Genomic DNA, 57,671 nt, shown 5'->3' with positions numbered 1-57,671 from the left:
TATTAAAACTACCGCTAAAAAAATCGAAAAATAATTAAGATAATTAAAACCTATCGTTTCTTCATCATCAAAATTAGTGTAGAATATTGCTGCAAAAAAATCGACTATAATTAAAAGAAACAATAAATAACCTAAAAGCGGCAAATAAAAACTTAAATCATGAAATCCTCGAATAATTGTTACATCCAAAACAAAAGCTACTGGAATACAAAGCCATGTAATGTTGGTCCAAACAAATATTTGTCCAGAATTAGAGAAAATTTTTCCTAAAAACAACTCCGAAATCTTATCAATTTTCAAATAAAATGACATTGCAAATAAGCAAATCACAAGCTCTAAAATAAGAATAGAAAAGCTGAAAATTGTATCATTATTTTTAATCACAATATCCGTAAAGGAAATTGCCATCAGTACAAGACCGATGACAAAAATCCCAAAAAATAAGTGTGCAAATGTTATTTTGTTTTGTTCCATTCGATGTTTTTTGAATAGTACATTAGGATTGCAACAATGATAAATAATCCTATACTTCCTACTAATAACGCGTGTTCTTTGAGTTGTAAAACACTGTAAATAAATGTGTATAATAAAATTAACATTAATGTAATTTTGAATGTGAAACCAAATGATTTTAGGAAAGAATTGACAAAAAATGTAATCAATAAAATAGTTGCACCAGATGAAATAAAGTAAGCAATATCAAATCCTAAATATTCTGACAACGATAACAATAACACAAAATTGACACAGATTGCAAATCCAACTAACGCATATTGTACCAAGTGAATGTTGAAATTATTTCGGCTTTCGATAAAGAAAAATGCTACAAATGTTAATCCAATGAACAGAATCGCATATTTTGTCGAACGATATGTTTTGTCATAATGATCGTTCATCTGCAAGAAATTAACGCCAAAACTATAATCAGAAAAGTTAGAAGCGTCTTGCCAAATCTGTCCTTGCAAAGGATTTTGTTGATAAATAGACCATTTTACATTTGTTTTTCCATTCTTCGTTTCGGGATCAGAATTAGGTAAAAAATTTCCATCATATTTCAAATCTTTCCAATTTGTAGCCAAATCAACTTTTGTATTAATCGCAGATGGAATGATATTCAACATTTGAGAACCTTTCATCACCAAATTGATTGAAACTTGATTAAAATCGAATGTAGAAGGATCTATTTTTTGAGACATCATTTGCACAGGCATCACTTTTTTAGTGGTACTCACTTGTTCCAAATATTCTCCATTTTCTACTCTAACTTCTGGTTGAATAGTAATTGTAGAAGTTATATTATCCATATTCAATGGATAATTTTTGTTGTTAGATTGTACAATTACTTTGTTCTCATATCCTTTAGAATCAGAGATTCCAAAAACAATTTTAGTCGAAACTACATTTTCTGCACATACTTCCACTTCATTAAGCATATCGCTATAATTCTTAAATTTCGAATTGATATTCAGTTTCGAATTGTAAACTACTGCTTCATAAATACTACGACTTTTTAACTGCGTATCAATCGTTCCATTTATATTTAAATCATTAGCAGAAATATACTTTTTCACTTGTTGCTTCACAACTTTTCCTTGTCCATCATTTACATTTTCCATGTAAGTAACCTCGATAAAAGGACCATAAATTGTCTGTTTCCCACTCCATTTATCTGAAATTTCGGTAATTACTTTTTCCTTGTTTCCTTGTCGTTCTTCAATTAAATTTAATATGAACGGAATCGGAATTAAAAGTCCTAAAACTAAAAGACATACCAAAAATCCTTTTATCATTGTTTTGTTTTGTGAATAAACTGATTGATTTTCAGGTTGATATTCATTTTTTAAATCATTGTTTTCCATAAGTTTGAATTTTATTATTTATTTTATAAAGTACTTTGTTTTTCAAAGTTTAAATGCAAAAAAAATTATTTTATATTCTTTATTAATTTTTCAAGATAGTTCAAATGCTCCTGAAAAGCTTGTTTTCCAAGTGCTGTTATCGAATAAGTTGTATTCGTTTTTCGACCTATAAATCCTTTGTGTACAGTCATATAATCGTTTTCTTCTAGGTTTTTTAAGTGCGAAGCCAAGTTGCCATCAGTCAAATCTAAAAAGTCTTTCAAATCCTTAAAAGAAATTTCTTCATTCATGACCAAAGCACTCATAATTCCCACACGAATACGATTATCAAAGACTTTGTTTAATTTATTAAGATTAAAATCCATGTTGCAAATTTAAGCTTTGTAATCATATTTTCGCACCATCCAAATCCCAAAAATTAGATGTAAAATCCCGAAACCAATAAACCAAAACAATAAACCATTGAAAATAAAATAGAAAGCCAATAACCCTAAAAATATTTCGCACATTGCCAAATATTTTATTTCTACAATTGTGTCACGTTCTACCGTATACAAAGCTAAGCCGTAAAACAAAAGCGTTGCTGGAGCTACATAAGCAAAACTAAAATTATTGATGAAGATCAGACTTACTATTCCTCCAACGATTAAAACAAAAAGAAATTTACGCAATATTCGTTTTGTAACTGGATTTATAAATTTAACGTCATCTTTTGTCGATTTTCTGGTCATAAAAAAGAAACCTCCAATACATGCAACCATTAAAGTTACAATTCCTAAAATGAATAATTTAATTTCTAAATTATTCATTAAAATAGGTGTCAATGTTCCTCTATAATTTACTTGAAGTGCATCTTGTAGAATCAAAACATAAGCGATAAAAGCAGAAATCATTCCCACTACTCCAACCCAAACACCACTCCATCCACTAATACTTGTGAATTTTGATGTGCGTTGCATCATTGATTTGATTTCGTTTAAACTTTCTACAGGATTATTTGTGCTCATATTAAAAGTACTTTGCAATTCAAAGTTAATATAAAAAATGATTCTGCAAAATATTTTTTCAAAAAAAATCCAATTTCTAAATGAAATTGGATTTTATAAATATGATTAATTAATCAATTTTTAAGGATTTGTAGACCACAAAGAAGCTGATGCCAACATTGCGCGTTTATCTAATTTTAATAAATCGACAATTAATTGAGCAAAATCTTCAGGCTGAAGCACTTTTTCTGGATTTCCGTCTGTGATTTTCAACACATCTTTTGACATCTCAGATGCAATTGTACTTGGAGTTAAAGTCGTAACACGAATGTTTTTCTTTCTTAATTCGAACATTAATGATTCTGATAAACCTATCAATCCCGCTTTTGAAGCTGAATAAGCAGAAGTTACTGCGTTTCCTTTTAATCCTGCAGTTGAAGATACATTGATAATATCACCACTTCCTAACTCTACCATCGAAGGAATTACAGCTTTAGAAACATAATATGGTCCAAATAAATTGGTACGCACAATCTCTTCCCAATCATTTTCTGGCATTTCCAAAAAACTTCCGAAAGCCGCAATACCGGCATTATTAATCAAAATATCAAACGCTCCAAAACTCTCAATTAATCGTTCAAGTTGCATTTTCACTTCAACTTTTTCAGCTACATTAAAAATCGAATAATCCGCTTTTACTCCAAAACTTTTGATCTCTTCTACAGTTTCTTCTAATGTCTTTGTATTTCGTCCTGTCACAGCTACATTAACACCTTCTTTAGCCAATGCCAAAGCAACAGCTTTTCCTAAACCTCTACTACCTCCTGTGACTAAAGCATTTTTCCCTTTTAAATCTTGCATAATTATTTTATAATTAGAATTTTACAATTTATTTTTTGAAGATTTTTTATGATTTTGAAGTACAAAGATAAACAACATAGATTTCTAGGAAAAATATTTTTTATCTACCTAATTATAAGTATTTTTACTACTTAATCACACACTGAATGGATAAATATTTATTTTTTACTCTACTCCTTATCAACGTCCTCTCTTTTTTTTTATTTAAAATAGATAAAAAAACTCAATTATTGGTAAAAGACGTGTATCTGAATTAGCACTTTGTTTTGTGACTTTGATTGGTGGAACAATTGGTTCTCTTATGTCAATGCAGATTTATCGTCATAAAATAAGAAAAAAGTCTTTTATTTTTAAAATAGTAATGATTATAGCAATACAATGTAGTTTATTAATTTTTTTAGTTGATCGAATTTAATTGTTCTAAAATTTAAACCTACGACAGTCTTTTTTCTCAGCTTGTTGTTTCTTTTGATTCAGTCTTTTTTGCTGAGAAGCTTTAGTAGGTTTAGTCTTTTTTCTAAACTTTGGAATAATCAATGCTTTTTCAACTAATTCTAACATTTTCTTTGTTGCAGATTCTTTATTGTCCAATTGAGAGCGAGATTCTTGCGAATTGATTTGTAAAAATCCTTCTGAATTAATCTTATTTTTTAGCTTTTCTGTGATTAATGCTTTTTCTTCATCAGAAAAAAATTGGGAAACTTCAACGTTCCATTTTGCTAAAACCATCGTTTCAACCTTGTTTACATTTTGCCCTCCTGCACCGCTACTTCTCGCTGTTTTATATGTTATTTCATAAGAAAAATCTTTCATCACTTATTATTTTTATTGAATAAAATATGAGAAATCAAACAGATTAAAGTAAAAAAAACGCCAACAGCAACCACTCCATTCCATTGAAATTTATCCCACGCATTTGCTGCAATAAATGTTCCTAAAGATCCACCAATAAAATAGCTTGTCATGTAAACTGTATTCACTCGATTTCCTGCTTTGGCATCTAATCCAAAAATAATGGTTTGATTAGAAACATGCATTGCCTGTAAACCTAAATCGATCAAAATTACACCAACAATTAATCCCCAATATGTATAGCCAAATTCATAGAAAAATCCCCAAGAAATTAGCATAGTAATGATGGAATAAAAGATAATTTTTGATGTTGACAGAACTTTTGAAACTCTACCAACTAATGCAGCAGCTAATGCTCCTACTGCTCCAATTAATCCAAAAGCACCAGCAATATCGCTTCCAACAAAAAATGGTGCTTCTTCTAAGTGAAAAACCAATGTTGTCCAAAATGCACTAAATGCTGCAAAACCTGTAGCTCCACGAAAAGAAGCTAATCTTAATTGTGGTTGATTTTTTACTAAATCTACAATCGATTTCATCAAATTACCATAAGTTCCTTTGAAATTTGGTTGTATTTCTGGTAAAAATATATAGATAAAAATCCATAGAACAAACATTAAAATTGCGCCTATCATATAAACTTCTCGCCATCCTAAATATTCACCAATAAAGCCACTAAAAACACGAGAAAGTAGAATACCAACAAGCAAACCACTCATAACCATCCCGACAGCTTGCGCTTTTTTTTGAGGTTCAGCTAATTCAGCCGCCATTGGCACAAAAACTTGCGGAATAACTGAGGTGAAACCGATTAGAAAACTTAATGGAAAAAGCCAGCTTACAGATGGTGCAAAATACATTCCCAAAAGAGCTGCGATTATAAAAACAAAATCGATTAAGATCATTCGTTTTCGTTTCAGTAAATCTCCTAAAGGAATAATAAACAACAATCCACAAGCGTATCCAATTTGTGTTAACATTGCAATATTAGAAACTTTACTTTCGGAAACATTAAAATCTTTAGCGATTAATGACAATAATGGCTGATTGTAATAATTATTTGCCACAACCAAACCGCTCCCAATAATCATTATCCATAAAATGATTGGAGTTAATTTGGGTTTCATTTGTAAATTTTCCATTCTAATATTCGCTTGCTTCAGTCAAAAGTTTAACATCATCATGAGATAATTGCACATTTACACCTTCTACAAAAGCATCAAGATGTTGTTCCTTAGTTGCACTCGCAATGGGAGCTACAACAGTTTTCTGATCCATTAACCAAGCCAATGCAACTGCCGAATAAGAAATATTATATCGTGTAGAAATAGTTTGTAAAGCGTCCAAAATTTTGAATCCTCTTTCATTCAAATACTTTTTGATTCCATTACCGCGCAAACTTTGTTGTAAATCTTCTTCAGTTTTATATTTACCTGATAAAAAACCACTCGCTAAACTGTAATAAGGGATAACAGCTAAATTATATTTCTCAGCAACAGGTTGCAAAAATTCTTCAAAATGCTGACGATCATACAAATTATATTCAGGTTGCAAGGTTTTGTATTGCGGCAAATTATAAAGTTCTGATTTATCCAACGATTCAATCAATCGCTCCGAAGAAAAATTAGAAGCTCCTATAAATCTCACTTTTCCTTCTTTTATCAATTGATTATAAACGGATAAAGTTTCTTCTACAGGTGTATTTACATCATCATAATGAGTTTGATACAAGTCGATATAATCTGTTTGTAAACGGATAAGTGATTCTTCTACTTCTTTTAAGATATGAGCTTTTGTAGTATTTGGCTTATCTTGAATCATATTTCGTCCACCAACTTTCGTTGCCAAAACAATTTGATCTCTCACTCCTCTCGATTTTAACCAATTTCCGATAATTCGTTCAGACTCTGTTCCAACATTACCTTCCACCCAATACGAATAGTTATTTGCAGTGTCTATCGCATTAAATCCTCTGTCCAAAAATCCATCTAAAATTCGAAAAGATTCTTCTTCATTCAATGTCCAACCAAAAACATTTCCTCCGAAAAAAATTGGTTTTATTTCTAAATCTGTATTTCCTAATTGTACATTTTTCATGGGGATAAAGATAAAAAAAAGCTACTTTGCAGTAGCTTCTTGTTGTAAAATTTTTTGACTCACACGTCGAAAAATGTAACTTTTAAGATACTTTTATGGTGTCTTCATAGGTTTAGAAAACAAAGCATCAAAGTTTAATACTTAGTTTGAAATCGATACAACAAATATATATACTGAATAATATCTATCATTAAAATAGAGTTCAGATTTCGTTAATTCACGTTTCAGCAAGGTGAATTGTGAATTTATTCAGGTGAAATTTTAATCAACTTTCAAAATCATTCGAACTTTTGTTCCTTTTTCATGAAAATTTATAAAAATATTTTCTTCAATATTACGATTAAGCAATTGTAAACGCTCATTAACTATCTTAAGTGCTTTCGAATCGTGAGTTTTATTTTGCGTAATTTGTGTTGTATTTCCCTTTCCATTATCTTCAATGATTATTTCTAAATAATCAATTTTTACACGAATAATCAATTTGATAATCGGTTGTAAATGATTTTGATCAAATGCGTGAACAAAAGAATTTTCGATAATTGGTTGAATCAACATTGGAGGAATTTTGATGCGATAAATATCCAATTGACTATCAATTTGAACATCAAATTCTATTTTATTTTTCCATCTAAAATTCTCAACTTCAACATATAATTTCAAAAAATCAATTTCGTCTTTCAAACTAATTTCATCTTTTGTTGAAAGATTTAACATCTGACGAATCAAGTGAGAAAAACGTCCCAACGAATTTAACGCATTATCAATATCATTATCCAAAATATAAAACTGAATAGAATTCAGCACATTGAAAATAAAATGCGGATTCATTTGCGATTGTAAAGCTGTTAACTTCGTTTCGGTTAATTGCCGCTCTAATTGCAAACGTTGATTTTCTTGAGTATTTTTTTCATTTAATTGACTAATTTTTAATTGATTAAATTTATTTAACGTCTTGATTTTATTTGTATTATAACGATAAATAATCAATCCTAAAGTTAAGACTGACAACAAAATAAAATAAATATTCAAGTAAAAAGGTTCGTCAACATTCAACGAAACCAAATCAATAATTTGTTTTTGTCCATTGCTTGTATCCGTTATTTCTAATTGAACACGATATTTACCATATGGTATATTCCGCAAATAAATAGATGGGTTATAAAAATACTCGTTCCACTTTTCATCAGGATTTACACGATATCTGTACTTATAACTTTGAGCAAAATTAGCATCAACCACAGCAAAATTTAATGTAATATTATTCTCATTATTCTTTAAATTCAAATCTTTATCAATCAAATCAAACCACATAAATTTATCTATTCCAAAAGATTGATCATTAATTTTAAAACTTGTAATTATAATCTCTTTCGACTGATTTTTTTGCTTTAATAAATTCTCAAGATTTAACTTATAATATCCATTTTCAACACCAATTGTAGCCGTTTTTCCGTCAAAAATAGACGAATGTATATCCTTATTTACAAAACCTTGTTCATTACCAATCATATATGTTTTACCATTATTGAAAACGAGTAAATTACGATTGGTTCCAATCAGAATTGAGTTCCCAAAAATGTCAATTGAACTGATATTTTCCCCGCCAATTTCACGAATATTGATTACTTTTTTTGTGATTAATTCATCTCCTTTTACCTCTAAAATATAGACTTTCGCAAATTCTGTTGCAACCAACAACTGATTATCTCCAACGCATTTTATCATTTTAATTTTAGATTCATTAAACTGATTATTTTGCAAATAAGAAATAAAATTTCCATTTTCATACTTGAATAATCCATCCAAAGAAGAACCAAAAAATACAGCTTTTTTATTTTGACAAATCGAAACAACATCTTTCGGAACATTCGCTTGCGTAGCTGAATATGCGTGATATTTTAGATTATTCAGATCATCAAAAACCAAAATTCCTCCAAAAGGATTTGTCTGAATAAATTGATTATTAAAATATGTAAATTGACTTGTTCGATTAGGTAAATAATCTTTGAATTCTCCATTAAAATCTAACTCGAAAAGTCCTAAATTAGTTGCTATAATAAACGAATTATGACGAATAATCATTTTATAAAAACGAAGATTTTTTTCTTTCAAATCAAAATCAATTTCATAAAAATCTTTATTTGATTGACTTAAAAAATCTTTGAATTTTGACTTATTTCGAAGCATATATTGATAAAAAGCATTTCTCTTTATCTGCTTATTGAATACATTATTCTCTTGAAAATAAAGTCCTTCTGGTGTTAAAAAATATTGTGTATTCGCAACTTTTAGAATTTCAATGACTCTTTTATTATCAATCGTTGAAAAATCTAAAAAATGATTAAAATGAACTTCAAAAAGTCCTTTATCAGCACTTCCAACATAAATTAAATCATCCGTTTTACTACTAAAAACTCGATATGGATAATCCGAAGTGATTTTAAAATTTTCTGTTTGATCTGTTATTTTATTGTCCTTTAATTCGGCAACCATTCCATTTCCTGCACCCGTTTCGTAACCAGCTAATAAAAGAGAATGACGTTTATCTGAAATGTTGTGATTTCTAAAAACTGGAAAATCGTAGGTTTTAAAATTCAATTTTTTATTCAAAAAATCGTTTATCGAAATGATATTAAGACCTTTAGAAGATGACAAATACAAATCATTATTATTCAAAAAACTATAATTAATTCGATTGAAAGGATTGACCAACTTCAACTTATCGCGATGAACTTCATAAACACCATGATCTATTGTTGCAACATAAACCTTGTTTTGATATTCGAAAAAAGATACCGCTTCGAACACAATATTGTTATTTTTTTCAAAAGAAGGATTATAAATTTTCTTTGATTTTGTATCAATAATCGAAACGCCACCTTGCGCAGCAACATATATTAAATCATCTAAATAAAATAAATTTCGAACACGATCCGAAACTAATCCTTTCGCTGTATTAATTTGTTCAAAACGTTGACCAGTAAATTTCAATATCCCTTGTCCGTAACTTCCGAACCAAACATTATATTGCTTATCTTCTATTATTGTCCAAACATTATTGTATTGTACTTTCTCGAAGCGTTTCATCATTTTGAAATTGTCCATGTCTTTCACAAATACGCCAAAACGAGTTCCAACCCACAAGATTTTACGAGAATCTTTGTAAACACTCAAAATCTCATTGGCAGGCAAGCCATTTTCGTACGTGTATTGTTTTGTCAGAACATATTGCGCAGAAAGTTGATGAGAGCAATGAAATAAAACAAGTAAAAAAATGAAGTTACGCAACCACATTCGATAAAATTTTATACCCCAAAGAAGTTACAGGAAGATTTGATTCACCATCTTTTGGATGACAATTCAGAATCAATAAATTGTTTCGTTTATCAAATTTTTTAGCAAAATTAATATTAACCAAATACGATCTATTGACACGGAAAAAATTGGTTTGATCAATTAAATTTTCTACCTCTTTCAGCGTTTTAGTTACCATGTACGCCTCTTTTTCAGTAAAAATTGTACAATAACTATCATCTGCTTTACAGTAAATAATATTTTCAATTTTCAGTACCAAAACCTCTGTTATAGATGGAATAAATATAATTCCATGCTCATTTTTGAAAACGTCTTTCAGATTATCAGTTTCTACTTCATCTTCAAAATCATCTGCAATATTAATAATCTCTTTCGTTATTTTTGTTTGATTTTGACGCTCTACAAAACGATTCAATAATACTTTAAGATCAGAAATTGAAATAGGTTTCATCAAATAACCCAAACATCCCCATTGATTTACAGCTTCTAAAATATAGTCTGAATGAGCTGTTGTGAAAATGACATCAAACGTAATATCATCGAAATAATCAAATAATTTAAACCCAAATTCCTCTGGCATGTGAATATCCAAAAAAACGATATCTGGTTGATTTTCCTTAATTTTTTCAACGCCTTCTTTTACAGAATTTGCAGTATCAATGGAAACAAAAAAATCTGGCAAAGCATGTTGAATAATTTTCTTTAACCCTTGTTGAGCAAAGTGTTCATCATCTATAATAAGAGCTTTGTAATGATTCATTTGAGTTTAATTTGTTACAAATATAAACTAAAAAAGGATGCTCCGTAGAACATCCTTTGATTATGATTGAAGTAATATTTTTAAACTCTTTTCGATTTTAATTGTAAAAAGATTGCTGCAATTATTGATCCTACCGAAGCCATAATAAAGCCAACCCACAATTGCGAATTAAATCCTAACCCCATTGCAATCGGAATTCCTCCTAAAAATGCACCTAAAGCATTTCCGATATTAAAACTTGCTTGACCAGCTGCTGCGGCTAAAGTTTCGGATCCTTTTCCGTTATTAATCAACATCATTTGAATTGGCGAACCAATTGTAAACGCAATTAATCCCGTAATAAACGACATAATATAAGCCATTATTTGTATGTGAGAAGTGAAATAAACAATCACTAAACAAATCGCCATCGAAGCAAATGAGATAATTGCAGCTTTATTTGGCGACATGGTATCTGCCAATTTTCCACCTATAAAATTACCTACAAACATTCCTAGACCAATCAAGGTCATAATAATTGGAACTTTTGTTTTGGGTAAATCTGCCACATTTGTCATTAATGGAGAAATGTAACTTATCCACGCAAATAATCCTGAAGTTCCGATAGAAATCATCACAATTAATACCCAAGCTTCCCATTTTTTGAAGAAACTTAATTGCTCTACTAAACTTCCTTTGTTTGTATTTTTAAGATTTGGAACCCAAAGCGAAATCGCTAACATTGTGATTAATCCTAAACTTGCAATAATCCCAAACGTTAATCGCCACGAAAAAACTTGTCCTAATTTCGTCCCTAATGGAACTCCGACTAAATTCGCAAACGTTAATCCCGCAAACATAATCGAAATAGCTTGCGCTTCTTTTCCTTTTGTTGCTAATTGTGCTGCCACAACAGATCCTACACCGAAGAATGCTCCATGAGGTAAACCAGACATAAAACGAGCAATTAATAAGGTATTATAACTTGGTGCGATAACAAAAAGTGAGTTAAAAATGGTAAACAATAACATAAAAAAGATTAATACTTTTTTAGGCGAATATTTACTTGTAGCCATGATCAATGTTGGAGCTCCAACCATTACGCCCATTGCATACATTGATATAAAATTCCCTGCTGTTGGAATTGAAATATTCAAATCTTTTGCAAAATCTTCTAAAACTCCCATCATCGAAAATTCCGTCATTCCGATGGCTAAACCTCCCATTGCTAAGGCAAGTAAACTCTTTTTTACCATTTATTCTTCTATTCTTCGTATAATTCTATCGGCAAACCGTCGGGATCTTCAAAAAAAGTAAACTTCTTTTGCGTGTATTCATCCACACGAATTGGCTCTACCATCACATTCAACTGCGTTAATTTTTCTACTTCATTTTCTATATTTTCCACAGCAAAAGCAATATGTCTCAATCCAGAAGCTTCTGGTCGAGAAACACGTTTTGGTGGATTAGGAAAAGAAAATAATTCGATGCAGTAATAATTTTGCAAAGCTAAATCTAATTTATAAGAATCACGTTCTTTTCGGTAAACTTCTTGCACAATTTCGAATCCTAAAATTTCTGTGTAAAAATGTTTTGATTTTTGATAATCCGAACAAATGATTGCAATATGATGGATTTTTTTTAATGCTAACATAATTTATGCGTAATGATTATTTTTTGCTCTTTCATATTGTGGCAACCACTTTATATCTTCTTCTAACTCTTTTGCAGCACGTAATGCAAAATATGGATCGCGTAATAATTCTCTTCCTAAAAAGATTAAATCTGCTTCTTCATTTTGAAGAATTTCTTCGGCTTGTTTTGGCTCAAAAATTAATCCAACAGCTCCAGTAATGATTTCGACTTGGTTTTTAATTTCATTTGCGAATGGAACTTGATAATTTTTTTTGACATCAATCTTTTGATGACTCACACCTCCTCCAGACGAAACATCAATCACTTCTACTCCATTTTGTTTTAAAATCTTACACAATTCTATTGTTTCTTCTAAATTCCAACCATTTTCTGCCCAATCCGAAGCTGACAAACGAACCCAAAGCGATTGAGTTGTAATATATTTTTGCATTTCAGCAACAATTTCCAACACAAAACGAATTCTATTCTCGAAACTTCCACCATATTCATCTGTTCGATTATTGATTAAAGGCGACAAAAATTGATGAACCAAATATCCATGCGCACCATGAATTTCTAAAATTTCAAAACCAGCTTTTATCGCGCGTTCAGTTGCTTTTCCCCATTCTTTTACAACATCTTTAATTTCAGAAATTGTTAATTGATGTGGAATTTCATCCGATTCATTAAAAGGTAAATTAGAACTCGAAACTGTTTTCCAACCATTTTTTTCGTCAGATTTTATTTGATGGTGTCCCAACCAAGGCTTTTCTGTACTTGCTTTTCTTCCTGCATGCGCTAACTGAATCCCAGGAACACAATTGTATTTTTTAATTTCGGAAGTTAATTTTTGATACACTTCGATATGTTCATCTTTCCAAATTCCTAAATCGCCATACGAAATTCGACCATCTGCAATAACAGCGGTAGCTTCTTGTATAATCGCCGAAACATTGCCAACTGCACGCGAAACATAATGTTGAAAATGCCAATCATTTGGAAAACCATCTTCCGAAGAATATTGGCACATTGGCGACATAATAATTCTATTTTTTAATGAAATAGATTCATTTATACTGATTGATTCAAATAATTTGCTCATTACTTGTTTTTTTGACTTAATTAATTTGGAATAAAATTCGTGAATTTGATTGATTTCTTAAAACGATTCAGCTTAAAAATTGTTTAAATTCTAATCTTTCAACAAAATTAAAAAAGCTTAGAAATACATGAAATCACAAATAATTTTAACAATTTATTTAAAACTGACAAAAAACATAAATTTAAAAAAATCTAATAATCAATCCGATATCATAGTAAATATCTAAGGTTCAGAATAATTTTTAATAAATCTTTCATTGTTTCTTAGTTTGTTCGTAATTTTACAAAAAAGTGAATTTTGGAAAAGAAAAAGATTGTCATTTTAGGTGCTGGATTTGCCGGACTTAAATTAGCCCGTAAATTAAATAATAACCCACACTTTTCTGTTACACTTATTGACCGTTATAACTATCATCAATTTCAACCTCTTTTTTATCAAGTTGCTACAGCAGGAATAAACGCTAGTGATATTTCGTTTCCTATACGAAAAGTATTTCAAGGAAGTAAAAATGTCAGCGTACGATTAGCTGAAGTAACAGCTATAAAAAAAGAAGCTAATATTGTTGAAACCACAATCGGAGATTTTTCTTACGATTATTTGGTTATTGCCATGGGATGTACCACAAATTTCTTTGGTAATAAGCAAATTGAGGAATTATCATTCCCAATGAAATCCACAAACGAAGCTTTAACGCTAAAAAACAGATTGTTAACAAATTTTGAAAGTGCTTATTCTGCTGAGTCAGAAGAAGAATTAGAAGAAATTTTGAACATTGTTGTTGTTGGTGGTGGACCAACTGGAGTAGAACTTTCTGGTGCAATTGCACATATGAAAAAACACATTCTACCAAAAGATTATCCAGATTTAGATTTCTCTAAATTGAATATTTATTTGATTGAAGGAAGTCCTAATTTATTAGGACCTATGTCTGATTTAGCTCATAAAAAGTCTCACGAATATTTGACAAATATGGGAGTGCATATTTGGACAGAAGGACGAGTTACAGATTATGATGGAAAAACTATTTCCTTAGCTGACGGACGCACAATCAAAACAAAAAATTTAATTTGGTCTGCTGGTGTTACAGGAAATATTCCTGAAGGAGCTGTGTCTCAAGAAGAGTTACAAAGAGGTAACCGTTTTAAGGTAGATCGTACAAGTAAAATTATTGGAACTGATAACATATATGCTATTGGTGACATTTCTTGTATGGAAACACCTAAATATCCTCATGGACATCCTCAATTAGCACGTGTTGCTGGGGATCAAGCTATGAATTTAGCCAAAAATTTCAATAAAATTGGACAAGGTTTATCAGAAGATAAATTAACTTTATTTGAATATCAAGATCCAGGATCTATGGCTACAATAGGAAAACATAAAGCTGTTGTTGACTTACCTAAATTCTCTTTCTCTGGACGTTTGGCATGGTTTACATGGATGTTCTTACACTTAATGTTAATCTTGACTGTTCGCAACAAACTGGCTATTTTCTTTAATTGGGCTCAAAATTATTTTACAAATGATTCATCATTACGTATTATTGTTCGTCCAACGAAAAAAGATTTTAGATTTAATTTGAAAGGTTATCGCCGTTTTCCAAAGAATCGTGATAAAGAAGTAGAAGCTTAATCAAAAAAGTATATCAATAAAAAACTCCGCTAAATATTTAGCGGAGTTTTTTGTATCTATGAATTGAAATTTTATTTTCTTGCAGAAGGTGTTCTCACTCCTGTTTTTACTCTTTCTGTTGATGCAGATTTTGCACTTACAGCATCTTTAGCAGATTTGCTGTATAATTGGATAAAATCAAATAATCCATCAAAATCACCAGTCAATGTTTTACCATTCGAAACTCTCAATGCAAAGTTTGTAGATAATAAACTTCTGTTATAAGGGTCAAAATAATTTTTTAGATTAATAGATCCAGAAGAAAAATCTGTATCTAACAAAGCAAACGTTCCAGAATTAAGAACTGGCACATAATTTTGCATTATAGGATCTTCATAATATTCGATATAATCCAATCCTCTATCATTATTTTCTGTTACGTAAGATCCATTAAAACTTAAATCACCTCTTTGGAAAATTTCTAAATACAAATAAGCTCCATTTAATTTACCATTCTTAGGAACTGGATTTGTAGATAATTCTACACTATAATAAAATCCGCCATCAGCCTTTTTTATATCTGCAACAACTGCATTTCGAAGCGGAAATGATACACCATCATAATTGATTTGTCCAACATTAACAATTTCAGGTTCATAATAGCCATCATCATTATTCACACAAGATGTTAATGAGATAGACGAGACAGCTAACATTGCTAAAAATATAATTTTTTTCATAATTTCTAAATTTTCAAACTAATTATATTGCCAGTATTACAAATAGCGTGCTAAAAAATAACAACAACTAGTTTTAGCATAAAAAAAGTGTTACACAATCGTGTAACACTTTGATATTAAATAAAATATTTTTTAACAAAGAAAATTATCCTTTGATAATGATTTCCATTTTTTCTTGCTCTTCTAAAGCTAATTCCAAATCAACTAAGATACGTCCTGAATGTTCGTCAGCGATAATTTTTTTACGTTGAGCGATATCCATTTGTCTTTGTGGTGGAATTGTAAAGAAAGATCCCGCAGAAGCTCCACGTTGTACAGGAACAACAGCTAAACCATTTTTCACAGAATTTCTGATACGGCTGTAAGCGTCTAATAATCTTTGTTCGATTTTAGCAGAATATTCAGAAGATAATTTCAATAAATTACTTTCTTCTTTTTCTGTATCTTTTACAATTGTATCCAACTCAGCTTGTTTGTGAGATAAATGCTCTTTCATTGAGTTTAATTTTGCATTAAATTCTTCAACTTGTGCATTTTTTTGAGAAATTTTAACTGTAAACTCACGAATACGTTTCTCAGATAACTCAATTTCCAAACCTTGATACTCTACTTCTTTCGCTAAAGCATCAAATTCTCTATTGTTTCGTACGTTATCTTGTTGTTTCGTGTATTTTTTAATTAAAGCTTCAGCATTTTTGATTGCTTCTTTCTTCAATTTAATTTCTTCATCCAAACCTTTAGTTTCGTCAACTATTTTTTGGATTCTCGTTTCTAATTGTGCAACATCGTCGCTCAAATCTTCAACTTCTAAAGGTAATTCACCTCTTGTGTTTCTGATTTCATCTAAACGTGAATCAATTAATTGCAAGTCGTATAACGCGCGAAGTTTTTCTTCTACGCTTAGTTCTTTGATATTTTTTGTTTCAGACATAGTTAACAATAATTAACAGGATTGGTATTAATTCCAGAATTAAAGACCACAAAATTAGTAAATTTTTCTTTAAGATACGAAGTTATTAAGTTTTTTGTAAACTGTTCCGATTCAAAATGTCCAATATCTGCCAAAACAAGCTTATTTTCAGCTGTAAAAAAATCGTGATATTTCAAATCAGCCGTGATATAAATGTCCGCTCCAGCCGAAATTGCATTTTTTATTCCAAATGCGCCAGAACCTCCAAGTACAGCAACCTTCTTTATTTTTTTGTTTAATAATTTCGAGTGACGAATAACGGGTGTATTCATTTGAGTTTTTAGATAATTGAAAAAATTGAGTTCTTCCATTTCATTTTCCAACTCTCCAATCATTCCAATTCCAATATAATTATTTTGATTATTCAACGAAATAACAGAATAAGCAACTTCTTCGTACGGATGATTTTTGAACAAAGCATTCATCACATCACCTTCCAAATGTTGCGGAACAATAACCTCTATTCGCGTTTCGTTTACTGCTTCCAATTTCCCTATTTCGCCAATAAACGGATTTGCACCAGCAGTTGGTCGATAATTTCCTTCGCCTTCTATCGCAAAACCACACGAATCATAATTCCCAATTTTTCCTGCACCCGCTTCATACAACGCAAATTTCAATTGCTCAGCATGTTCTGTTGGTACATAGGTAATTAATTGTTTGATAGTTTGCAATTTTGGAATAAGAATTTTCGTATTCAATAAAGCTAATTGTTCAGAAATTTTGAAATTAACTCCAACTTTCGAATTATCTAAAGCTGTATGCGTTGCATAAATATTAATTCCATTTTTGATTGCTGTCATCACAGCTTTTTCAACATAATTTTTTCCGTTCAATTTCTTTAAACCAGAAAAAATAATTGGATGAAAACTCACAATCAAATTACAATTTTTCTCAATCGCTTCTTCCACAACTTCTGGTGTTGTGTCCAACGTTACCAAGATCTCTGTTACCTCATTATTGTAATCACCAACTAGCAATCCAACATTGTCAAAATCCTCTGCATACGCCAAAGGCGCTATTTCTTCCATCGCCAAAGCGACATCTTTTACTCGTATCATTTCTCTTTTAAAAGCAATTTTTCTGTAGGCAAATCATTTTCGATGCCTTTCCAATACGATTCAAAATTAAACTTTTCTAACAACTTTCTTGAAGCAACATTATCAGGATCGATGACAGCCATTACTTGCAAATCAGGAAATTTTTCTTTTGATTCTGCTAATAAATGTTCGCAAATCATTGATCCAAAACCTTTTCTCCAAAATTCTTTTTTCAATAAATAACCTATTTCAAGTGAATTTTCGATATGTTTGTTATACACCAATTTACAATCACCTAAAAGTGTGTCGTTTTCGTCATAAACCTTAAAAAAACCAAGGTTTTCGTTAACGCTACCTTTTTCTAAGATTGATGTAAATTTGTGATTTGCTTGCTCTTCATTCAAACCTTTTCCAGAGATATATTTCATCACTTCGTCGTCCTGAACAAGTTTAAAAAAGTTATTAAAATCTGTAGGTTTATATTTTTCGAACCGAATTTTCTTCATGAAATTTTGTTAATGCTTTTAATAAATTGATTTGATTAATCGTACGATTTAGATTTTGTTTTGGATAAGAAATCGAATAATAAATATCGTTTTCTAAATAATCTGCCAAAAATCTAACCGCCTGAATATAAATCACAATATACGCAACAAAATCCATATTTTCGATCTCTATTGGTTGTAAATCATATTTTAAATGTTCTAAAAACCCATTTTTAACCGCTTTATAATAATCAGGTTCAAACAATTTTTCAGGATTAGGATCGTCTTCAGCTTTCAGGTTTGCGTATGTACGAATCATATCTCCAAAATCGCACAAAATATTCCCTGGCATTATTGTATCCCAGTCTATCACAGCGATTGCTTGCGAATGATTATCATTATTAAATAAGAAATTACTGATTTTAGCATCAGCATGAACGACACGCTTTGGGAAATCTATTTCTAAATACTTTTCAACTTGATACAGATTATCCAAAATATAAGCAACTTCTTCTTTCGTTTCTTCTAAACGCTCTGTTGAAGCATTTTTCAATGCATTTTTGAAATCATTTACACGTTTATGATAATCTAAAAACCCGACAATCGAAGGATAAATTTCATCAACATTAACATCTAACAAATACGAATGAAATTCACTAATTGTTTTCGCCGCTTCATACGCTTGTTCCGCAGATTCCACTTTCTCAAAACAAATAGAATTTGGAATAAAAGAAGTCATTCTCCAAGTTTCTCTATCTTCTTTTGCTAATAAATTTCCTTGCAAATCTTTTACAATTTCGATTACCGAATTTTGATAATTCTTTGCTTTTAGATGGCGAGAAATGATGTCAATATTGTTCGAAATTACTTCTGGTTGAGGAAAAACGTGCGTGTTTATTTTTTGTAAAATATATTTTTTTCCTTCATACTCAACTTCATAAGTAGAATTAATCCAACCAGAACTGATTGGATTAATACTAACTTGATCTATATTTTCGAAATAATGTTTTAATATTTTCTCCATTATATTTTATGTCCAAAGAGAATTTGGATATTTTTGATCATTGATTAAATTGTGAATAGAATTTACTACAACTTCTCTATCTTCTGGATAAGTCATTCCGAACCAATTGTCATCCGATTTTTCTACAATCACTTCCAATTGATCTTCTTTGATCATATCATTTACAACTTTCGGCAAGAAAAATTCTGCTTTCAATTGAGAAGCATTTTCGTGAAGAAATTCCTCAAATTTATCTTCTAATTTTCTGAAAATAGAAGGATGTAAAACAAAGAAATTCATCGATACAGCCGTATCTCCATCTAATGGTAAAACGTTATCATCTTCTTCGAAAACAATTTCTCCATTTTCGTTAGAATAGATATTTGTACGTTCTACAACATTCTCCAAATGACCGTTAGTTACAGTACATACTCCGCGAGAAACAGAACCATTTTCGCTAATCGTATTGGCCAATTTGTACGCAACCATACCATAAGTATTTGCAGTGATTTTTTCGTTTTGAACCAATTCACTTGCTTTTTCAAATGCTTTACGACCATAAAAATCATCTGCATTAATTACAATAAATGGATTGTTTAAATGATTTTTTGTAATCATTAACGCATGTCCAGTTCCCCAAGGTTTTTCACGTTTTTCTATTGTATCATAAATTCCTCTCGGAACAGATGTATACGTCGTTTGAAGAACAAATTCTACTTTACCTCCATTTTTTTCAATTAAATTTTGAAAATATTTTTTAGTTTCTGCATTAAATTGTTCATTAATAATGAATACAAAATGTTTTATTCCGCAAGAAAAAGCATCGAAAATTGAATATTCCATCAACGTTTCTTTACTTGGTCCAATTGGATCAATTTGTTTTTGTCCTTTGTAGCGGCTTCCCATTCCACCTGCTAAAATGACTAATGATAAGGTTTTAGAATCCATAATCTTCTGTACCAAAAACTGGTTTTCTTGTTTTATATTTTCCTCTTGTAAAGTCTGGCATTTCTTGAGAAGTACCATTTCCTTCGATAGATTTTTCACTTAATGGTGTTACTGCATACCAAGTTGCTAAATCATATACATCGAATGGGAATTCTTTGTTTGCTTTAATACATTCGATAAAATCATTCATTAAGAAGAAATCCATTCCTCCGTGCCCAGCACCTTCTGCCTGAGTTTCGTATTTTTTCCAATATGGATGATCGTAAGTTTTTAAATGATCTTCTGAACTTGCCCATTTGTGAGAATGTTTCATTTCATCTTCGAAATAAATGAAACCTTGACTAAATCCTCCTGAACCGATATCTTGCCAAATACCATCAGTTCCTTGAATACGGAAACCTAAGTTATATGGACGCTGTAAAGATGTATCGTGCGTTAATAAGATTGTTTCTCCGTTTTCACATTTTAACATTGTTTGAACGATATCTCCTTGTTTGAATTTAACTTTTGCATTTGGATGATCTACACCTCCATTCTTCACGATATAATCAGTTAAACCAGCTTGTTGAGAAGCCATAGAAGTTAAATGTGTAATTCTATTTCCACGGTTAACATCCATCATTGTACCGATTGGTCCTAAACCATGCGTTGGATATAATTCTGCATTACGTTTTACATAATGATTTGTACGCCAAGCAGCTTCAGAGAAACCTTTGTCTCCAAATTCAACTCCACCACCATAAGGTTGTTTACCATCATTAAATAATACATTTCTTAAATCGTGTTGGTAACCACCTTGTCCATGAACAATTTGACCAAGCATTCCTTTACGAACCATATTCATTACAGCCATAACATCGCGACGGTAACAAACATTCACCATCATGAATACAGGAACTTTCGTTTTTTCGTATGTATCTACGTAATCCCAACATTCTTGTAAATTCATCGCTCCACACACTTCTAAACCTACAATTTTACCCGCATTCATTGCTGCAATTGTTTGCTCAGCGTGAAATTCCCATGGCGTAGCTATAATTACAGCATGCATTTCTTTATTCTTATATAATTTTTTATATCCATCTAAACCTTTAAAATACTCTACAGGTTTTTTATTATGTTTTGCAAAAATTTTGTTTGAACGATCAATCATTCGTTGATCTGGTTCAGCGATCCCAACAACTTCTACATCATTTCTTTTTAATAACTCATCTAAATGTACCTGCCCTCTCATTCCACAGCCAACAATTCCTACTTTCACCTTATCAATTTTTGATGAAAAATCAAATAATGAATCTGGTGATACTAATGCTACCGTAGATGCTGCAGCAGTCGATTTAATAAAATTTCTTCTGTCCATAGTTGTATTTAATTGTTTGCTTTATTTTTTAAAATGCAAAATATGAAAAATAATCAATAAAACTTTCTGCTTATAAGTAAAATTAGTAGGTTTTAGGCGAATCCTTAGGAAATACTATAATAAATTCTGTCGTAGTAACATTTTCGTTTTTAGATTTAATTACAGATAATTTTTCATTTAAATCTTCACTTTCTAGAATTTCAATTACGGCGATTTTGAGCTCAGGTCGAAAATATTTCAAATACCAATAAATTCCGCCATAATTTTTAGAATGATAATCACCATTGTAATGAATGAATAGATTATTTTTCTTCAAATTATTCAAAATTGATTCTGCCATTGTTGCATCCTTTGTAGCTTGTGCTGCAACAAACTGTTTTGCCTTCACTCCAGCATGATCTCCCATCATTTTAATCATCTCAGGATAACCAGGTGCATCATAATCTATGGTAATAGGAAGTTTCGCAATAAAGGCTTTCTCATTATTTGGAACTGTATCCAAAGCTTCAAGTCCATTCTTAGCGACATACGAAGCATATTTGCGCGTTACATTAGTTGCTACAAAATCTAAATTCTTTTCTTTCGCAAAATCAACAAGCGGTTTGTAATCTGTTTTGTAATTATTCCAAAGCTTTGTACTCTTTTGAAACTCATCATCCGTCGTTTTGCTTTTCAAATAATTCGTTAAATCATTTTGTTGATGACGCTCGAACATTTCTGCTCCAAGAATCAGTTGTTTTCCTTTTATCTTATACAATTCTTTTGTCGTTTGCAATTGCAACCAATGATTTACCGCATTATTATGATGTTCACCAAATAAAACAACATCATATTTTGCTAATTCTTTAATCATTTTATCAAAATCAACTTTCTTTTCTTGTTGATTATAAATTTGATAAGTTTTTCCGTTTTGCGCTTTAGCCTGAATTGTTAGTACAATTAATAAGGTATAAAGTATCGTTCTCATGTTATTTAAATTAATTCTAAATTGTAACAAATTAACAAAAAACTCTACATATAAAGAAAACAAATTCAACTACTATGAATAAAGTTCTTGAAATTAATCAACTTACTAAAAAATTTGGCAGTTTTACAGCGGTCAACAATGTCACTTTTTCGGTAGAAAAAGGAAACGTTTATGGATTACTTGGTCCAAACGGAAGTGGAAAATCGACAACATTAGGAATGATTCTTAATGTAATCAATCCTACAGCGGGTTCGTGGAAATGGTTTGATCAAGAACCAGATAACGATTCATTAAAAAAAATTGGTGCAATTATCGAAAGCCCAAAATTCTATCCTTATTTATCAGCAGAAAAAAATCTTGAAATTGTTGCTGATATTAAAGAAGTTAATTATGGAAAAATTGACGAAAAACTTGAATTAGTTGGATTACTTTCTCGTAAAAAAGATAAATTTCAACAATATTCGTTGGGAATGAAACAACGTTTGGCAATTGCGGCTGCGTTATTAAATGATCCTGAAGTGCTGATTTTAGACGAACCTACTAATGGTTTAGATCCACAAGGAATTATTCAGATTCGTGAATTGATTATTAAAATTGCTCAACAAGGAACTACAATTATTCTAGCAAGTCATTTATTAGACGAAGTCGAAAAAGTATGTTCGCATGTAGTGGTTCTGAATCAAGGAAAAATGCTTTATGCGGGTTCTGTAGATCAAATGAATTCAAGTTTTGGAAGTATAGAAGTTGCTGCGCAAAATATGGAAAGTTTGGAATATACACTAAAAACGTTCTCATTCGTTTCAAAAGTTACCAAAGAAAACAACAAACTTTTTGCTGTTTTATCAGAAGAGAAAGATCCAGCAGAAATTAACAAAATGCTTTATGAACAAGGAATTATCGTGAATCATTTAGTAAAACGTAAAGAATCTTTAGAACAACAATTTTTCCAACTAATCCAAAAACAGAACTAACATGAAAAGATTATTTAGCATAGAATGGAATAAATTATTCTACAATAAAGGAACGCGAATTTTCATCATTTTATATTTTGTGATGATTCTGTTAATGGGAATTACGTTACCGAATTTCAAACCAAATATGAATGAAATTGAAGTTGATTTAATCAAATTGGGAGCATTAGAGTTTCCTATAATTTGGCATAATATTACGTGGTTAATTGGTTTTGGAAAATTCTTTTTAGCTATTATTGTTATTAATAATATTACAAACGAATACTCTTTCGGAACTTTCAAGCAAAATACAATTGATGGTTTATCTAAAACTGAATTTTTAAACACAAAAGTTTTGATGAACGTTGTGATAACTTTGATTTCTACACTTTTAGTTGGCGTTTTAGTTTTTGCATTAGGTTCTATTTTTAGCGAAAAGTTTGATTTTGTAAACGGAATCGAATTCTTAGGAGGATATTTCGTCGAAATCTTCGCTTATATTGTATTCGCCATGTTTTTATCATTCCTATTAAAGAAAAGTGCTTTTGCGATTTTATCTTTAATTGTTTTGAATATTATAGAATCTGTTGCTAAAGTTGTTGAATTTTTAGTTCGTTTTGGTAAAAATCCTCCAAAAAATCCTAATGAAATTAAAATCTTAACTAATTATTTACCACTTAACTCGAACGGAAAAATAATTGATTATCCTTCTGTAGATATACAAAAAGCAATTATGGAAGGAAAATTATTTGTTGCGGATCATGTACAATGGGAATATTTTGCTGCAAATGTTTTCTACATCATTTTATTTCTTGGTTTATCCTTATTAATTATCAAAAAAAGAGATTTATAAATTATAAATATTTCATAAAAACAAGAAAACCTCCAAATTTGGAGGTTTTCTTGTTCAAAGCAATTTACAATATCACTTGTTTGTTTATCTTTGCAACTATGCAAATGACAAATTTCGAAGAGCTAAAAGCTCTGTTAAAATCAACCCCAAAGAAAATTGCAATTATACCGCACAAAAATCCTGATGGAGATGCGATAGGTTCTACATTGGCGATGTTTCATTATTTGAATAAATTGGGACATACGTGTAACATTGTTTCACCAAACGATTTTCCGAAGTTCCTAAAATGGATGCCTTCAGCAAAAGATATTGTAATTGCAGATTACCGACCAAAAGTTTCTGAAGCAATTATACATCAAGCTGAGTTGATTTTTATCTTAGATTTCAATACTGTAAAACGAATTGATGACTTAGGAAACTGGGTTGAACGTTCGAAAGCTCCAAAAATATTAATCGATCATCACCGCGAACCAGATACATTTGATTTTATGTATTCGGATATCGAAATGCCTGCGACTTGTCAAATGGTTTATAATTTTATCGAAGCGATGAATGATTTAGATAAAATTGATAAAGGCATTGCTGAATGTATTTATACTGGAATAATGACGGATACAGGCGGATTCCGTTTTCGTAATACATCGGCAGATACGCATAGAATTGTAGCAGAGTTAATTGATAAAGGTGTAGAAGTAGATAAAGTTACTTCTTATGTAAACGATTCACAAACACAAGGACGATTAAAGTTATTATCATTAACTCTAAATAATCTAACTTTTTTACCAGAATATCGAACAGCTTTCATGTTTTTAAAACGTGAAGATTTACTAGCAAATGGTTTTCAAAAAGGAGATACAGAAGGTTTTGTAAATTATGGTTTGAGTGTAGAAAATTTTATCTTTTCTGTAATTTTTATTGAAGACACACATCATAATTTCATTAAAATTTCGTTACGTTCGAAAGGTGATTTTGATGTGAATGAATTCTCTCGCAAACATTTCAATGGCGGCGGTCATATGAATGCTTCTGGAGGTCGTTCGGATATGAATATGGAAGAAACAATTGCTTATTTCCAATCCCTTTTACCAGAATATCAAGAAAAATTAGCTAGTATCGTTATCTAATGAAAAAAGTTATTTTATTCACTTTCGCTGTTTTTGCGTTAATGAGTTGTGATCAAAAAGTCATACAATATCCCGTTTCATATTCCAATGACGATTTTATGAAACGTTCGCAAGAACGTGGAAAATTATTGCATCAAGAAGAATTACAATGGTTTGATGATTATATGAAAACATCTGACCTAAAATTTGTTAAAACGAGTTCGGGCTTTTGGATTTCAAATAGTGGTCAACGAACAGCTTCTACAGCAAATAATGGAGACTACATCGAATTTGAATATCAAGTAACTGATCTCGAAAACAATATTTTATATTCGTTTAACGATAATAAAGTTCAGAAAATAATTTTAGGAAAAGCTGATATTGTGAGAGGTTTACAAGCTGGTTTGCAATTAATTCCTGAAGGTGAAACTGCTAAATTATTATTACCTTCGTTTTTAGCTTATGGAGGTTATGGTGATACACAAAAAATTGCTCCAGACTCGCCTATTATTATGGATGTAAAAGTTTTAAAAATAAAAAAACACTAATAAACACAAAGACTGTAAAGTTAAAATGAGAAAAATATTATTAATCTTAACTGTCATCACTACTCTTGTTAGTTGTGGCGTTAAAATTCCAAAATCGATGAGTAAAGAAGAATTTAAAAGTTTAGAAGACGGATTGTATGCAAAAATGACAACAAATCATGGTGCAATGACAATCAAATTATACGAAGAAGAAGCTCCAATGACTGTCGCTAACTTTGTAGGATTAGCAGAAGGTACAAAAGAAAATAAAGCAAAAGCAAAAGGAATTCCTTTTTATGATGGAATCATTTTTCACCGTGTAATCAAAGATTTCATGATTCAAGGTGGTGATCCAGACGGAAGAGGTACAGGTGGACCTGGTTACGATTTCGAAGATGAGTTTCATGCAACATTAAAACACGATAAAAAAGGTGTTTTATCTATGGCAAATTCAGGACCAGCAACAAACGGGTCTCAATTCTTCATTACAGAGGTTCCAACTCCATGGTTAGACGGTAAACACACTGTTTTTGGACAAGTTGTAGAAGGTTTAGAAGTTGTAGATTCTATTGCTAATGTAGAAAAAACAAGAGATGACAAACCAGTTGTTCCAGTTGTGATTGAGAAAGTAGAAATCGCTCGTAAAGGTGATAAATACGCCAAATATAACGGTGGAGAAGCTTTTGAAACTGCAAAAGCAAATCATGCAAAAAAACAAGCTGAAGCTGAAGCGAAAGCAAAAGCTGAAAAAGATGCTGAAATTGCTCGTCAAAAAGAATTAGAGGCTAAAGCGCAAACTACTCCTTCTGGATTAAAATATGTAATTTTAGAAGAAGGAAACGGAGCAAAACCTGTGCAAGGAGATCCAATTCAAGTACATTATACTTTACGTTTAAATGATGGTGAAAAATTAGATTCATCTTACGATCGCAATCAACCACTAGACGCAACAGTTGGTGTTACAGGATTAATCCAAGGTTGGATGGAAGCATTAACAATGTTCAACAGAGGTTCTAAAGTTTTCTTAATTATCCCTGCCGAATTAGGTTACGGATCAAGAGGTGCTGGAGGTGTTGTACCACCAAATGCAACTTTATATTTTGATATGGAAGTTTTAGATAAATAATTTATCTATTCAAAATAAGTAGAAAAGCCACTCAAATCGAGTGGCTTTCTTTTTTGCCTACATTTTTGAAATTACTATTTTTACTGCTTATCAAAACTCACATGAAAAATTTAACATCTCTAATTTTACTCTTTATCGGTTTACAAATAGTAAATGCACGAGAAATAGTAAACTTCAACTCTAATTGGAGCTTTAAAAAAGGGCCATTTACCACTGCAGAAATTAATTACAATTCTATCTTCAAAGGCGATTGGCAATTGGTTCAAGTTCCACATACATGGAATGCAACTGATATGCAAACGAACCAAGTTACACCTGGTTTTTATAGTACAAACGAGCGTTTTTATGTGGGTGATTCGTATTACAGAAAATCTTTTACGCCAAAAACAAACTGGAAAGGTAAACGAATCTTTATCAAATTTGAAGGTGTTGGAGCAAATGCAGAAGTTTACATGAATAATTCTCCTTTAAAATCAACTCAAAATAAGAACAAAGTAAGCTATCAAAGTGATGTAAACAACGGAAATTATAATTTTGTAGGTCGTCATCAAGGTGGATATTCTGCTTTTGTTTTGGAATTGACAGGAATGTTAAAATTTGATCAAGAAAATGAAATTTTGGTTAAAGCTAATAACGAAGAAAATCCAGCAATTATTCCTGTTAATCATGTTTTATTCCTGTTTATGGCGGAATTTATCGTCCTGTTTCGTTAATTGTTACTGATCCTATCAATATTGCTGTAAATGATTTTGCTTCGGCTGGAATTTTTATTTCTCAGAAAAATGTTAGTAAAAAATCGGCTGATATTCATCTTAAAGTCAAAGTTGATAATAAATCAGCTCAAACAAATAACATCGAAATTTTCACTTCGATCATCGATCATAACAATAAAACTGTAAAGTCTATCAGCACTCCTTACACTCTATCACCACAAGGAAGACAAGAAATTATTCAAGATATTAAGGTTAATAATCCACATTTATGGAATGGATTAGAAGATCCATATTTATATAAAGTAGTGACATAAATCAAACAAAATAATCAAGTTTTAGATGAAGTAACACAACCTTTGGGTATTCGTAAATTTGAACTAAAAGCGAACGAAGGTTTCTTCTTAAACGACAAAAAATATCCGCTTTATGGCGTGACAAGACATCAAGATCGCTGGGGAAAAGGTTCGGCTTTATCAAATGAAGATCACGATGAAGATTTAGCAATTATAAAAGAAATTGGTGCAACTTCTATTCGATTAGCTCATTACCAACAATCTGATTATTTTTACTCGAAATGTGATAGTCTAGGATTGATTGTTTGGGCAGAAATTCCGTTTGTGAATCAGGTTACAACCTTGGAAGAAAATAATGCAATGCAACAATTAAAAGAGTTGATTCGTCAAAATTACAATCATCCATCTATTTACACTTGGGGATTACACAATGAAGTTTATTCGCCAAATAATTACACCATCGAATTGACAACAAAGCTAAATGACTTAGCTAAAACAGAAGATTCTGATCGTTATACAGTACAAGTAAGTGGTTATAATGTGGTCGATCATCCAGTTAATAATAATGCGGATATACAAGGAATTAATCATTATTTTGGATGGTACAATGGCGAAGTAGAAAATTTGACAGACAAAGAAGATGTTGAAACTTGGGCGAATGAAATTTCGAAAAAATTCAAAGATTACAAAATCATTTTCTCTGAATATGGCGCAGAAGCAAAACCTGAAGATCAAGTTGAAGTTGCTGGGAACTATGGAAATCAATGGAGTGATCCTGCATTTTTTCCAGAAGAATTTGCAACTAAATTTCATATTGTTCATTGGGCAACAATAGAAAAACATCCAATATTTTTGGGATCTTATGTTTGGAATACTTTCGATTTTGCAACGCCTATTACACGATTAAATGTTAATCCAAGAAATTTCAAAGGTTTGGTTTCGTTTGATCGAAAAATTAAAAAAGATCCTTTTTATTGGTATAAAGCAAATTGGAGCAAAGAACCTGTTGTTTATTTAACGCAACGTAGAATGGTAAATAGAGGAAATGAATTTACAACTGTTACAATCTTCTCTAATCAAGGAACGCCAACGTTAACTGTAAATGGTAAAAAGATTGAAAATGTAAAAAATGGCTATAATAAGATTCATTTCGTTGCTGAAAATGTTCAATTGCAAAAAGGTGAAAACATAATCATTGCAGAAACTAATCTTAATGGAAAAACCATTTCAGATAAGATTATTTGGAACTATGATTCAAAATATAAAACTTCTCAAAAAGAAGCCACTACGAAAGATATTCATGTTGGACTTTAGTGAGAAATAATATCATTAAAAAAGGCTTAAAAATTAATTTTTAAGCCTTTTTTAATTGTAGTTTACTACTTATTTTTCAAAATCTCGTGAAAAACGGTTTGAGCTGAGAAAATTCGGTTCGTTGCTTCATCAATTACGATAGAACGATCAGAATCTAAAACTTCATCAGATACTACTACATTGCGACGAACTGGTAAACAATGCATAAATTTTCCGTTATTTGTCAAATTCATTTTATCCATTGTCACTTCCCAATCCTTATCACCATCATTCGGTTGACCATAATTTTCATAAGAAGACCAGTTTTTTGCATAGACAAAATCAGCATCTTTCAACGCTTCATCTTGATCATAAGCAATCGTTGCTCCATCAGTAAATTTTGGATCTAGCTCCAAACCTTTTGGTTGTACAACTGTAAAATCTACCCAATCTACTTTAGAAAACCATTGCGCAAAAGAATTCGGAACAGCTTGTGGCAAACGACGTGGATGCGGCGCCCAAGTCATCACAACTTTCACTTTCTTTTCAGGTTTTGTCCCAGGCGTATAACCCGTTTTTTCTGCAATTGTAATTAAATCAGCAAAAGATTGTAATGGATGTAATGTTGCACTTTCCAAAGACACAACAGGAACAGAAGATAATTCTTTTACTTTATTGAACATGATTTCGTTATAATCTTCATCACGATCTACTAATTTCGGAAAAGTACGAACGCCTAAAACATCACAATACGCACTCATTACCTGAATTGCTTCTTTGATATGTTCTTGCGAATCTCCGTTCATCACAGCACCATCAGCCATTTCCAATGTCCAAGAATCTGCTCCAGCATTCAAAACCCAAGCATTTGCTCCAAGATTATAAGCCGCTTTAATAGAACTTAGACGTGTACGTAAACTTGGATTAAAAAAAATTAAACCAACTGTTTTATTTTTACCAACTTCTTGTTGAGCAAAAGGATTTGCTTTAATTTCTAAGGCTGTTTTTAGTAATTCGTCGATGTTTTCTACATCATAAACCGAAGTAAATTGTTTCATAATTGAGAAGAATCTTTTGTTTTATTTGTTCTGCAAAATTAGTGGAAACAATCGAGGTTTAAAGAATTATTTTTGCTAATTTTCACTTAAAACAACGTCAATTCATCTTGTGGACCACGAATATCTAAATCTAAATCATTGTTTAATTTCTTAATAAAATATTTGGCTAACATTGGCGATTCTAACTCTAAATTTTGATGAATAAAGAAATACAATTTCTGCAAACCTTCTGCTTTCCAAAGTTTAATTGTTTCAATCCATTCATCCAAACGCTCGTAATCAGATGGAATATTTGCTCCAACAAAACGCACAAAAGCTTCATTCGAAGTCAATCGCATATGCACCATATCTCTCCTACCCGCTGTATCAACAATAATATTTGAAATGTTATGCTTTTCTAATAACGAAACCAATCGATTAAAATTTTCTTCGTTCGAAAACCAATCTTCATGACGAAGTTCTACAGCTAACGGATAACCTTTCGGAAAATTTTGAATGAAATTTTCTAATTTTTCAAAATCTTTTGGAGCAAAATTTTCGTGCATTTGTAAGAAAATCATTCCTAATTTTTCTTCAAATAACGCAACTGCATCCAAATATTGATTCAATTTATCTGTCACATTTTGCAATCGTCCATAATGACTAATACTTTGTGGAATTTTCGGGAAAAATTTAAAATCTTTTGGAGTTTTATTTACCCAAGTTTCGACATTTTCTTTACTTGGCGAACGATAATATGTCGCATTTAACTCGATACTATTAAATTGCGTTGAATAATAACTCAATTCATCTTTTGTTTTAGGCGGATAAAAATTCTTCAAATCTTGCTTATTCCATTTTGCACAGCCTACATATACTTCGAAATTATCTGATTTATCAACTTTATTCAACAAATCAATCGTTTCTTTTGGCGTTTTTGGCAATGTAAAATCAACCAATTCTGGGTTTTCTACTTTTCCGAATTTCATCTTTCTAAATTTGAACGAAAATTAAGCAATTATAAGCAGTTCTCATGATCTATTTTACGACAAAATGTCAGAAAAATTTCATTTGGAATATCTTTTGAAATTTACATTCCGTCTACAAATCTCATGATTTAGACTATTTACAAGAAAAACTAATTATTAAAAATAAAAAATACAATAACGATGAATAAAGGAAATATTAATGTTTCGGTAGAGAATATCTTTCCATTAATTAAGAAGTTTTTATACAGCGATCACGAAATCTTTTTGCGTGAGTTGATTTCGAATGCTTCTGACGCAACCCTGAAATTAAAGCATTTAACAAGTATTGGTGATGCAAAAGTAGAATACGGAAATCCAAAAATTGAAGTAAAAATCAATAAAGACGATAATACTTTACATATTATTGACCAAGGTTTGGGAATGACAGCTGATGAAGTTGAAAAATACATCAATCAAGTTGCTTTTTCTGGTGCAGAAGAATTTATTAATCAACACCAAGATGCAGACGGAATTATCGGACATTTTGGTTTAGGTTTTTATTCTGCATTTATGGTTGCGGATAAAGTAGAAATCATTACAAAATCATACAAAGACGAGCCAGCAGTTCATTGGACATGTGATGGTTCTCCTGAATTTACCTTAGAAAATTCGGATAAAACCGAGCGTGGAACTGAAATCGTTTTACACATTGCTGAAGATTCGAAAGAGTTTTTAGACGAATGGAAAATCCGTGAATTATTGAATAAATACAATAAATTCATGCCAATTCCGATCAAATTTGGAACGAAAAAAGAAACACTTCCTTTACCAGAAGGTGCTGCTGAAGATGCTAAACCAGAGGAAATCGAAGTTGATGATATTATCAATAATACAAATCCGGCTTGGACAAAAGCGCCATCAGAATTGTCTGACGAAGATTATCAAAATTTCTACAGAGAATTGTATCCAATGCAATTCGAAGAACCTTTATTCCATATTCACTTAAATGTTGATTATCCATTTAATTTGACTGGAATTTTATTCTTCCCAAAATTAGGAAACAACATCAATATTGATAAAGATCGTATTCAATTATACCAAAATCAAGTATTTGTAACAGACGAAGTGAAAGGAATTGTTCCTGATTTCTTGATGTTATTACGTGGTGTGATAGATTCTCCAGATATTCCATTGAATGTTTCGCGTTCGTACTTACAAGCTGATGGAGCTGTGAAGAAAATTTCGGCACATATTACGAAAAAAGTGGCGGATAAAATGTCTTCATTAATGAATCAAAATCGTGAAGATTACGAGCAAAAATGGAACGATATTAAAGTTGTAATTGAATATGGAATGATTTCGGAAGATAAATTCTTCGAAAAATCTGACAAATTTGCATTGTATCCAACAGTTGATGGTAAATATTTTACTTGGGATGAATTAAATACTGCGATTAAAGACAATCAAACCAACAAAGACGGAAAATTAGTAATTCTTTATGCGTCTGATGTTGATGGACAAGATCAATACATACAAATTGCGAAAGAAAAAGGTTACGAAGTAATTTTATTAGATTCTCCTATTTCTTCTCACTTGATTCAGAAGTTAGAATCTACAAAAGAAAATGTAACATTTGTTCGTGTTGATGCGGATCATATCAATAATTTGATTGAAAAAGATGAAGTTAAAATTTCCAAATTATCTGATGATGATAAAGAAAAATTGAAAACTGAAATCACAGAATCAATCAACAATAAATCATATACAATTCAATTAGAAGATTTATCTGGAACAGATGCACCTTTCATCATTACGCAATCAGAATTTATGCGTCGTATGAAAGATATGCAAGCTTCTGGCGGAGCTGGGATGTTTGGAATGGGTAATTTCCCTGAAATGTATAATGTTGTTGTGAATGCAAACTCGGATTTAGCAACAGAAATTTTAGCTAAAGATTCGAAAGAAGAAAAAGAAGCGTTGATTAATCAAGCATTAGATCTAGCAAAATTATCGCAAGGTTTGTTAAAAGGTAAAGAATTAACAAATTTTATCAATAGAAGTTTTAAGAACATTAAATAATCTCAGAACACTATATTTTAGTAATCTTAAACTTAAAATCCAGCACATAATGTGCTGGATTTTTTATTTCTAAATAGATTTATTGATGTGTTAAACTTTTAAAATTAATCTGAAATAATTTGCAAAACATGATTTTTGTCCTTAATTTTACATCAAGGAATTAATAATTATTCGTTCAGGACTTCAAAATACTTTAGTTGTTTTGAAACAGAACATTAAAATTAATAGTTGTTTTTCCACAAAATAACGAAATTTTTAAGCCGACAGAGAATTTTCATAATAAGGTGAAAATTAATTCAAATCATTATCAAAAATTTCGGGAAGGATTTCAAGAAATTGAAATCCTTTTTTCCCTAGACGTTCTTTTTAAATCGATTTTGCTCATAGTTATTGCATAGGATTAATAGTCTCTCATATATGAGTACATTTCATTTATTATTTACAATAGATATTTGTTCTATTTATAAAAATTCTTTTTTATAATCATTTAAAAAGAACAAGTTACAATGGACTTATTCAGAAGAAAGAATTTGACATTGGGAAGGATTTCAAGAGATTGAAATCCTTTTTTTTTGCAATTATTATAACAAAAAAAGAGCGACAAACATGTCGCTCTTTTAATATATATCAGAATGTTATTATTCTTGTGATACAATTTTTGCAGATAAATACTCACGGTTCATACGTGCAATGTTATCTAAAGAAATTCCTTTTGGACATTCGATTTCACAAGCTCCTGTATTTGTACAGTTACCAAAACCTTCTAAATCCATTTGTGCAACCATTTTTTGAGCACGACGAGCAGCTTCTACTTGTCCTTGTGGTAACAATGCGAATTGAGAAACTTTAGCTCCTACGAATAACATTGCAGATCCATTTTTACAAGTTGCAACACAAGCTCCACAACCAATACATGTTGCAGCGTCGAACGCTTCATCTGCATGCATTTTGTTTACTGGAATATTGTTTGCATCTACTGTACGTCCTGATGTATTTACAGAGATGTAACCACCAGCTTGTTGGATACGGTCGAAAGATGAACGGTCTACAATTAAATCTTTGATTACTGGGAATGCAGCAGATCTCCATGGTTCGATGTAAATCGTTTCACCATCTTTGAACATACGCATATGTAATTGACAAGTTGTAACACCTCTATCTGGTCCGTGCGCTTCTCCATTGATGAATAAAGAACACATACCACAAATACCTTCACGACAGTCGTGGTCGAATGCAACTGGCTCTTTTCCTTCCTCTATTAATTGCTCGTTTAATAAATCAAGCATTTCTAAGAAAGAAGAATCAGTAGAAACATCTTTTAAGGAATATGTTTCCATTTTTCCTTGAGCATTAGCGTTTTTTTGACGCCAAATTTTCAGCGTGATGCTGATTGTTTTTGATGATGCCATAATTCTATATGATATTTTGACATTTTGCTTGAAGGTTTGTTATCAAGCAAAATGATTTTATTATTTATAACTACGAGTTTTAAGCTCGATATATTTGTAATTTAATTCCTCTTTGTGTAAAACCTCAGTGTTGATATCATCACCTTTATATTCCCAAGCGGCAACATAAGTATAATTTTCATCATCACGCATTGCTTCACCTTCTTCTGTTTGGTACTCCTCACGGAAGTGACCACCACAAGACTCATTACGGTTAAGAGCGTCAATTGCCATTAACTGTCCTAATTCTAAGAAGTCAGCTACACGTCCAGCTTTCTCTAACTCAGTGTTCATTTCGTTAGCATCACCAGGAACTTTTACATCACGGTAGAATTCTTCACGTAAAGCAGCAATTTCAGCAATCGCTTCTTTTAAACCTTGAGCATTACGAGCCATACCTACTTTGTTCCACATAATATTTCCTAAACGTTTGTGGAAACTATCTACAGTTTTAGTTCCTTTATTGCTTAAGAAATGTTGAATTTGGTCTTTAACAGCCTTTTCAGCTTCATCAAATTCTGGCGTATTTGTAGGAATTTTACCTGTACGAATATCTGCTGATAAATAATCTGCAATTGTATAAGGTAATACGAAATAACCATCTGCTAAACCTTGCATTAATGCAGAAGCTCCTAAACGGTTAGCTCCGTGATCAGAGAAGTTAGCTTCTCCTACTACGAAACATCCAGGAATTGTTGATTGTAAGTTGTAGTCAACCCAAACACCACCCATTGTGTAGTGAATTGCTGGATAGATACGCATTGGATTTTCGTATGGATTCTCATCTGTAATTTTCCAATACATTTGGAATAAGTTTCCATATTTCTCTTCAATCCATTTTTTACCTAATTTCTCGATTTCAGCATCTGATGGATTTTGATCTCCGTTTGCGAAAGCAACCTCTCGACCTTTTTTCTTGATCTCATCTGTAAAATCTAAATAAACTCCTTCTCCAGTTTCATTTGCTTCAATACCATAACCAGCATCACAACGCTCTTTTGCAGCACGAGATGCAACGTCACGAGGAACTAAGTTACCAAATGCAGGATAACGTCTTTCTAAGTAGTAATCTCTGTCTTCTTCTTTGATATCAACTGCTTTTTTCTTACCAGCACGGATTGCTTCAGCATCTTCTTTCTTTTTAGGAACCCAGATACGACCAGAGTTACGTAAAGATTCAGACATTAAAGTCAATTTAGATTGATTTGTTCCGTGGATTGGAATACAAGTTGGGTGAATTTGTACATAACAAGGGTTAGCAAAATAAGCACCTTTTTTGTGAATTTTCCATGCTGAAGTTACGTTAGAACCCATTGCATTAGAAGATAAGAAATATACGTTTCCGTAACCACCAGTAGCAATAACTACTGCGTGAGCAGAATGTCTTTCGATTTCACCTGTAATTAAATTACGAGCGATAATACCACGAGCTTTACCATCTACAAGTACAATATCTAACATTTCGTGACGGTTGTACATTTGGATGTGCCCTAAGTGGATTTGCTGATTCATTGCTGAATAAGCTCCTAATAATAATTGTTGCCCTGTTTGACCTTTCGCATAGAAAGTACGAGATACTTGTACCCCACCAAAAGAACGATTATCTAATAACCCACCGTAATCACGTGCAAAAGGAACCCCTTGCATTACACATTGGTCGATAATATTACCAGAAACCTCCGCTAAACGATAAACGTTAGACTCACGAGCGCGGTAATCACCACCTTTGATTGTATCGTAAAATAAACGATAGATAGAGTCGTTATCTCCTTTATAATTTTTAGCAGCATTAATACCCCCTTGTGCAGCAATAGAGTGAGCACGACGAGGTGAATCTTGGTAACAGAAAGCTTTTACTTTATATCCTAACTCTGCTAAAGTAGCAGCTGCAGAACCACCAGCTAAACCAGTACCTACAACAATAACATCAATTTTATCACGGTTATTTGGAGCCACTAAGTTTAGGTGTGCTTTGTGTTCGCTCCATTGTTGTGCGATATCTCCTTCTGGAGATTTTGAATCTAATATACTCATTTCTTGATATTATTTAATTATTTAACAAAAAAATGGTAAACAGCGATGATAATGAAACCTGCTGGAATTAAAATTGAATACCATTTCCCGAAAGCAACAATTACTGGAGTGTATTTGTTGTGTCTTGCACCAATAGATTGGAATGCTGATGCAAATCCATGTTGTAAGTGTAATGATAAAAATACAAATGCAACAATGTAAATTACTAATCTTACAAAACTTAAAGCACCTTCTAATGTGAAAACGTGGTTTAAGTGATCCATAAAGTAATTTCCTTGAGCAAACTCAGGATTTGGAACAATGTAGTGATCAGTAATTGTAGGAACCCAAAAGTCATACAAGTGTAATAATAAGAAAATTAAAATTACAGATCCAGAAACTAACATGTTTCTTGACATCCAAGAAGCATTTGCAGCACCATTATACTTTTGGTAAGCAACTGGTCCACGCGCTTTCTTGTTTTGCGCTTCTAATACAAACCCCATTACAAAGTGGTATACAACACCAATTAATAAAATAGGCTGCATTAAATATTGGATAAAAGGGTTATCACTCATGAAAGCCGAAACTTCATTGAACCCATTCGGATTAATAACAGATAATGCATTAATCACGAAATGTTGTAACAAGAACACGATCAAAAATAACGCTGAAAGCGCCATCGCGAACTTCTTACCAATCGACGATTTTAGTAATGATTCATTTGCCATAAAGCAATTCGTTTAATTTTTTAGATATTTCCACAAATTTAATCATCCCATTGCTCTAATCACAATGAATTATATCATTTCGTTAACAGATTTCAATAGTTTAGAATCATTCTTAGTTAATTAAGACATTTTTAACAATTTTTCTAAATTTTTATTGCTTAATAAATAATTAATTTCTATACTTGCAGTAGAAAAGTAGAACAACTTTTCATAGGTTTAAGTTAGTTAGGTTAATCCTCTTATATTTCTATAAGAGGATTTTTTATTTTTTTAGTTGTAACATTATTCTTTTTTTTACTACAAATAAAGAGCAACAGAATAATAGTTTGAATAATAAAGCAAAAATATTTACCGAATTAGTCGAGAAAAATCAGGGAATTATCCATAAGGTTTGTCGTATTTACACAGACGACAAGGATTCTCATGAGGATTTATTTCAGGAAATTGTATTGCAATTATGGCGTTCTTACGATTCCTTCAAGGGAGATTCAAAATTTAGTACGTGGATGTATCGTGTTAGCTTAAACACAGCAATTACATTAATCAAAAAAAAAACAAAATCCAGTGAAACTGATTTTAATGAAGCTCAATTTTTAAACTTAACATCAGACGACAAAGACGAATTTTTAGAAGAACGTATCACACTTTTATACGCGGCAATTAGATTATTAAACGACGTAGAACGTGCATTGGTACTGCTATTTTTGGAAGACTTACCTTACAAAGATATTGCCGAAACTTTAGGAATTTCGGAAGTAAATGCACGAGTAAAGATGAACAGAGTGAAGATAAAATTAAAAGAAATAATGTTTAAAATGGAACAATAATGGAGTTAGATGACTTAAAATCAATTTGGGGTTCCATAAAGGACGAAGAAAAGTTTGATCAAAATCAAATTTTTCAAATGTTGAAGAAAAAATCATCAACGACAATAAAATGGTTATTTATATTCACTTTTTGCGAATTTATCCTTTTTCTTGTCTACAATTTATATGTTTTAATTTCAGGAAAAAATTTTTTTAATAACGAAGTCAAAACATTAGTCGAAGAAAAAACAATTAACAATTACGAGATCGCTTCGGTTTTTAGTATTGTGATTACGTTTGGATTTTTGGTGATGGCTTATCGTTATTTCAAAAAAATAGATCTTAATCAATCTGTCGTCGATTTGATGAAAAACATTATTTCATTTCGTCGTTTGGTTAACTTGTTTATTCTTTTTACTGTTTTAAGTTTAATTGTTTCCTCTTCCCCATTTTATTATGAATTAGGCCAATCTATTTATTTGGCAAAACACGCTCATGATATACAGCCAATTTTGAATAATGCTGCTATTTATGGTTGGATTGCAATAATAACTGCTGTTGCTTTTATTGTGATTATAGGAACGGTTTATTATGGGATTATTTATTTTTTATTTTTAAGAAAACTTCAACAAAACATGAAAGAGTTGAAAGAAATGAAATAAAATCTTATTTTTGTAAACTGAATGAAAAAATTTATCCAATATCTTATGCTAACGATTTCACTGTTTATGACAGTGTATCAGTCTGCGCATATATTGGATCATACTCTAAATAAAGAGCACAAAGAGTTGAAAGACAAATTCTCTAACGTACACGATCATAGCTGTACAATTTGCCATTTCAATCAACATTTTATAGAAAATGATTCAGAAATCGAGTTATTCGAATGGTGTCAATCATTTATCCAAAAAGATAAAACACTTTACACAACTCGTGTAAAACAAGCTGTATTACTTACTCAAAAAAGTCTTCGAGCACCGCCCTACGCAATTTAATTTCAGAAAAAACCACCTTATTTTTTTAACGTTATTAAATTATTGTATTTATGTCAATCAACATAAAATGTAGTATTGCGGCTACATTATTGTGCGGAACTGTGTTTGCACAAAACATTTTCGAAGGTCAAATTATAGATAAAAATCAAAAACCAATTCCTTTCGCAACTGTATACTTCAACAACGAAGAATATCACACAAATGCCGAAGGAAAATTTAGAATTGAGAATTTAAACAAAGGAAATTATCAAGTTCAAATTGATGAACAAGGTTACGAACCTTTTTCTCAAAATATTACGTTTGATTCGCAACAAAAATTTGTTTTTACACTTACTTTTCACAAAGCATATAATTTAGATGAAGTTACTGTTTTAGGACATCATCACGATTTTTCAACAGCTAATGTAGAGCGTGTCGATCAATCTTATATTCAAGAAAACTATGCAGGATCATTAGCCAAATCACTTGAAAACATTACAGGTGTTAATGCTTCTGGAATTGGATCATCAGCTTCAAAACCAATTATTCGTGGACTTGGTTTCAATCGATTAATTGTTGCTGAAAATGGTGTAAAACAAGAAGGACAACAATGGGGAGCCGATCATGGTTTGGAGATTGATGCGCTAAATGTTGAAGATGTCGAAGTGATAAAAGGTCCTGCGGCTTTGGAGTACGGAAATGAAGCTATTGCTGGAGTTATCAAGATTAACAATAACAATTTACCAGCGAAACATTCAATTTCTGGAGAAGTAAAAACTTTATATCAATCAATAAATGATAATTACGGAATTGGATTTAATTTGAAATCTCGTAACGATCATTTTTTCTATAAAATAAAAGGTTCATATTCTGATTATGCAGACTACAGAACGACTACTGATCGCATTTATTACCTAAATCGTTATTTACCAATTTACAATAAACGTGTAAAAAATACGGCTGGACAAGATTTGAATGCTGAAATACAAACAGGTTATATTGGTGAAAAATTTCGTTCAATTTTAACGGTTTCTAACGTTAATCAGAAAATCGGTTTCTTTCCTGGTTCACACGGAATTCCTTCTGTAGATAGACTTCAAGATGATGGAAATTATAGAAATATCGAATTTCCTTATCAAAAAGTGAATCATTTTAAAGTAATTTCCGAAAATGAATTTCGTTTAAATTCAAAAGACGTTTTAAAATTTTTAGCAAGTTATCAAAACAATCGTCGACAAGAAGTTAGTTCATTTCACACACATTATGCAAATCAACCAGTTCCAACAAAAAATCCTGATTTAGAATTAGATTTTAATTTATCAACGTATGATTCTCAATTAAAATTTGAACATAATCATAGCAAAAATTTCAAAACAATAATTGGCGCACAAGCGCAATTACAAGCTAATAATATTGCTGGTTACAATTATTTATTACCAAAATATGATCGAAATATTTTTAGCGGATTTTTGATTGAAGAATTCAAAAAAGGAAATCGTTGGAAAGTAACTGCTGGTTTACGTTACGATTATTCGACGTTCAAATCGGAAGGTTATTTTGATGAATTTCTTTACAATTATTTGATTGAAAAAGGTAATTCTGAAGGCATTGCAGATTATTATGCAAATCGTAGCAAATCAATCGATCGTAGTTTCAGTAATTTAAACGGAATGATTGGTGCAACTTTTCAACCAAATGATTTATGGGATTTCAACTTGAATGTTGGAACAAATTTCCGTTTACCAACCGCTATAGAATTGGGTTCTAACGGAATTCATCACGGTAGTTTTAGACATGAACGAGGTGACGAAAATCTTGATATAGAAAAAGGAATTGCTGTAGATTTCAAATCTGTTTTTCACAAAAATGATTGGAATATTTCGCTAAGTCCGTATTTATATTATTTCAGCAATTATATTTTCTTAAAACCTTCGGGACAATTTTCGATTCTTCCTCATGGTGGACAAATTTATCAATATACACAAAGCAAAGCTTTGTTGACTGGTTTTGAATTTGAAGTTCGTAAGAAAATCAACGAAAATTTTGATGCAAATCTTGTGTACGAATATTTATACAATCGACAAATTACGGAAAATAAAAAATTCGGAAATTATCTTCCTTTCACTCCTGCAAATAATTTATTTGGACAAATTAATTATAAAATCAATCAAAATATTGCATTTTTAGAAGGTTTGAGCTTTTTTGCAAATGGAAAATATACATTTGAGCAAGATAAAATTGCACAAAATGAAGATATCACTCCAAGTTATTTCTTGGTTGGAATTGGAGGAAAAACGAAACTTAAATTCAATAATTTTAGTGCAAATTTAAGTGTTCAGGTTTCTAATTTATTCAATAAAAACTATTACAATCACACCAGTTTTTATCGTGCATTGCAATTACCAGAACAAGCTCGAAACATACAAATTATGTTAGGAATTCCGTTCGGAAAATAGTTGATACATGAAAAAGAAACATCCTATTTTTGGACTTTTCTTTAGTATTATTCTTTTTTCGATTCCAACTTTTAATCAATTACATTTTTCTTTAATCGATCATTCACAAGATTTTTCGAATCAAAAGAAAGAAATTATTCATCATCAATGTAATCATTTCACCTATTACTCTGTCTTTATTGACACGCATGATGAACCAAAAATAGAATCAAAACCGAACGAAGAATTTTACAGTAAAGAAAGTTTTGAACAAGTAGAAAAAATTAAACATTCTACAATTGAATATCATTTTACACGAGGTCCGCCTCAGGATTTTGTTTATTAATAAATCAACCAAAATCTTAAAAAAATAATATTCAATTCAAAAAAAATAAAACAATGAAAAATTCAATTTTAAACTATTCATTTATAACATTATCAGCATTATTCATTACATCTTGTTCATCAGATGATTTTTCATTAGATACAACAAAACCTGAAATTAATTTGATTGCACCTAAAGACCACGATGAATTTCATTTAGGCGAAACCATCTCAATTGATGCTATTTTGAAAGACAATGTAGAATTGGGAACGGTAAAAATTGAAATTCATTCCGCAGAAGATGGTCATCAACACAGAACAGCAAATGTTAATTGGACGTATGATGCAGAAGAAGCTATTCCAGCAGGAAAAACTGAGCACACATTAAGTCATAAAGTAAATATTCCTACAGAAGGAATTACGGAAGGACATTATCACTTAGGATTATTCTTAATTGATCGCGCTGGAAATCAAACGCAATCTTTTATCGAAATCGTTGTAGGTGAAGATTACGACCATGATCACTAAAAAAAAAATTTGAAAACGTCCGAAATTTCGGGCGTTTTTTTATGTGCATTGTTAAAAGAATACTATTTTAGCACTCTTCAATTATATCAAAACAAAAAAATGATTGCAATAGCAGATAGTGGATCTACTAAAACGGATTGGGTAATTTTAGATAGCGACCTTAATGAAGTTTTTAGAACAAGTACAATTGGATTTAATCCGTATTTTGTAACAGCAGAAGATATTACGACTGAATTACAAAAAAATGAAGATTTTGCACCTGTTGCAAATGATTTCGCAAAAATCTTTTTTTATGGTGCTGGAACTTCCAGCGAAACAATGCATGCTGTTGTTAAAGAAGGTTTACAAAACTTCTTTACAAATGCTGAATTTGTAATAGACCATGATTTATTAGCCGCTTGTTATGCCACTTACATGGGAAAACCTGCAATGGTCTGTATCTTAGGAACAGGTTCTAACTCTTGTTATTTCGATGGAACAACAATGCGTGAAGAAACAAAATCTTTAGCTTATATCTTAGGAGACGAAGGTTCTGGAAATGACTTAGGAAAACGTGTATTACGCGCTTTTTATACAAAAAAAATGCCTCCACATTTAGCAAAAGCTTTTGATGATTATTATAAATTATCTGTAGATGAGTTAAATAAAAATGTGTACCAAAATAAATTTGCAAATACATATTTAGCTTCTTTCAATAAATTTGTTGTTGAACATAAAAATGATCCATTTATTCAGAAAATTATTTATGATGCGATGTCTTCTTTTATCGAATATCAAATTATGCCTTACGAAGAAGCTCGTCATTCTGAATTAAATTTTATTGGTTCAATTGCTCATATTTACGAAGATGTTATTCGTTCAGTTGCGGCAGAATATCACTTAACAGTTGGTCATATTATTAGAAAACCAATTGATAATGTTGTTGATTATCACAAAAAATATTTGATTAAATAAGCATGGCAGCTCAACCAAAAATAGCGGTAATTTCTTACAATACTCCTCATCGCAAAACACAAGATGTTTTGCACGGATTAAAAGCTAAAGGTTATCAAAATGTAAAAATATTTGCTTTGCCTTTTGTACAAAGAGAAAATCCGTTCAAACCAATTTATCAACATCGTCCAAGTAAAGCGATTCAAGTAAATTTAGATGATTACTGTAATAATTTTGGTTATAATTTCGATTTGACAACTGCTGAAACGTTGAATAATCAATTAAACGATTATAAAGCTGAATATGTAATTATTGCAGGTGCGGGATTATTACCAGATGAGTTGGTTGACAATCATAAAATTATCAATACACACCCAGGTTTTTTACCTTTGACAAGAGGTTTAGATTCATTAAAATGGGCAATCACAAAAGGAGTCGAAATTGGTGTTACAACTCATTTTGTAGACACAGAAGCCGATGCTGGCTTTTTGATTGAACAACAATATGTTCCTGTTTACGGGAATGATACGTTTCATTCTTTGGCTAATCGTCAATATGAAACAGAAATTGAAATGTTAGTTAATTCGATTGAATTAATACCAACACTTTCAGAATTCAAATCACTTTCATCAAATGAATTTGAAGCGACGCGCAGAATGCCAAAAGCTATTGAAGAAAATTTGATGCAAGCATTTGACACTTACAAAGAAAAATATAAAAGGGATTAAAAATTTTTTAGAAAAAAATTAAAAAGCTAACCGAATTGGTTAGCTTTTTTGTTGAATCTATTTTTTAATTTGATTTTACTATCTTTAATAAAATAATTAAGATGAACAAAGAAAAACCTTTGAGCGAATTAACATTAGAAGAATTAAATGAAAAAAGAAAAAAAGTTAATAAACTTAATCTTAGCATTCAAATTCCTTTATTACTCATTGCAATCGTTTTATTAATTCTGAAGATGACAAACAAATATGATATCAATGTAACATTCGTTATTTTATTATCATGTTCTGTAACTTTTATTCCTCTTATAACAGGTTTAGCGAAAATAAATGCAGAAATCAATACCAGAAAAAAAGCGAATCAATGAGTTTCTTTTCTCTTTTTCCTAAGATGTAAAATTCCTTTGATTGGATTATAAATCATAATAAAAACCATCATTACAATTCCGAAATAAAATAAGGTTCTAAAAATTTGAATATCTGCGATCAACAAAGCTTGATTATACAATTGAGATTTTAGATTGCTTGCTGTCAAACTGATAGACTCATTTACTAAATGAGTTGTATCGTGTTTATTGAATAGATTATTCCATTGTTCTTGAAAAATTGTATTGGTAATATCTAAATTTTTCGTCATCAAAAATTGATGTTTAGTCGTCAAGAAAAGAATTGCATTTTGCATAATCGAAAAACTAATTGTTGACGACCAATAACGCATTGCAACTGCTGCTTGCATGGTATTCATAGAAAAATTAGCATGTACAGAACATACCATATATTGCAAAATTGGCGCAAACAACATTCCTTTTCCCATTCCTTCCATCAACAATGGCGGAATAACTGCATTCGGACGAGTATCTGGAACCAAAATGTAACTAAACCACAACATAGCAAACGTTAAACAAAAAAAACCTCCAAAAAACACATACTTATATTGCGTTTGAAATTGTGTTATGATGTAATAAGCAAACAATGCTCCAATATAAATTCCGGCACAATTATAATATTGTATTTGCAAAACAAACTCCCAATTCCATTTCCAAACAACATTCATCACTTGATAAATGTTACTCATACTCGATTTGAAAATATAAAATGTAAAAAACAACAACATACCTACAATAACTCTTTCGGAACGAAGAATCTCGAAATGGAAAATTGGTTTTTTAGACGTTAATTGTTGCAAAATAAATAAGCCTGAGAAAATAAACATTGCAGCAAACGCAATAACGATATAAAGCGATTCGAACCAATAATATCTTTTACCATAAATCAATAAAAAAGCTCCTGCTATTAATGACATCATCATCAAAAAATAACCCGCCAAATTTAACTGATACAATGGTTTTTTGGGATACAATCTACCATGACTAAAGAGAAAAACATAAATCAATAACAATAAAACATGAAAAAAGATGACAGTATAAATCACCATATTGAAATTATAATTTTCGATGGCAAATTTTACAATAGAGGTTGTATATTTATCAGCCGTCATCATAAATCCATACAAAAACGTATTTCCTAATAATCGTCCATATTCGCCTTTTATACGCGACATAATTAGCGGAACAATAATACATCCTTCGAGATAAGATGTTGTTCCTTGTATCACACGAAGTAAATAAATCAATTGCGTATTTGTTGTCAACGAAATTATTAACATTAATATAATATTGATAATAGTCATAAACAATAAATAAGAGCGAATATTAAAGAACTGAAAAAGCCGTTCGTTAATAAAAAGTCCACAAACAATTGTGGCGTAAGCCAAAGAAAAAATGAATTGTAAATCGTCTACATCAACATCTAGAAATGAAGCTGTAAATGTACTATTCATATTGAAAAGTGAGAGAATCATCACATGCGGAATCAACGCGGCAATGAGAATTGGAAGCACCAATTTTTCTGGTATCCATTTCTTGAAAATGGGATGTTGATTGTGCATTGAGTTATTTATTCAATTTTACAATCAAGTTCAAAACATTCATTCGAAAGTTTGTCTAATTAAAAATATTTTATTGATTTCGTGATTATCTTACCTAAAAAGTAAAAAAAGGAAGCTGCCTGAGAAAAGTCAAAAGGCTAAAATGTGATTCTGAATAATAAATCGTTAAAATACGATGATTCATTTTATAAAAATATAACAAATTTAAAATCAATAAAATACAACTAACATTTATTAAAACAATTAATCATTTTTCGTTTGATTTATTTTGATGGCAAAAGTAAGTGCTAGCGCATAAAAACAAGTTGATTATTTGAGAATAAAATTTGTTCATTTAAGCCATTTATAAATTTAAAAAACTTTAAAATATGACCTTTCTACAGGATAATTTTGATAAAATATTCATTTTAAAAAATTTGTCATAAAAAAAAACGTACTTGATTCTATTAAATCAAATACGCCAATTAAATAAAAAAGTAATATATAAAAATTATTTTAACGATGTAAAAGTCTATTTTTTATCGGTTGATAAAGAATTACAAAAATCGCAGCGATAATTCCCACAACAAACAATGTTCGGAAAATCTCTATATTACTAACCAACAAAGCTTGGTTATACAATTTTGCTTTTAAAGCTGCGGCAGTAATACTTTCTGCTTCGTTTGGAAGATGACTCGCAATATTTTTATTGAACAAACTATTCCATTGTTGTTGGAAAATCGGACTCGTTTTGTCTAAATTTTTGGTCATCAAAAATTGATGTTTAGTCGTCAAGTATAAAATTGCATTTTGCATCAGCGAAAAACCAATTGTTGTCGTCCAAAAACGAATCGCCGTACCTGCTTGCGCCGCACTACCAGTAATAGAAGGATGTACAGAACCTGTAATATACAACACTAATGGCGTAAAAATAACACCTTGCGCAATTCCTTCTAATATCAGCGTTGGCGCTACTGCCTCGACTTTTGTATCTGGATAAAACAAGTAACTAAACCACAACATGCTCATGGCTAAAAGTACAAATCCAAGAAAAAATATTTTTCTAAAATCAACTTTATTTTTAACCATGAAAAATGAAAATACAATACCAATGATGGAACCTGCTACATTAAAATATTGAATCTGCAACACATATTCCCATTGCCATTTCCAAACTGTTGACATGACTTGGTAAATATTGCTCATCCCAGCACGCAAAGTATAGAAAACAAAAAACATTAATATTCCTAAAATGACACGTTCTGATCTGAAAATCTCAAAATGAAACAAAGGTCGTTTGGCTGTTTTTTGATGCAATAAAAATAAGCCACTAAAAACGAGTGTTGATGCAAATGCTGTGATAATAATTGGCGATTCGAACCAATAATATTTTTTCCCATAAATCAAGAAAAACGCGCCAGAAATTAGGGAAATAATCATCAAGAAAATTCCTCCTAAATTTAATTGATACAATGGTTTTTTAGGAAACATTCTGTTGTGATTAAAGAAAAATACATAAATAATTAATGCTACAACATGAAAACTCATAATCGTATACACCATCATATTGTGGTTATAATTCTCAATCGCAAACTTCACGATAGAAGTCGTAAATTTATCACCTGTTAACATTACGCCATACAAAAACGAATAAGCAATCAATTTTGAATGTTCACTTTTAATATTCGACATAATGATTGGCAACAAAATACAACCTTCGAAAAGCGATAAAGGTCCTTGAATAAAACGCAGAATCAAAATCAATTCTGTATTTGTCGTTAATGTCATTCCAAACAATACCAAAATGTTAAGCATGGTCATTGTTAGCAAATAACTTCTGATATTGAAAAAGTGAAAAAATCGAACGTGAATAAATAAGCCACAAACAATAGTGGCATACGCCATCGAAAAAAGGAACTGCAAATCGTCGACCTCCAAATCCAAAAATGATGCTGTAAACGTACTATTCATGTTGAATATAGTCAAAATCATCAAGTGTGGAAATAGCGCAAGGATAAAAATTGGCACAACCAATTTTTGCGGAACCCATTTATTAAATATTGAATTTTGTTGTGACATTTATTTAATTTACTTTTTCTGCGGAAACATTTACATTCATTCCGGTACGTAATTTTTCGTTGTTTTTAGACTCTTTCAGAATTATTTTTACAGGAAAACGTTGTTCAATTTTCACGAAGTTTCCTGTAGCATTATCAGGTTTAATCAAAGCAAACTCAGACCCAGAAGCTGGCGAAAGTGATTCAATTTTTCCTTCAAACTCAATGTATTTGTAGGCATCAGCTTTTATAATAACTGGTTGATCCAAATCGATTTCTCCAATTTGCGTTTCTTTAAAATTTGCAACAATCCATTTCTCTTTCGAAACTACTTGCACCAAGGCCTGCCCTTCTTTTATTAACTGACCTTCTTGTATATTTTTTGTTCCAACCCAACCATCGTAAGGTGCTACAACATAGGTATATGAGAGAATAAGTTTAGCATCGTTCAATTGGGCTTTTCGTTGTAAAATTTGAGTTTTTGCAGGCGCAACTTTTGTTTGTTCTGCAGACGCACTAACATTCACGGCATTACGTTGTTGTTCCAAAGCACTCAAACTTGCTTTTGCTTGTTTATATTTCGCTTCAACTTCTTCAAACTGTTGCACGGTTGCAGCATCTTCTTGCACTAAATTTTTGAAACGATTATAATCTTTTTCAGTTCTCCAAACCTCTATTTTAGCAGCTTCTATATTTGCATTAACAATATTAACATCACTTGATTTTGTATCTACCGCTTTTTCATATGTTAAAACAGATTGCGAAGTCGATTCTAAATTTGCTTCTGCAATATCAATCTGGTTCTGAAATTCTCTATTGTCAATCACAACAAGCGTATCACCTTTGTGTACAAATTGATTTTCTTCGAAATTTACTTTTTTGATAAAACCAGAAACTTTACTCGAAACTGGCGTAATATATTGTCGCACTTGCGCGTCATTTGTATTGACATGTGAACTCGAAAAGAAATAAAACCAAGCTACTGCAGTGATTCCTATGATAATAAAAATCCAAGCAATCGCAGAAAGCGTTCTATTCATTCGTTTTTCTCCTTTTGTCTGTTGTTTTCCCATTTTTATAAGTTTCCTAAAATGTATTGTAATTGATAGTATTTTAATTGTTTGTTAATTTGCAATGAAATCAAATTCGATTGAGCTTCTAAATAAGCGTTATCCGCATCGATAAGTTCTGTAATCAAACTCAATTTGTTGACATATTTTGTTCTAACAATTCGATAATTTTCTTTGGCTTGACCAATTGCATCTTCCGCAATTTTTATTTTATCGATCGATTCTTCTAATCGTTTATTCGCTGCAAAAACATCATGTCGAATTTGTTCTTCTTTCTCTTCTATTTCTAATTTTGCAATTGAAATGTTACGATCTGCGATTTGCATTTTTTGTTTATTCTTGAAAAAATTACTCAACGGAATCGAAACATTTACACCAACAGAACCAAATCTGTACAAATATTCTTCTGGTGGAAAAAACATAAAGTTTGGATAATTATATCCATATTCCGCTCCAGCAGTTATTTTTGGTAATGTATTAGCTTTGGTAATTTTCTTATCAATTTCTTTCAAATTCAAATCATCTTTCGCAATTTTCAAGCTTTCACTTTGATCTATTGCTTCCAAAATCATTTCATCAACCAAACCCAAATGCTCTTCATTTGTAAACAAATCATTGGTGTCAATATGCATTTCTTGATTTTCTGGTAAGGCTAAAATTGTTTTGATTTGATGTTCAATAATCGAAATTTCATTCGCCAATTCTGTAAAAGACATTTTATGATTTGACAATTGCAATTCTGTTCTCAAGACTTCGTTGTAGGTTACCAAACCATTTTTTTTCAAGGATTCTGTTTGTTTAATCACAACCGAATCTTCTCTCATTTTATCTGAAATTAACTTTTGTTGTTCTTGCAAATGCAACGCTTGTAAATAAGCTGTGATGATTTGCATTCTCAATTCTCGTTCATCTTTTCGAACTTGCAGTTTCGAAATATTAGTTTCTATTTCAGATTTTTTCTCATCATTTTTTAATTTACCACCTAAATAAATTGGAATTTCTGCCGAAAGTGTAAAATCGTATTTCACTCGAGGAACAGCATATTTTGTAGAAGGTTTTAGAAAACCGTCTTCATATTGGCGTAAATTACTCAAAACATGAAAACCAGTATGAAAGTCTACATCTGGCAATTTCTCATTTTTAAGATCTTTCTCTTTTAATTCAGCAATATTAGTTTTTAAAGCGCTAATTTGTAATTTTTTATTATTTTGAAGTCCAATTTCAATTGCTTTGCTTAATTTCAGTTGGTTATAGTCTATTTCATTTTGAGCATAACTCAACCCACTCAGCATTAACAACAATGTAAGCAACTGATATTTAACGAATTTAAATATCATTTTGTATTATTTATAAGTCTGTTATTGATTTTTAGTGATGCAAAGTTACATTCAAAACACCTTTACCCTCTTGATAAAAAAAGAAAATAATTTGCTCATTTACGCCAAAATAAAGTAATTTGCAAAAGCAAAAATATTTCACTTTATAAAAGTATAAAACAATGTTGTTTGATCAGTTTTTTTTTAACGAAGTTGACAAATCTAAAGTCCATTTTTACATACAACATGCACATTTAGATACGATAGGAACGCGCGTACATGAACACAAAAAAGCACAATTATTATATGCAGAAGGCGGAATTGTACATGTTTTTGTAAACGACAAACATTGGTATTTGCCTGCGCGTTGTTTTATGTGGATTCCTGCAAATACGCCACATTCTATCTTAACGAATAGTAAAACAGGCGATTTGTATAACTTTTATTTCAAGACCGAAAAAGAAGAAAACGATTTTTATTCGATTACAAATATTTATTACACGAATGAGTTGTTAAGGGAAATGATTTTGTACACCAAAAATTGGAGTGGATCAATTTCGGAAAAAGATCCTGCAAAATATGATTTTGTAAAAGCCATACGATCTATTCTACCCGAAATGGAATCGAACAAATTACCTGCTTTTATTCAGCATCCATTTCCAAAAGATCAGAAACTGATTGATATTGCTCGATTTCTGATGAAAAATATCGAGAAAAACTATACAATAGATGAAGTTGCGCAACAATTTGGTTTGAGCACGCGAACATTATCTCGAAAATTCAAAGATAATATGGGAATTAATTATGTTCGATTTTTACGCGCATTACGTATCACAAAATCATTGGAATTGATTGCTGAAAATAAATACAATATGTACGAAATCGCAATGTTAGTTGGTTATAATTCGTTGTCATCTTTCAGTAATATTTTTCAGAAAGTTTCAGGAATTCGACCAACAGAATATGCGCAATTATTACACACAAAAAAACAATAACTTAAGATAAAAACTATGATTATTAAAGCTTTTGCCGGAAGTAACAGCTCTACTTCTATCAATAAACAACTCGTAACTTATGCTTCTTCTTTATTAAACAAAGATCAAATTGAGATTTTAGATTTAGATGACTTTGATATTCCTACTTTTGATATTGATATAGAAAAAGAACAAGGTTTTTCTGATGAAGTAAAACGATTTTATCAAAAACTTGTTGATTCTGATATTTTACTTATTTCATTAGCAGAACATAATGCTTGCATTACAGCAGTTTTTAAAAGCTATATGGATTGGTGCTCAAGAATTAATTATAAATTTCTTGAAGGAAAAAAGGTCTTCGTTATGAGTACATCTCCTGGTGGTTATGGAGCTAAAAACTCTTTAGAAATAGGTTCTAAATTAATTACAAAATTGGGAGGTGACATTTTAGTCGATTTCTCTTTGCCTAAATTCAACGAAAATTTTGCAGAAGATAAAATCACTAATGAAGAATTAAACAGAGAATTGATTCTTAAAATTGATGAATTTAGAAAAAAAATATAAGTTTTTATCTTTTCCTAACATAGGTCAATAAAATTTATGGTTGCTTGCAATAACTTTGCTTCATCAAAAATGAAAATACTCAATAAGAATATGAAAATTTTAGCTTTCGCTGGTAGTAACAGCAAAAAATCAATCAATAAAGAATTATTAAATTATACTTTAAATCAAATCGAAAATGCAGAAATCGATTTAGTTGACATCAATGATTTCGAGATGCCTATCTATTCTATTGACCGTCAATTAGAAAATGGATTTCCACAAGAAGCGCAGGATTTTTACAATAAAATCAAAGATGCAGAAGGTGTTGTAATTTCTTTGGCAGAACATAATGGAAACTTTTCTGTTGCATTAAAAAATATTTTGGATTGGGTTTCTCGTATCGAAATGCCATATTTGAAAGATAAAAAATTGTTGTTATTAAGTACATCTCCAGGTGCTTATGGTGGAGGAAATGTAATGGAAGTTGCAACAAAATATTTTGGAATGTTTGCAAGCGGAGAAATTGTAGCAAGCACAACTTTCCCATCTTTCAACGATAATTTCCAAAATAACGAAATTGTAAATGAAGAATTAAAAAATAAAGTATTAGCGCAAGTTAGTATCTTTCAAGAAGCTTTAACTATTGTTGAAGCTTAATTGAAAATGTATGTATTAAAAAAAGGTCTTTCGTTCGAAAGACCTTTTTTTTGTTATCAATTTAATTTACATTTATCTCGTAAGTGATATCAATTCCTCCATTTGCAAGCATATCATGTACACTACAATACTTCTTAACCGCTAATTCAGCAGCCTTATTTGCTTTATCTAAATCAATATTTCCTTTTAAGAAAAATTTGATATGAATATTTGTAAAAATATTTGGAATTTCATCTCGACGCTGACCTTCAACCTCAACTTTAATATCTTCAATTTCTTGGCGTTGTTTCTTCAAAATTTCATTCAAATCAAAAACACTACAACTTCCCAAAGCAATCAAAACCAACTCCATTGGGCGAACTCCTTTTCCTTCTCCTCCAATCGATTCAGGTCCATCAATATTTACTTTTACCGAAGAACTTGACGCAGTCGCTTCATAGTGAGAAGCCTGATTTACTCTATTTAATTCAATTTTCATCTTATTTCTTTTAAAGTATAAAAATAATCATTCTCTAAAGATTTATTCTAATATTTGATTGAATAATGATTTTCTGAATAAATTTAGCTAAATTTAAATTCAATTATAGAAATTTTTGAAGTAGATCGAAGCACAAAATAGCAACAAAGGCTGTCTCACGACAGCCTTTATATTTTTTAATCACTTTATAATTTAAACAGTATGATATTTAAAACTTTGTTCGTTTTTAATTGTTTTCACTGATTCGTAAATCAACTCGATGACATTTTTTACATCAGCTTGATGAACCATTTCTACAGTTGTGTGCATATAACGCAAAGGCAACGAAATTAAAGCTGAAGGTACACCACCATTACTATATGCAAAAGCGTCTGTATCCGTTCCTGTTACACGAGAACTTGCAGCACGCTGAAAAGGAATATTGTTTTTCTCAGCTGCATCAATAATTAATTCGCGTACATTATTTTGCACAGCAGGCGCATAATAAACAACTGGGCCATCACCACATTTTTGCTCACCTTCTTTCGATTTTGTAATCATTGGTGTCGTTGTATCATGTGTAACATCAGTAATAATCGCAACATTTGGTTTGATTGTTTGCGTAATCATTTCCGCGCCACGCAACCCTACTTCTTCCTGAACCGCATTTACAACGTATAAACCAAAATCTAATTGATCTTTATTTTCTGCCAATTTACGCGCAACCTCAGCAATCATAAACCCTCCCATTCTATTGTCTATTGCACGACAAACAAAATAACGATCGTTCAATGTAAAAAATTCATCAGGATAAGTAATCACACAACCAACGTGAATTCCAAGTTCAAGAACTTCTTCTTTCGATGTACAACCTGTATCAATCCAAATTTTATCTGGAGTTGGCGCTTCATCTTTTCCTGCTTGACGCAAATGAATTGCTGGCCAACCAAAAACTCCTTTTACAATTCCTTTTTTGGTATGAATATTAACCACTTTAGAAGGTGCTATCATATGATCTGATCCTCCATTACGAATCACATAAATCAATCCATCATCAGAAATATAATTCACAAACCAAGAAATCTCATCAGCATGGGCTTCAATCACAACTTTATACTTCGCTTCAGGATTTATTATACCATAAGCAGAACCGTAATTATCTGTTTTTACTTCATCTACATATGGTTTGATATAATCCATCCAAACTTTTTGTCCTTCACTTTCAAAACCTGTAGGTGAAGCTGTATTTAAATATTTTGTCAAAAAATCCAAAGATTGTTGATCAAACAAATTATTTGTACTCATTTTAGTTTATTTATCTAACAAATGTACTAATTTTAGGAACAATTTTTGAACTAATTCTGATATGAAATTTTATATCTATCATATAACTTTACTACTTACTTTTGTTGGATTATCTAATGTTAATGCTCAAATTTTTGGGTTAGATTTAGGTGGAAAAAATCCTGCACAAGAAATTAAAAATGATTCAATTAATTTAGATGAATTTGCGTTTAATCCTTTAGACACAATACATCTTAATGAAATGAATAGTTATTCGGTTCATTTAAAAACTGATTTAGAAAAAAAATATTATTTATGGCTAAGAAAGCGTGTTCGCGATGTTTGGCCGTATGTAAGAACTGCTGTTAGAGAATATAATTATGTATCAGACACCATTCAAACAATGGATAAAAGACGAGACAAAACACGTTTTATTAAATCTCGCCAAAAGGATTTGGCTGATCAATTTGAGAATCAATTAAAAAATATGTCAAGTTCTCGTGGACAAATTCTTACTAAATTAATCTATAAAGAAACAAATAAAACAACATACGATATTATAAAAGAATTACGTGGCGGATTGAATGCTTTTCTTTATCAAGCAGCAAGTGGCGCGTTTAATATTGATCTAAAACAAACTTATGATCCGAAGCGAACACGAGAAGATTTGTATATTGCGGTTATTCTTCAACGAGATTTTGCAGACGGAACGTTAAAACCTGTCGACGAAGATTAATTTATCTTTCATACTACCAATTATAATAATATTCTGATTTTTTATTATATTTGATTTAATAAAGGGAAAAACGTGGGAAACAATATAAAAAGAATTGGTGTATTAACCTCTGGAGGTGATGCGCCTGGAATGAATGCGGCCTTACGTGCCGTTGTAAGAGCATGTAAGTACTACGATATCAAATCAGTAGGGATTCGTCAAGGTTACGAAGGTTTGATTAACAATGATATGATTGAACTTGGACCTCGTTCAGTGAAAAATATTATCAATCAAGGTGGTACAATTCTTAAAACTGCTCGTTCTTTAGAATTCAAAACTACAGAAGGTCGTCAAAAAGCATACAATCATCTAAAACAAAATAACATTGATGCTTTAGTTGTAATTGGTGGAGATGGTTCTTTTACTGGAGCAAATATCTTTCATCAAGAGTTTGGTGTTCCATTTATTGGAATTCCAGGAACAATTGACAATGATATTTTCGGAACAGATTTTACAATTGGGTACGATACAGCTTTGAATACTGTAATTGATGCAATTGATAAATTAAGAGATACTGCTACATCACATGATCGTGTATTTTTTGTGGAAGTAATGGGACGCGATGCAGGTTTTATTGCTTTAAATAGTGGAATTGCTTCAGGTGCACAAGATATTTTGATTCCAGAACAACGTGATAGTGTCGAAGAATTATGTTCTTCTTTAGAACGTTCAGAAAAATCTGGAAAAAAATCAAGCATCGTTGTAGTTGCAGAGGGTGAAAAATTAGGTGGAGTTTTTGAATTAGCAAAACAAGTACAAAATCGTCATCCAGAATATGATATTCGTGTAACAGTTTTAGGACACATACAGCGTGGTGGTTCTCCATCTTGTCACGATCGTGTTTTAGCAAGTCGTTTAGGAATTGCTGCTGTCGAAGGTTTACTAGAAGGTAAAACAAATCTTATGGCTGGTATTCGCTCTAATAAAGTTGTATTTACAGCGATAGATGAAGCCATCAAAAAACACAATGAGATTGACGAAGAGTTAATCAAAGTAGCTAATATTTTAGCGATTTAAACATTTAATATAAAGGGAAATTATATATACTATGTCAAAAATTAAAATTGGAATCAACGGATTCGGAAGAATTGGTAGCCTTGTTTTCGGGGTTGCTATTGAGAGAAACGATATTGAAATCGTAGGTATTAACGATTTAGTAGACGTTGATTATTTAGCTTATATGCTAAAGTATGATTCAGTTCACGGAAAATTTAACGGAGAAGTTAAAGTAGAAAACGGAAACTTAATTGTTAATGGACAAACAATTCGCGTTACAGCTGAAAGAGACCCAGCGAACTTGAAATGGGACGAAGTTGGAGCTGATATCGTAATCGAAGCAACAGGTTTATTCTTAACAAAAGAAACTGCAGGAAAACACATTGAAGCTGGAGCAAAAAAAGTTGTTTTAACAGGTCCTTCTAAAGATGATACCCCTATGTTTGTAATGGGTGTTAACCACGAATCTGTAACAGCAGAAGACACAATCGTTTCTAATGCTTCTTGTACAACAAACTGTTTAGCACCATTAGCAAAAGTAATTCACGAAAATTTCGGAATTGTGGAAGCTTTAATGACAACAGTTCACGCAACTACTGCAACTCAGAAAACAGTTGACGGACCATCAATGAAAGATTGGAGAGGTGGACGTAGTGCAATGGTAAACATCATTCCTTCATCTACTGGAGCTGCGAAAGCAGTTGGAAAAGTAATTCCAGAATTGAACGGAAAATTAACAGGAATGTCTTTCCGTGTACCAACTGTTGATGTCTCTGTAGTTGATTTAACAGTTAAATTAGCAAAAGAAACAAACTACGACGAAATCAAAAAAGTAATGTGCGAAGCTGCTGAAGGAGATTTGAAAGGAATTGTAGGATACACAGAAGATGCTGTTGTTTCTCAAGATTTCGTAGGTGATACAAGAACATCTATTTTCGATGCAGAAGCTGGTATCATGCTAAACCCTACTTTCGTTAAGTTAGTTGCTTGGTATGACAACGAAATTGGTTACTCTAACAAAGTAGTTGATTTAGTTCAGCACATCGCAAAGATTTAATTCTTAATTAATAATTAACAAAAAGGCTGTTCTCAATAAATGAATGGCCTTTTTTGGTTTAGACTTCTAAAATTTTAAGAAAATTTTATTCTTTTTTAAGACTTTTTATGACACTGTACCAAAAACTGT

General features: G+C 31.1%; 58 protein-coding genes (1 of these 58 running past the window's edge). 26 read left to right on the top strand and 32 right to left on the bottom strand.

Annotation, left to right across the window (positions count from 1 at the left end):
* The 5 genes from B3578_RS12595 to B3578_RS12575 form a co-directional block, all read right to left on the bottom strand.
* Positions 1 to 474 carry the 5' portion of a hypothetical protein gene (locus tag B3578_RS12595; protein ID WP_219034339.1) on the bottom strand. Its footprint begins 126 nt before the window's first position, so the window shows 474 of its 600 coding nt (coding positions 1–474); it begins with the start codon at positions 472 to 474; its stop codon lies off the left edge, out of view.
* Entirely contained in the window at positions 456 to 1,859 is a 1,404-nt protein-coding gene (creD, locus tag B3578_RS12590) for a cell envelope integrity protein CreD (RefSeq protein ID WP_291049175.1), read from the bottom strand. Before creD ends, B3578_RS12595 begins: the two co-directional genes overlap by 19 nt.
* Positions 1,860 to 1,924: 65 nt before the next feature.
* On the bottom strand, positions 1,925 to 2,224 hold the full coding sequence (locus B3578_RS12585; protein ID WP_291049172.1) for a winged helix-turn-helix domain-containing protein: 300 nt from the start codon (positions 2,222 to 2,224) through the stop codon (positions 1,925 to 1,927).
* Between the two features lie 9 nt (positions 2,225 to 2,233).
* Positions 2,234 to 2,866, bottom strand: a complete 633-nt coding sequence (locus tag B3578_RS12580; protein ID WP_291049169.1) for a hypothetical protein — start codon at positions 2,864 to 2,866, stop codon at positions 2,234 to 2,236.
* Between the two features lie 120 nt (positions 2,867 to 2,986).
* The gene (locus B3578_RS12575; protein ID WP_221856283.1) at positions 2,987 to 3,706 is read right to left on the bottom strand and encodes a 3-ketoacyl-ACP reductase; all 720 of its coding nucleotides are present in this window, start codon (positions 3,704 to 3,706) and stop codon (positions 2,987 to 2,989) included.
* Between the two features lie 226 nt (positions 3,707 to 3,932).
* Here B3578_RS12575 and B3578_RS12570 point away from each other — a divergent pair, with 226 nt between their 5' ends.
* The gene (locus tag B3578_RS12570; RefSeq protein ID WP_409516647.1) at positions 3,933 to 4,121 is read left to right on the top strand and encodes a DUF1294 domain-containing protein; all 189 of its coding nucleotides are present in this window, start codon (positions 3,933 to 3,935) and stop codon (positions 4,119 to 4,121) included.
* A gap of 5 nt (positions 4,122 to 4,126) precedes the next feature.
* Here the strand turns inward: B3578_RS12570 and arfB are convergent, their stop codons facing one another.
* From arfB to B3578_RS12530, 8 genes are all read right to left on the bottom strand, one after another.
* Entirely contained in the window at positions 4,127 to 4,519 is a 393-nt protein-coding gene (arfB, locus tag B3578_RS12565) for an alternative ribosome rescue aminoacyl-tRNA hydrolase ArfB (protein ID WP_286495197.1), read from the bottom strand.
* Positions 4,519 to 5,700 carry an MFS transporter gene (locus B3578_RS12560; RefSeq protein ID WP_286495198.1) on the bottom strand — a complete coding sequence of 394 codons (1,182 nt, stop codon included), beginning with the start codon at positions 5,698 to 5,700 and terminating at the stop codon, positions 4,519 to 4,521. The genes arfB and B3578_RS12560 overlap by 1 nt, the downstream gene beginning before the upstream one ends.
* Before the next feature lies 1 nt (position 5,701).
* The gene (locus B3578_RS12555) at positions 5,702 to 6,655 is read right to left on the bottom strand and encodes an aldo/keto reductase (RefSeq protein ID WP_286495199.1); all 954 of its coding nucleotides are present in this window, start codon (positions 6,653 to 6,655) and stop codon (positions 5,702 to 5,704) included.
* 261 nt (positions 6,656 to 6,916) lie between these two features.
* Positions 6,917 to 9,949, bottom strand: a complete 3,033-nt coding sequence (locus B3578_RS12550; protein ID WP_286495201.1) for a sensor histidine kinase — start codon at positions 9,947 to 9,949, stop codon at positions 6,917 to 6,919.
* Entirely contained in the window at positions 9,936 to 10,730 is a 795-nt protein-coding gene (locus B3578_RS12545) for a LytR/AlgR family response regulator transcription factor (protein WP_221856275.1), read from the bottom strand. Before B3578_RS12545 ends, B3578_RS12550 begins: the two co-directional genes overlap by 14 nt.
* An 80-nt stretch (positions 10,731 to 10,810) precedes the next feature.
* Complete coding sequence (locus B3578_RS12540) at positions 10,811 to 11,965, bottom strand: MFS transporter (RefSeq protein WP_286495202.1); 1,155 nt, start codon at positions 11,963 to 11,965, stop codon at positions 10,811 to 10,813.
* 8 nt (positions 11,966 to 11,973) lie between these two features.
* Positions 11,974 to 12,363, bottom strand: coding sequence for a VOC family protein (locus B3578_RS12535; RefSeq protein WP_125349274.1), 390 nt, complete (start codon positions 12,361 to 12,363; stop codon positions 11,974 to 11,976).
* A gap of 3 nt (positions 12,364 to 12,366) precedes the next feature.
* Positions 12,367 to 13,446: an NADH:flavin oxidoreductase/NADH oxidase gene (locus B3578_RS12530; protein WP_291049159.1), complete on the bottom strand. Its 1,080-nt coding sequence runs from the start codon at positions 13,444 to 13,446 to the stop codon at positions 12,367 to 12,369.
* Positions 13,447 to 13,743: 297 nt separating this feature from the next.
* Here B3578_RS12530 and B3578_RS12525 point away from each other — a divergent pair, with 297 nt between their 5' ends.
* The gene (locus tag B3578_RS12525) at positions 13,744 to 15,078 is read left to right on the top strand and encodes an NAD(P)/FAD-dependent oxidoreductase (RefSeq protein ID WP_286495204.1); all 1,335 of its coding nucleotides are present in this window, start codon (positions 13,744 to 13,746) and stop codon (positions 15,076 to 15,078) included.
* 71 nt (positions 15,079 to 15,149) lie between these two features.
* On the opposite strand, the gene B3578_RS12520 is transcribed toward B3578_RS12525, so the two are convergent.
* The 8 genes from B3578_RS12520 to B3578_RS12485 all read right to left on the bottom strand — a co-directional run bounded on the left by B3578_RS12520 (position 15,150) and on the right by B3578_RS12485 (position 22,570).
* Positions 15,150 to 15,797, bottom strand: coding sequence for a hypothetical protein (locus tag B3578_RS12520; RefSeq protein WP_125349271.1), 648 nt, complete (start codon positions 15,795 to 15,797; stop codon positions 15,150 to 15,152).
* Positions 15,798 to 15,942: 145 nt separating this feature from the next.
* Positions 15,943 to 16,728 (bottom strand): zinc ribbon domain-containing protein, encoded by a 786-nt coding sequence (locus B3578_RS12515; RefSeq protein WP_115000894.1) that lies wholly within the window; start codon positions 16,726 to 16,728, stop codon positions 15,943 to 15,945.
* 2 nt (positions 16,729 to 16,730) lie between these two features.
* Positions 16,731 to 17,828, bottom strand: a complete 1,098-nt coding sequence (locus B3578_RS12510) for a Nif3-like dinuclear metal center hexameric protein (protein WP_414646267.1) — start codon at positions 17,826 to 17,828, stop codon at positions 16,731 to 16,733.
* Positions 17,825 to 18,313: a GNAT family N-acetyltransferase gene (locus B3578_RS12505; RefSeq protein ID WP_115000896.1), complete on the bottom strand. Its 489-nt coding sequence runs from the start codon at positions 18,311 to 18,313 to the stop codon at positions 17,825 to 17,827. The genes B3578_RS12510 and B3578_RS12505 overlap by 4 nt, the downstream gene beginning before the upstream one ends.
* The gene (locus tag B3578_RS12500; protein WP_115000898.1) at positions 18,285 to 19,316 is read right to left on the bottom strand and encodes a phosphotransferase enzyme family protein; all 1,032 of its coding nucleotides are present in this window, start codon (positions 19,314 to 19,316) and stop codon (positions 18,285 to 18,287) included. The genes B3578_RS12505 and B3578_RS12500 overlap by 29 nt, the downstream gene beginning before the upstream one ends.
* 6 nt (positions 19,317 to 19,322) lie before the next feature.
* Positions 19,323 to 20,258: a nucleotidyltransferase family protein gene (locus B3578_RS12495; RefSeq protein WP_260392464.1), complete on the bottom strand. Its 936-nt coding sequence runs from the start codon at positions 20,256 to 20,258 to the stop codon at positions 19,323 to 19,325.
* Positions 20,233 to 21,603 (bottom strand): Gfo/Idh/MocA family protein, encoded by a 1,371-nt coding sequence (locus tag B3578_RS12490; RefSeq protein WP_291049148.1) that lies wholly within the window; start codon positions 21,601 to 21,603, stop codon positions 20,233 to 20,235. The genes B3578_RS12495 and B3578_RS12490 overlap by 26 nt, the downstream gene beginning before the upstream one ends.
* An 82-nt stretch (positions 21,604 to 21,685) precedes the next feature.
* Entirely contained in the window at positions 21,686 to 22,570 is an 885-nt protein-coding gene (locus B3578_RS12485; RefSeq protein WP_221856264.1) for a ChaN family lipoprotein, read from the bottom strand.
* Between the two features lie 74 nt (positions 22,571 to 22,644).
* Here B3578_RS12485 and B3578_RS12480 point away from each other — a divergent pair, with 74 nt between their 5' ends.
* From B3578_RS12480 to B3578_RS12450, 8 genes are all read left to right on the top strand, one after another.
* Positions 22,645 to 23,541 (top strand): ABC transporter ATP-binding protein, encoded by an 897-nt coding sequence (locus B3578_RS12480; protein WP_221856261.1) that lies wholly within the window; start codon positions 22,645 to 22,647, stop codon positions 23,539 to 23,541.
* 1 nt (position 23,542) lies between these two features.
* The gene (locus tag B3578_RS12475) at positions 23,543 to 24,373 is read left to right on the top strand and encodes an ABC transporter permease (protein ID WP_221856259.1); all 831 of its coding nucleotides are present in this window, start codon (positions 23,543 to 23,545) and stop codon (positions 24,371 to 24,373) included.
* A gap of 98 nt (positions 24,374 to 24,471) precedes the next feature.
* Positions 24,472 to 25,497, top strand: a complete 1,026-nt coding sequence (locus tag B3578_RS12470) for a DHH family phosphoesterase (protein ID WP_125349263.1) — start codon at positions 24,472 to 24,474, stop codon at positions 25,495 to 25,497.
* Positions 25,497 to 26,024, top strand: coding sequence for an FKBP-type peptidyl-prolyl cis-trans isomerase (locus B3578_RS12465; protein ID WP_115000909.1), 528 nt, complete (start codon positions 25,497 to 25,499; stop codon positions 26,022 to 26,024). The genes B3578_RS12470 and B3578_RS12465 overlap by 1 nt, the downstream gene beginning before the upstream one ends.
* A gap of 25 nt (positions 26,025 to 26,049) precedes the next feature.
* The gene (locus B3578_RS12460; protein ID WP_291049136.1) at positions 26,050 to 27,129 is read left to right on the top strand and encodes a peptidylprolyl isomerase; all 1,080 of its coding nucleotides are present in this window, start codon (positions 26,050 to 26,052) and stop codon (positions 27,127 to 27,129) included.
* Positions 27,130 to 27,230: 101 nt separating this feature from the next.
* Positions 27,231 to 27,842, top strand: coding sequence for a sugar-binding domain-containing protein (locus tag B3578_RS12455; protein WP_286495215.1), 612 nt, complete (start codon positions 27,231 to 27,233; stop codon positions 27,840 to 27,842).
* Positions 27,803 to 28,156, top strand: coding sequence for a hypothetical protein (locus B3578_RS14420; protein ID WP_409450446.1), 354 nt, complete (start codon positions 27,803 to 27,805; stop codon positions 28,154 to 28,156). The genes B3578_RS12455 and B3578_RS14420 overlap by 40 nt, the downstream gene beginning before the upstream one ends.
* A 42-nt stretch (positions 28,157 to 28,198) precedes the next feature.
* Positions 28,199 to 29,449: a glycoside hydrolase family 2 TIM barrel-domain containing protein gene (locus B3578_RS12450; protein ID WP_291049132.1), complete on the top strand. Its 1,251-nt coding sequence runs from the start codon at positions 28,199 to 28,201 to the stop codon at positions 29,447 to 29,449.
* A gap of 65 nt (positions 29,450 to 29,514) precedes the next feature.
* Here the strand turns inward: B3578_RS12450 and B3578_RS12445 are convergent, their stop codons facing one another.
* Together B3578_RS12445 and B3578_RS12440 are read right to left on the bottom strand one after the other, a co-directional pair.
* Positions 29,515 to 30,486, bottom strand: a complete 972-nt coding sequence (locus B3578_RS12445; RefSeq protein ID WP_280051133.1) for an N-acetylornithine carbamoyltransferase — start codon at positions 30,484 to 30,486, stop codon at positions 29,515 to 29,517.
* 86 nt (positions 30,487 to 30,572) lie between these two features.
* The gene (locus B3578_RS12440) at positions 30,573 to 31,454 is read right to left on the bottom strand and encodes a DUF72 domain-containing protein (protein ID WP_291049127.1); all 882 of its coding nucleotides are present in this window, start codon (positions 31,452 to 31,454) and stop codon (positions 30,573 to 30,575) included.
* Positions 31,455 to 31,634: 180 nt separating this feature from the next.
* On the opposite strand from B3578_RS12440, the gene htpG reads away from it, so the two are divergent.
* A complete protein-coding gene (htpG, locus tag B3578_RS12435) occupies positions 31,635 to 33,512 on the top strand; it encodes a molecular chaperone HtpG (RefSeq protein ID WP_286495218.1) in 1,878 nt (625 codons plus the stop codon).
* Positions 33,513 to 34,150: 638 nt separating this feature from the next.
* On the opposite strand, the gene B3578_RS12430 is transcribed toward htpG, so the two are convergent.
* From B3578_RS12430 to B3578_RS12420, 3 genes are read right to left on the bottom strand one after another with little or no spacing between them, the layout of a single operon-like run.
* Positions 34,151 to 34,921: a succinate dehydrogenase/fumarate reductase iron-sulfur subunit gene (locus B3578_RS12430; protein ID WP_038337216.1), complete on the bottom strand. Its 771-nt coding sequence runs from the start codon at positions 34,919 to 34,921 to the stop codon at positions 34,151 to 34,153.
* Between the two features lie 60 nt (positions 34,922 to 34,981).
* The gene (locus B3578_RS12425; RefSeq protein WP_286495219.1) at positions 34,982 to 36,994 is read right to left on the bottom strand and encodes a fumarate reductase/succinate dehydrogenase flavoprotein subunit; all 2,013 of its coding nucleotides are present in this window, start codon (positions 36,992 to 36,994) and stop codon (positions 34,982 to 34,984) included.
* Between the two features lie 17 nt (positions 36,995 to 37,011).
* Positions 37,012 to 37,704 carry a succinate dehydrogenase cytochrome b subunit gene (locus tag B3578_RS12420; protein ID WP_286495220.1) on the bottom strand — a complete coding sequence of 231 codons (693 nt, stop codon included), beginning with the start codon at positions 37,702 to 37,704 and terminating at the stop codon, positions 37,012 to 37,014.
* A gap of 326 nt (positions 37,705 to 38,030) precedes the next feature.
* On the opposite strand from B3578_RS12420, the gene B3578_RS12415 reads away from it, so the two are divergent.
* The 9 genes from B3578_RS12415 (at position 38,031) to B3578_RS12375 (ending at position 44,797) form a co-directional block, all read left to right on the top strand.
* The gene (locus B3578_RS12415) at positions 38,031 to 38,531 is read left to right on the top strand and encodes an RNA polymerase sigma factor (protein WP_291049122.1); all 501 of its coding nucleotides are present in this window, start codon (positions 38,031 to 38,033) and stop codon (positions 38,529 to 38,531) included.
* A complete protein-coding gene (locus tag B3578_RS12410) occupies positions 38,531 to 39,172 on the top strand; it encodes a hypothetical protein (RefSeq protein WP_291049119.1) in 642 nt (213 codons plus the stop codon). The genes B3578_RS12415 and B3578_RS12410 overlap by 1 nt, the downstream gene beginning before the upstream one ends.
* 66 nt (positions 39,173 to 39,238) lie before the next feature.
* Entirely contained in the window at positions 39,239 to 39,505 is a 267-nt protein-coding gene (locus tag B3578_RS12405; RefSeq protein WP_291049116.1) for a hypothetical protein, read from the top strand.
* Positions 39,506 to 39,555: 50 nt separating this feature from the next.
* Positions 39,556 to 41,940: a TonB-dependent receptor gene (locus tag B3578_RS12400; protein ID WP_291049113.1), complete on the top strand. Its 2,385-nt coding sequence runs from the start codon at positions 39,556 to 39,558 to the stop codon at positions 41,938 to 41,940.
* Positions 41,941 to 41,947: 7 nt separating this feature from the next.
* On the top strand, positions 41,948 to 42,265 hold the full coding sequence (locus tag B3578_RS12395) for a hypothetical protein (protein ID WP_038337229.1): 318 nt from the start codon (positions 41,948 to 41,950) through the stop codon (positions 42,263 to 42,265).
* A gap of 53 nt (positions 42,266 to 42,318) precedes the next feature.
* Entirely contained in the window at positions 42,319 to 42,771 is a 453-nt protein-coding gene (locus B3578_RS12390; protein WP_291049109.1) for a DUF4625 domain-containing protein, read from the top strand.
* Between the two features lie 99 nt (positions 42,772 to 42,870).
* A complete protein-coding gene (locus B3578_RS12385; RefSeq protein WP_221855585.1) occupies positions 42,871 to 43,725 on the top strand; it encodes a BadF/BadG/BcrA/BcrD ATPase family protein in 855 nt (284 codons plus the stop codon).
* Positions 43,726 to 43,727: 2 nt separating this feature from the next.
* Positions 43,728 to 44,432 carry a formyltransferase family protein gene (locus B3578_RS12380; RefSeq protein ID WP_286495224.1) on the top strand — a complete coding sequence of 235 codons (705 nt, stop codon included), beginning with the start codon at positions 43,728 to 43,730 and terminating at the stop codon, positions 44,430 to 44,432.
* Between the two features lie 101 nt (positions 44,433 to 44,533).
* Entirely contained in the window at positions 44,534 to 44,797 is a 264-nt protein-coding gene (locus B3578_RS12375; RefSeq protein ID WP_286495225.1) for a hypothetical protein, read from the top strand.
* Here B3578_RS12375 and B3578_RS12370 read toward each other — a convergent pair.
* The 4 genes from B3578_RS12370 to B3578_RS12355 all read right to left on the bottom strand — a co-directional run bounded on the left by B3578_RS12370 (position 44,791) and on the right by B3578_RS12355 (position 50,820).
* On the bottom strand, positions 44,791 to 46,377 hold the full coding sequence (locus tag B3578_RS12370) for a hypothetical protein (RefSeq protein ID WP_291049105.1): 1,587 nt from the start codon (positions 46,375 to 46,377) through the stop codon (positions 44,791 to 44,793). The two genes, B3578_RS12375 and B3578_RS12370, sit on opposite strands and share 7 nt — an antisense overlap.
* Before the next feature lie 495 nt (positions 46,378 to 46,872).
* Entirely contained in the window at positions 46,873 to 48,435 is a 1,563-nt protein-coding gene (locus B3578_RS12365; RefSeq protein WP_115001100.1) for a hypothetical protein, read from the bottom strand.
* A 4-nt stretch (positions 48,436 to 48,439) separates the two neighbouring features.
* A complete protein-coding gene (locus B3578_RS12360; protein ID WP_280037837.1) occupies positions 48,440 to 49,486 on the bottom strand; it encodes an HlyD family secretion protein in 1,047 nt (348 codons plus the stop codon).
* 2 nt (positions 49,487 to 49,488) lie between these two features.
* Positions 49,489 to 50,820, bottom strand: a complete 1,332-nt coding sequence (locus B3578_RS12355; protein ID WP_291049100.1) for a TolC family protein — start codon at positions 50,818 to 50,820, stop codon at positions 49,489 to 49,491.
* A gap of 161 nt (positions 50,821 to 50,981) precedes the next feature.
* Here B3578_RS12355 and B3578_RS12350 point away from each other — a divergent pair, with 161 nt between their 5' ends.
* The 3 genes from B3578_RS12350 to B3578_RS12340 all read left to right on the top strand — a co-directional run bounded on the left by B3578_RS12350 (position 50,982) and on the right by B3578_RS12340 (position 52,973).
* Positions 50,982 to 51,794 (top strand): AraC family transcriptional regulator, encoded by an 813-nt coding sequence (locus B3578_RS12350; RefSeq protein WP_038336064.1) that lies wholly within the window; start codon positions 50,982 to 50,984, stop codon positions 51,792 to 51,794.
* Positions 51,795 to 51,809: 15 nt separating this feature from the next.
* Complete coding sequence (locus B3578_RS12345; RefSeq protein WP_221855853.1) at positions 51,810 to 52,337, top strand: NADPH-dependent FMN reductase; 528 nt, start codon at positions 51,810 to 51,812, stop codon at positions 52,335 to 52,337.
* A 69-nt stretch (positions 52,338 to 52,406) separates the two neighbouring features.
* Positions 52,407 to 52,973 (top strand): NADPH-dependent FMN reductase, encoded by a 567-nt coding sequence (locus B3578_RS12340; RefSeq protein WP_260391945.1) that lies wholly within the window; start codon positions 52,407 to 52,409, stop codon positions 52,971 to 52,973.
* Positions 52,974 to 53,034: 61 nt separating this feature from the next.
* Here the strand turns inward: B3578_RS12340 and B3578_RS12335 are convergent, their stop codons facing one another.
* Both B3578_RS12335 and B3578_RS12330 read right to left on the bottom strand, forming a co-directional pair.
* Complete coding sequence (locus tag B3578_RS12335; RefSeq protein ID WP_286495230.1) at positions 53,035 to 53,451, bottom strand: OsmC family protein; 417 nt, start codon at positions 53,449 to 53,451, stop codon at positions 53,035 to 53,037.
* A 192-nt stretch (positions 53,452 to 53,643) separates the two neighbouring features.
* Positions 53,644 to 54,735 (bottom strand): M42 family metallopeptidase, encoded by a 1,092-nt coding sequence (locus B3578_RS12330; protein ID WP_286495231.1) that lies wholly within the window; start codon positions 54,733 to 54,735, stop codon positions 53,644 to 53,646.
* A gap of 61 nt (positions 54,736 to 54,796) precedes the next feature.
* Here B3578_RS12330 and B3578_RS12325 point away from each other — a divergent pair, with 61 nt between their 5' ends.
* The 3 genes from B3578_RS12325 (at position 54,797) to gap (ending at position 57,542) form a co-directional block, all read left to right on the top strand.
* A complete protein-coding gene (locus B3578_RS12325; RefSeq protein ID WP_291049091.1) occupies positions 54,797 to 55,450 on the top strand; it encodes a DUF4294 domain-containing protein in 654 nt (217 codons plus the stop codon).
* 72 nt (positions 55,451 to 55,522) lie between these two features.
* Entirely contained in the window at positions 55,523 to 56,506 is a 984-nt protein-coding gene (gene pfkA / locus B3578_RS12320; protein WP_260391944.1) for a 6-phosphofructokinase, read from the top strand.
* 31 nt (positions 56,507 to 56,537) lie between these two features.
* Entirely contained in the window at positions 56,538 to 57,542 is a 1,005-nt protein-coding gene (gene gap / locus B3578_RS12315; RefSeq protein WP_286495233.1) for a type I glyceraldehyde-3-phosphate dehydrogenase, read from the top strand.
* The last annotated feature ends 129 nt before the right edge of the window (positions 57,543 to 57,671 follow it).

Source organism: Empedobacter sp. UBA1574 (assembly GCF_002322895.1).
Classification (GTDB): domain Bacteria; phylum Bacteroidota; class Bacteroidia; order Flavobacteriales; family Weeksellaceae; genus Empedobacter; species Empedobacter falsenii_B.
This window is presented reverse-complemented; position numbering and strand designations above follow the sequence as displayed.

Bases quoted from the DNA above. Each gene is read 5' to 3' on its own strand.
- creD (WP_291049175.1), bottom strand. From the start codon at position 1,859: ATGGAAAACAATGATTTAAAAAATGAATATCAACCTGAAAATCAATCA.
- B3578_RS12585 (WP_291049172.1), bottom strand. From the start codon at position 2,224: ATGGATTTTAATCTTAATAAATTAAACAAAGTCTTTGATAATCGTATT.
- B3578_RS12580 (WP_291049169.1), bottom strand. From the start codon at position 2,866: ATGAGCACAAATAATCCTGTAGAAAGTTTAAACGAAATCAAATCAATG.
- B3578_RS12575 (WP_221856283.1), bottom strand. From the start codon at position 3,706: ATGCAAGATTTAAAAGGGAAAAATGCTTTAGTCACAGGAGGTAGTAGA.
- arfB (WP_286495197.1), bottom strand. From the start codon at position 4,519: ATGAAAGATTTTTCTTATGAAATAACATATAAAACAGCGAGAAGTAGC.
- B3578_RS12560 (WP_286495198.1), bottom strand. From the start codon at position 5,700: ATGGAAAATTTACAAATGAAACCCAAATTAACTCCAATCATTTTATGG.
- B3578_RS12555 (WP_286495199.1), bottom strand. From the start codon at position 6,655: ATGAAAAATGTACAATTAGGAAATACAGATTTAGAAATAAAACCAATT.
- B3578_RS12550 (WP_286495201.1), bottom strand. From the start codon at position 9,949: ATGTGGTTGCGTAACTTCATTTTTTTACTTGTTTTATTTCATTGCTCT.
- B3578_RS12545 (WP_221856275.1), bottom strand. From the start codon at position 10,730: ATGAATCATTACAAAGCTCTTATTATAGATGATGAACACTTTGCTCAA.
- B3578_RS12540 (WP_286495202.1), bottom strand. From the start codon at position 11,965: ATGGTAAAAAAGAGTTTACTTGCCTTAGCAATGGGAGGTTTAGCCATC.
- B3578_RS12535 (WP_125349274.1), bottom strand. From the start codon at position 12,363: ATGTTAGCATTAAAAAAAATCCATCATATTGCAATCATTTGTTCGGAT.
- B3578_RS12530 (WP_291049159.1), bottom strand. From the start codon at position 13,446: ATGAGCAAATTATTTGAATCAATCAGTATAAATGAATCTATTTCATTA.
- B3578_RS12520 (WP_125349271.1), bottom strand. From the start codon at position 15,797: ATGAAAAAAATTATATTTTTAGCAATGTTAGCTGTCTCGTCTATCTCA.
- B3578_RS12515 (WP_115000894.1), bottom strand. From the start codon at position 16,728: ATGTCTGAAACAAAAAATATCAAAGAACTAAGCGTAGAAGAAAAACTT.
- B3578_RS12510 (WP_414646267.1), bottom strand. From the start codon at position 17,828: ATGATACGAGTAAAAGATGTCGCTTTGGCGATGGAAGAAATAGCGCCT.
- B3578_RS12505 (WP_115000896.1), bottom strand. From the start codon at position 18,313: ATGAAGAAAATTCGGTTCGAAAAATATAAACCTACAGATTTTAATAAC.
- B3578_RS12500 (WP_115000898.1), bottom strand. From the start codon at position 19,316: ATGGAGAAAATATTAAAACATTATTTCGAAAATATAGATCAAGTTAGT.
- B3578_RS12490 (WP_291049148.1), bottom strand. From the start codon at position 21,603: ATGGACAGAAGAAATTTTATTAAATCGACTGCTGCAGCATCTACGGTA.
- B3578_RS12485 (WP_221856264.1), bottom strand. From the start codon at position 22,570: ATGAGAACGATACTTTATACCTTATTAATTGTACTAACAATTCAGGCT.
- B3578_RS12480 (WP_221856261.1), top strand. From the start codon at position 22,645: ATGAATAAAGTTCTTGAAATTAATCAACTTACTAAAAAATTTGGCAGT.
- B3578_RS12475 (WP_221856259.1), top strand. From the start codon at position 23,543: ATGAAAAGATTATTTAGCATAGAATGGAATAAATTATTCTACAATAAA.
- B3578_RS12470 (WP_125349263.1), top strand. From the start codon at position 24,472: ATGCAAATGACAAATTTCGAAGAGCTAAAAGCTCTGTTAAAATCAACC.
- B3578_RS12465 (WP_115000909.1), top strand. From the start codon at position 25,497: ATGAAAAAAGTTATTTTATTCACTTTCGCTGTTTTTGCGTTAATGAGT.
- B3578_RS12460 (WP_291049136.1), top strand. From the start codon at position 26,050: ATGAGAAAAATATTATTAATCTTAACTGTCATCACTACTCTTGTTAGT.
- B3578_RS12455 (WP_286495215.1), top strand. From the start codon at position 27,231: ATGAAAAATTTAACATCTCTAATTTTACTCTTTATCGGTTTACAAATA.
- B3578_RS12445 (WP_280051133.1), bottom strand. From the start codon at position 30,486: ATGAAACAATTTACTTCGGTTTATGATGTAGAAAACATCGACGAATTA.
- B3578_RS12440 (WP_291049127.1), bottom strand. From the start codon at position 31,454: ATGAAATTCGGAAAAGTAGAAAACCCAGAATTGGTTGATTTTACATTG.
- htpG (WP_286495218.1), top strand. From the start codon at position 31,635: ATGAATAAAGGAAATATTAATGTTTCGGTAGAGAATATCTTTCCATTA.
- B3578_RS12430 (WP_038337216.1), bottom strand. From the start codon at position 34,921: ATGGCATCATCAAAAACAATCAGCATCACGCTGAAAATTTGGCGTCAA.
- B3578_RS12425 (WP_286495219.1), bottom strand. From the start codon at position 36,994: ATGAGTATATTAGATTCAAAATCTCCAGAAGGAGATATCGCACAACAA.
- B3578_RS12420 (WP_286495220.1), bottom strand. From the start codon at position 37,704: ATGGCAAATGAATCATTACTAAAATCGTCGATTGGTAAGAAGTTCGCG.
- B3578_RS12410 (WP_291049119.1), top strand. From the start codon at position 38,531: ATGGAGTTAGATGACTTAAAATCAATTTGGGGTTCCATAAAGGACGAA.
- B3578_RS12405 (WP_291049116.1), top strand. From the start codon at position 39,239: ATGACAGTGTATCAGTCTGCGCATATATTGGATCATACTCTAAATAAA.
- B3578_RS12400 (WP_291049113.1), top strand. From the start codon at position 39,556: ATGTCAATCAACATAAAATGTAGTATTGCGGCTACATTATTGTGCGGA.
- B3578_RS12395 (WP_038337229.1), top strand. From the start codon at position 41,948: ATGAAAAAGAAACATCCTATTTTTGGACTTTTCTTTAGTATTATTCTT.
- B3578_RS12390 (WP_291049109.1), top strand. From the start codon at position 42,319: ATGAAAAATTCAATTTTAAACTATTCATTTATAACATTATCAGCATTA.
- B3578_RS12385 (WP_221855585.1), top strand. From the start codon at position 42,871: ATGATTGCAATAGCAGATAGTGGATCTACTAAAACGGATTGGGTAATT.
- B3578_RS12380 (WP_286495224.1), top strand. From the start codon at position 43,728: ATGGCAGCTCAACCAAAAATAGCGGTAATTTCTTACAATACTCCTCAT.
- B3578_RS12375 (WP_286495225.1), top strand. From the start codon at position 44,534: ATGAACAAAGAAAAACCTTTGAGCGAATTAACATTAGAAGAATTAAAT.
- B3578_RS12370 (WP_291049105.1), bottom strand. From the start codon at position 46,377: ATGCACAATCAACATCCCATTTTCAAGAAATGGATACCAGAAAAATTG.
- B3578_RS12365 (WP_115001100.1), bottom strand. From the start codon at position 48,435: ATGTCACAACAAAATTCAATATTTAATAAATGGGTTCCGCAAAAATTG.
- B3578_RS12360 (WP_280037837.1), bottom strand. From the start codon at position 49,486: ATGGGAAAACAACAGACAAAAGGAGAAAAACGAATGAATAGAACGCTT.
- B3578_RS12355 (WP_291049100.1), bottom strand. From the start codon at position 50,820: ATGATATTTAAATTCGTTAAATATCAGTTGCTTACATTGTTGTTAATG.
- B3578_RS12350 (WP_038336064.1), top strand. From the start codon at position 50,982: ATGTTGTTTGATCAGTTTTTTTTTAACGAAGTTGACAAATCTAAAGTC.
- B3578_RS12345 (WP_221855853.1), top strand. From the start codon at position 51,810: ATGATTATTAAAGCTTTTGCCGGAAGTAACAGCTCTACTTCTATCAAT.
- B3578_RS12340 (WP_260391945.1), top strand. From the start codon at position 52,407: ATGAAAATACTCAATAAGAATATGAAAATTTTAGCTTTCGCTGGTAGT.
- B3578_RS12335 (WP_286495230.1), bottom strand. From the start codon at position 53,451: ATGAAAATTGAATTAAATAGAGTAAATCAGGCTTCTCACTATGAAGCG.
- B3578_RS12330 (WP_286495231.1), bottom strand. From the start codon at position 54,735: ATGAGTACAAATAATTTGTTTGATCAACAATCTTTGGATTTTTTGACA.
- B3578_RS12325 (WP_291049091.1), top strand. From the start codon at position 54,797: ATGAAATTTTATATCTATCATATAACTTTACTACTTACTTTTGTTGGA.
- gap (WP_286495233.1), top strand. From the start codon at position 56,538: ATGTCAAAAATTAAAATTGGAATCAACGGATTCGGAAGAATTGGTAGC.